The following is a 50,238-nucleotide window of genomic DNA, read 5'->3' as shown; positions in this document are numbered from 1 at the left end:
AGATGTGTATAAGAGACAGGGCCCGGCGGATCCGCAGACCGAGGACGAACCCGCGGTGCCCCCGCCTCCGCCGGGAGCGCCCGATGGGGTGGTGGGCGTGGCCCCGCACGCGACCATCATCTCAATTCGCCAGTCCTCCAGGGCTTTTGAGCCAGTCAACCCCGGGCCGGGGGACCCCAACTCCGACGAGAAGGTCAAAGCCGGCACGCTCAACACGGTAGCGCGCGCGGTGGTCCACGCGGCCAACATGGGTGCGAAGGTCATCAACATTTCGGTCACCGCCTGCCTGCCGGCGGCGGCCCCCGCCGACCAGCGGGCGTTGGGCGCCGCACTGTGGTACGCCGCCACCGTCAAGGACGCGGTGGTGGTGGCCGCGGCCGGAAACGACGGGGAGGCCGGCTGCAACAACAACCCGATGTACGACCCGCTGGAACCCTCGGATCCGCGGGACTGGCATCAGGTCAAGGTTGTCTCGTCGCCGTCGTGGTTTTCCGACTACGTCCTGTCGGTCGGTGCGGTCGATGCCACCGGCGCCCCGCTCGACAAAAGCATGTCGGGCCCCTGGGTGAGTGTGGCCGCGCCTGGCACCCACATCATGGGTCTCTCACCCCAGGGTGGTGGGCCGGTGAACGCGTACCCGCCGTCGAGGCCCGGCGAGAAGAACATGCCCTTCTGGGGCACCAGCTTCTCGGCCGCCTACGTCAGCGGCGTCGCGGCGCTGGTCCGGGCGAAATTCCCCGACCTGAGCGCCCATCAGGTGATCAACAGGATCGTGCAGTCGGCGCACAATCCACCCGCGGGAGTGGACAACAAGGTCGGGTACGGGTTGGTCGATCCCGTTGCGGCACTGACGTTCAACATCCCGCCGGGTGACCGGATGCCGCCGGGCGCGCAGAGCCGGATCATCAGGCCGGCGCCGCCGCCCCCACCGGCGGACCACCGGGCACGCAATATCGCCATCGGGTTCGTCGGCGCGGTGGCCGCCGGTGTGCTCGTGGCCGCGATCGCCGCGCGGCTCAGGAGGGCGCGGTGAGCTCCACGCTGACCGGGTTCAGCCGGGGTAGCAATCGGCGGGTACTCGGGGTGTGGGTGGTGGTCTTGCTCGCGGCGGCGAGTTGGGCGGTGGCCGGCTACATCGGTGCGGCGATCGCCGTGGCGGTCGGGGTCGCGGCGGTGTTCATCCACTGGTGGGGTCAGCCGGCGTGGTCATGGCTGGTGCTGTGGCGGCGCGGGCGGCGCCCGATCCGCTGGAACGCCCCAATCACCGTGGCCAACAACCGATCCGGCGGCGGGGTCCGCGTGCAAGACGGTGTTGCGGTGGTGGCGGTTCAGCTGCTCGGCCGGGCGCACCAAGCGACCTTGGTGACGGGTTCGGTGACCGTCGAGACCGACAACGTCATCGATGTCGTCGAATTGGTGCCGATGATGCACCAGGCGCTGGGTCTGCAGCTCGACTCGATCAGCGTCGTCTCACTCGGGTCCCGGCACGGCAATATCGGGGACTACCCGCGGGTGTATGACTCGGAGATCGGCACCCCGCCGTATGCGGGCCGGCGGGAAACCTGGTTGATCATGCGGCTGTCCATCATCGACAACACACAAGCGCTCCGCTGGCGCACCACCGTTGGCGCCGCGGCCATTTCGGCGGCGCAGCGCATCGCGGGCCTGCTGCGTTGCCAGGGGCTGCGGGCGAAGGTGGCCACCGCAACCGATCTGGCCGAGCTCGACCGGCGGCTGGGCTGCGACGCCACCGAGGGGGAGACGCAGAGATGGAAGGCCATCCGCGGTGAGGCGGGCTGGATGACGACATACGCGTATCCGGCCGACGCGATCGCCTCGCGCGTGCTGTCGCAGGCGTGGACGCTGCGCGCCGACGAGGTCATCCAGAACGTAACCGTGTATCCGGATGCGACCTGCACCGCGACGATCACCGTGCGCACGCCGACGCCGGCTCCCACCCCGCCGAGTGTGATCTTGCGCCGGCTTAACGGGGAACAGGCCGCGGCCGCCGCGGCCAACATGTGTGGCCCGCGGCCCTACCTGCGGGCACTGCGGCCCAGCCCGCTGCCCGATCAACTGCTCACCGAGATCGGCCCGTCGGGCGTGCTGGTCGGAAAGCTGAGCAACGGAGACCGGCTGCTGATCCCCGTCACCGATGCCGGAGAGCTGTCAAGGGTTTTCGTGGCCGCCGACGATCCCGTCACCAAGCGGATCGTGATCCGCACCGCCGGCGCGGGCGAGCGGGTGTGCGTGCATACCCGCGACTTGACGCGCTGGGCCAGCGTGCGGATGCCGGAGATCGGCGTCGTCAGCACGGCGCGGCCCGCACCGCGCACCACCGTCAGCGTCGTGGAGCACGTCGCGCCGATCTCGCCCACCCCGCGACCCGCGACCGTGATCACGATCGCCCCGTCGGGCACGAGGCTGCCCGAGGGACAGCGGCACAACTTCGAGGTGATCATCGAGCAGGTTGGCCCGGCGATGGTGCGGGTCAGCGCGGCGGGGAAGGATTGGCTGGTCGAGATGGACATGTTCCGCGCCGAGAACCGCTACGTGAGTCTCGACCCGGTCACCATGTCGGTCATGTAGGACGTCGAGGATTCGAAGGCACACGCGATGGGTGATTTGCAAACTGCCCGTAGGCATTTCGACCGGGCCATGGCAGTCATGAGCAGGCAGGGCCGGGCGGCGGCGCTGCCGGAGTTCGTCGCGGCCACCGACGCCGACTCGTCGATGGCCGACGCGTGGCTGGGCCGCATCGCCTGCGGCGACAACGACCTCGCCTCGCTTAAGAGGCTCTACGCCACCAGCGAATGGCTGCACCGCGAAACGACCCGCATCGGACAGACGCTCGCCGCGGAGATCCAGCTGGGGCCCTACATCGGAATCACGGTGACCGACGCATCGCAAGTGGGGCTGGCGTTGTCGTCGGCGCTGACCATCGCCGGCGGATACGCCGAGGCCGACAGGCTGCTCTCCAATCGCGACCTGCTCGATTCGTGGGCCAACTATCAGTGGCACCAGCTGGCCCGGGCGTTCTTGATGTACACGACGCAGCGCTGGCCGGATGTGTTGCTGGCTGCCGCCGAGGAACTTCCCCCGCAGGCGATCATCATGTCGGCCGTGACGGCGTCGATTTGCGCGCTGGCGGCCCACGCCGCGGCGCATCTCGGGCAGGGCCGGGTCGCGCTTGACTGGCTCGACCGCGTCGACGTGATCGGGCAGACCAACGCGTCGGGCCGCTTCGACGCCGACGTGCTGACCGCATCGATCGGGCCGGCCGACATCCCGCTGCTGGTCGCCGATTTGGCGTATGTGCGGGGGATGGTGCACCGCCAGCTGCGTGAAGAGGACAAGGCCCAGGTCTGGCTGTCGAAGGCCACCATCAACGGCGTCCTGACCGAGGCCGCGAAGGCGGCTTTGGCCGACCCGAGCCTGCACCTGGTCGTGACCGACGAGGAAACGATCGCAAGCCGCACCGATCGGTGGGACGTATCGACGGCCAAGAGCCGTGACGAGCTGGACGACGACGCCACCTCGGAGCGGCGCGCCGAGTTGCTCGCCGAGGGCCGGGCACTGCTGGCCAAGCAGGTCGGACTGGCCGCGGTCAAGCAGGCCGTGTCGGCGCTCGAAGATCAGCTCGAAGTGCGGATGATGCGCCTCGAGCATGGCCTGCCGGTGGAGGGACAGACCAACCACATGCTGCTGGTTGGCCCGCCCGGCACCGGCAAGACGACCACCGCGGAAGCGCTCGGCAAGATCTACGCCGGCATGGGCATCGTCCGCAACCCCGAAATCCGGGAGGTCCGCCGGTCGGATTTCTGCGGCCACTACATCGGGGAGTCGGGACCCAAGACCAACGCGCTGATCGAAAAGTCGCTTGGCCAAATCATTTTCATGGACGAGTTCTATACCCTGATCGAGCGGCACCAGGACGGCACACCCGACATGATCGGCATGGAGGCCGTCAACCAGCTCCTGGTGGCGCTGGAAACACACCGCTTCGACTTCTGTTTCATCGGCGCCGGTTACGAGGATCAGGTGGACGAATTCCTCACCGTGAACCCGGGGTTGGCCGGCCGGTTCAACCGCAAGCTGCGGTTCGAATCGTATTCGCCGTCCGAGATCGTCGAGATCGGGCACCGCTACGCGGCGCCGCGCGCCAGCAAGCTCGACGACGCCGCGCGGGAGGCATTCCTGGATGCGGCAACGACCATCCGCAACTACACGACGCCGGGCGGGCGGCATGGCATCGACGCCATGCAGAACGGCCGGTTCGCCCGCAACGTCATCGAACGTGCCGAGGGATTTCGGGACACCCGCGTGGTCGCGCAAAAGCGTGCGGGCCAACCGGTTACGGTCGAGGACCTGCAGATCATCACCGCCCCCGACATCGAGGCCGCGGTGCGCAGCGTGTGCTCGGACAACCGTGACATGGCGGCCATCGTCTGGTAGGCCTCGGCCAGGAATCCGCGATTGCCCTCACGTCGGCTCGAAGCGGAAGACGGCGAGCCGCCCCGCCAACGCTTCGAATCCGTCCGCCGTCCCATCACGCACCATCCCCGATCGTTTCGCGAACGACACACCGACGGGCACCTTGGCGGGGAACGCCCGCAGCACCGGCCGCGATTCCCCGGCGGAGAGTTCGACGATCCGGACCCGCCGTGACCGTCGTCCCCGGCTGAGCGTGCCGGTGCCCGCCGCCCGAGCGTTGGCCGCCCAGTCGGCGCCGGGATAGCCCGCCACGACATAGAGGCCACCCTGAAACTTGAATGGTGTCATCGGGGTGCTGCGAGGCCGGCCCGACTTGCGGCCGGGAACCGTCAGCACCATCGCGGGACCGGTGGGGATCCCGAGGCGTTGGACCGCCATCATCACCCTGTTCATCGGCTTGAGGAAGCGCGGCGGACGCGGTTCGGACATGGGCGGCTCCTTCGCTAACTCGCACGGGCGAAAACGTCGCGATGCCCGGCGACCCATTGGCCGAAGGGGAGCGCCGGCCGGCCGAGGATCTTCTCCACGTCGTGGGTCACCAGCGCGGGTGCATCGATTGTCGCGGCCAGCATGGCGATGTAGGCATCCGCGAAGTCGGCGGTGAAGCCCAACGTGAGGAATCGTTGGCGTACCGCGGCATTCGGTATTTCGCGGTACTGCAGCGGCCGATCCAGCACGGCGCCGATGGCCTCGACCAGCTCCGAGTTGGTGAAAGCCTGCGGACCGGTCAGCGGGATCCGCTGCCCGACAAGCTCATCGGTGAGCAACGCCCGCGCCGCCACCTCCGCAATGTCGGTCTCGACGATCGGTGCCGTCGAAGCCGCGGCATACGGCCCGAAAACCACATCGCCCGCGCGGATCTGCGGCGACCACATGCCGGCGAAGTTGGTCGCGAATACCGTCGGCCGCAGGCTCACCCATGTCAGGCCGGAGTCGACGGCGAGCTGTTCGACCTCCTTGTTGCGGTCCCCGCGGAAGCGGGACGGCTGCCGGGAGAAGTCGTCGTCGGCGTTGATCGCCGAGAGCGCAACCAGCTTGGTCACCCCGGCGCGCACGCACTCGGTCACCACCCTCTCCAGGTCCTCACCCAGCGCCCGGGAATTGAGGAACACCGCCGACGCGCCGGGCAGCGCCGCGGTCGCCGACCCGACCGGTTCGACGCCGGGCGCAAACCCGGCCGTCTCCGGCGCGCGGGTCACCGCGCGCACCGGCGCTCCCGCGGCGGCTAGGGCGGCGACGAGAGGGCGTCCGACGTTGCCGGTCGCCCCGGTTACCACAATGGTCATGGGAAGGCCCCTTTCTCGGAATTTTTCTGCGGTGTTCCAAGGACGGGGCGAAAGGTGGGAAAGTTACACCGGGAAACCTGTAACTTTTTGCTGCAGCGAATCGTCGAAGAGGCATGAACCAGTCACAGTCAGCGGGCGACCAGGTCGCCGAGGCCTGGCGTCGTCACCGCCCGTATCTGGTCAACCTCGCCTACCAAATGCTCGGCGACGTCGGTGACGCGGAAGACGTTGCGCAGGAGGTGTTTCTGCGGCTCTCGCGGGCCGACGTCAGCGGGATCGAGGATCTCCGAGGCTGGCTGACGGTGGTGGCGAGCCGGCTCTGCCTCGACCAGGTCCGCTCGGCACGCGCCCGCTACGAACGACCGGGCGAGGTCCAGGAACGGCCGGCGCCGCACCGCTCCGACCCGGCCGACCGGGTCACCCTCGACGACGAGATCCGCGCCGCGTTGCTGGAAGTGCTGCGAAGGCTCAGTCCCGGGGAACGGGTCGCCTTCGTGCTGCACGACGTGTTCGGCGTTCCGTTCGAATCGATCTCCGAAACCGTGGGCCGCCCGGTGGGTACCTGCCGTCAACTGGCGCGCAGAGCGCGGGCGAAATTCGTTGCAGCACAACCCAAAATCAACGAGGTGGCGACGGCCGAACACCAGCTGGTCACCGAGAAGTTCATCACCGCATGCGCCAACGGCGACGTTGCCGCGTTGGCCGCCGTGCTGGACCCGACGGTGTGGGGCGTGGGCACGATCCTCGCCGACCCGCCCCCGCCGCAGCAGATCAACCACGGGCCGGACGCGGTGGCCACCAACCTGCTGCGCTACCTCTGGCCGGACGTGACGTTGGTCAGCGGCCCCGTCGGGCAACCGGTGCTGTTGGCATTCACCGATCGCCGGCTCTTCGCCGTCATCGTGCTGACGATCCGCGGGTCCCGCGTGGCCAAGATCGAGGCGATCGCCGACCCGGCCGCGCGGATGGGAAAGGCAGCCGAACGGGGCTAGCCGGGCCGGTCGTCGTGCCGCGCCGCGAAATAGCCCGCGATCGTCGCCGTGACCTCGAGGAATTTCCGCCGCGTCGCCGACGCCATCTCGCGGCTCACATCGATGACACCGCCCGGCCGCAGGTGGGGGTCGAAGGGCACCTCGATCACCGGCCGGCCGTGATCGATGAACTCGCGGGCCAGCAACGCCCGGGTGCGCTTGTCGGCGTGGCCATCTGAATCGTTGAGCACGACGATGCTGTTCTGCAGCAGCGTGTCGAAGCCCTGATCGGCCAGCCACTCCATGGTCCTGGCGGCGGCGTTCGCCCCGTCCGCCCACGGCGAGGAGACCACGATCAGCGCGTCCAAATCGCGCAGCACCTCCTGGGTGACCGGCGCGTCCATCGTGGAACCGCAGTCGATGACCGAGATCGCGAAGTGATGGTCGAGGCGTAACGCGGCCTCCCGGTAGATCGCGGGGTCGAGCACCCGGCGCGGCCCGGACGCCGGTTCGCCACCGAGCACGTGCAGGCCGGCGGAGTTGCGCCCTACCCGGGCGACCACATCGCTGAACGACTGCAGGTTCTTGTCGGCGGTGAGTTCCCAGAACGATCCGGACGACCCCGGGTCGATCCGGCTGCTGAGTCTGCCGAAGGCGGTGTCGGCGTCGATCGCCACGACGTGGTCCTGCCTTCGGAGTTCGGCGAACAGTGAGCCGACACTCGCGGCCACCGACGTTTTTCCGACGCCGCCCTTGCCCAGGACGCCGACTTTGTAGTTGCCGAGCAGGCGGGCCCGGATCGCCGCCTCGTATTGGGCGTCCTGCTGTTGCGCGGGTGACGGACCCAGCTTGACGAGGCCGAAAGTGATGAGCCGCAGCATGCGTCGCCAACCGCGGTCGGGTGTTGCGCCGATGGGGGTGGTGGACCGCGCCGGCGTGGCGGTGGTCGGCGGCACCGCAGCGGCGGGTGCGGGGGCCTCCTGTGGAGCCGACATCGCGGGTGGCCGCGGGAAAGCAGGCGGGGCGGCCGCGGGCTGCTGGGGCGGCGCGGGCGGACGCTGCGGAGGCGCCGGTGCGCGTACCGGAGGCGCCGACGGTGGCCGCGGTGCGAGGCGCTGGCCGACCGGCGGCGGAGGCGGCACACTCCTGGGCGGGGGGCCGGGCGTGCCGGGCGGCGGCTGCAGACGGTCCCGCAGGAATTCGTCGCGCTCGTTCATGGGCTCCTCGGGTGCCAGGCAATCGGTTGGCGCTGGTGGGGTGCGTCCTGGGCTAGTGATAAGCGCCACGGCTCACCGTCGGCGCCGGATGCGGACCAGTACCCGTCCAGTATCTCCTGCGTGCCGCCCATCGCTACCGTGCAAACTTAGCAGCGCTCGCTTTGGCCTGCCCGCGGTGGCTTTTGCCGCCCGCTGAGCACGATCATGCGAGCCGATTCGGGGGTGGTGGGCCCGCCCTCAGGCGGCGTCAGCAAACATGTACCGGCGGCGGATTCGGCGCATCGGACTGCCGGGCGCGGCGCGGCTGTGACGAAGACTGCAGCGCCAAAACAGCACGTCCGCCGGGGTGTCGCCCGCCGGCCGCCGGGAAATTTACGGTGCTGCCAGCTGGCGGTTAGACTTGACGAAGTTGGCATGTCAGGCGGGTATTGTCATATCGTTTTACGACTTGTCGAGACCGGTTTCCAGGCCACCGTTCAGCGCTGCACGGACGCATCCCTAACAGGATCATCTCCACCTGGGGGACAGCCTATCGAGACAAGACCGAGGGGTCTTAAGCCCGCAACCTCCGGGTGCGACTCCATCGGAGCAGCTGTTAACGGCAGCTCAACGTTCAGGTGAAGGGTCAGGTGCATATGACGCCCAAGCGCGTCGGGTTATACAACCCCGCGTTCGAGCACGACTCGTGCGGGGTAGCCATGGTCGTCGATATGCACGGCCGTCGTAGCCGCGACATTGTCGACAAGGCCATCACCGCGCTGCTCAACCTCGAACACCGCGGTGCTCAGGGCGCCGAGCCGCGCAGCGGTGACGGTGCCGGCATCCTGATCCAGGTCCCGGATGCCTTCCTGCGCGAGGTCGTGGATTTCGAGCTGCCCGCAGCGGGCAGTTATGCCACCGGTATCGCCTTCCTGCCGCAGTCGTCCAAGGACGCCGCGGCCGCCTGCGACGCGGTGGAGAAGATCGCCGAAGCCGAGGGCCTGACGGTGCTGGGCTGGCGGAACGTGCCCATCGACGACTCGTCACTGGGCGCGCTGTCCCGCGACGCGATGCCCACGTTCCGGCAGGTGTTCATGGCCGGCGCATCGGACATGACGCTGGAGCGCCGCTGCTATCTGGTCCGCAAGCGCGCCGAGCACGAACTCGGCACCAAGGGGCCCGGGCAGGACGGACCCGGTCGCGAAACCGTCTACTTCCCAAGCCTTTCCGGTCAGACGATGGTCTACAAGGGCATGCTGACCACGCCGCAGCTCAAGGCGTTTTACCTTGACCTGCAAGACGATCGGATGACCAGCGCGCTGGGCATCGTGCATTCGCGGTTCTCCACCAACACCTTCCCGTCGTGGCCGCTGGCCCATCCGTTCCGTCGGGTGGCCCACAACGGCGAGATCAACACAGTCACCGGCAACGAGAACTGGATGCGTGCCCGCGAGGCGTTGATCAAGACCGAGATCTTCGGCACGGAAGCCGACGTCGAGAAGCTGTTCCCGATCTGTACCCCGGGCGCCTCGGACACCGCGCGTTTCGACGAGGCGCTCGAACTGCTGCACCTGGGTGGCCGCAGCCTGGCCCACGCGGTGCTGATGATGATTCCCGAGGCGTGGGAACGCAACGAGTCGATGGACCCGGCGCGGCGGGCGTTCTACGAGTTCCACGCCTCGTTGATGGAGCCCTGGGACGGCCCCGCGTCGATCACGTTCACCGACGGCACCATCGTGGGCGCCGTGCTGGACCGAAACGGCTTGCGCCCCTCCCGAATCTGGGTCACCGAAGACGGCTTGGTGGTGATGGCTTCCGAGGCCGGCGTCCTGGACCTGGACCCGGCGAAGGTGGTTCGCCGGATGCGCCTGCAGCCCGGCCGGATGTTCCTGGTGGACACCACCCAGGGGCGCATCGTCTCCGACGAGGAGATCAAGGCCGAACTCGCCGCCGAGCACCCGTACCAGGAATGGCTGGACCGGAACCTGGTTCCCCTGGACAAGCTGCCGCAGGGCGACTACGTGCGGATGCCCCATGAACGACTCGTCAAGCGGCAGTTGACATTCGGCTACACCTATGAAGAGCTCAACCTGTTGGTGTCGCCCATGGTGCGCACGGGTGCCGAGCCGATCGGCTCGATGGGCACCGACACCCCGGTCGCGGTGCTCTCGCAGCGGCCCCGGATGCTCTACGACTACTTCCAGCAGCTGTTCGCGCAGGTGACCAACCCGCCGCTGGACGCCATCCGCGAAGAGGTGGTGACCAGCCTGCAGGGCACCACCGGCGGCGAGCGCGACCTGCTCACACCGACCGAGCACTCCTGTCACCAGATCGCGTTGCAGCAGCCGATTCTGCGCAACCACGAGCTGGCCAAGTTGGTCAACCTCAATCCCGACGACGAGGTCAACGGGCGCCCGCATGGCATGCGGTCCAAGGTGATTCGTTGCCTGTACCCGGTTGCCGAGGGCGGCGCCGGGTTGGCGGCGGCGCTCGATGACGTACGCGCACAGGCATCGGCCGCGATCGAGGACGGTGCGCGGGTCATCATCCTGTCGGACCGCGAGTCCGACGAGCAGATGGCGCCCATCCCGTCGCTGCTCGCCGTTTCCGGAGTCCACCACCACCTGGTGCGCGACCGGACGCGCACCCACGTGGGTTTGGTCGTCGAGACCGGTGACGCCCGCGAGGTGCACCACATGGCGATGCTGATCGGGTGCGGGGCGGCGGCGATCAACCCCTACCTGGCGTTCGAGTCGATCGAGGACATGCTCGACCGCGGCGCGATCGACGGCTTCTCGGATCGGCAAGACCGAGAGAAGGCGCTGAACAACTACGTCAAGGCCGCCGGCAAGGGCGTGCTCAAAGTGATGTCCAAGATGGGCATTTCGACGCTGGCCTCCTACACCGGCGCGCAGCTGTTCCAGGCGGTCGGCATCTCCGAGGACGTGCTCGACGAGTACTTCACGGGGCTGAGCTGCCCGATCGGCGGGATCACCCTGGAGGACATCGCCGCCGACGTCGCCACTCGGCACCGGCTGGCCTACCTGGACCGCCGCGACGAGCGCGCGCACCGCGAACTCGAGGTGGGCGGCGAGTACCAGTGGCGCCGGGAAGGTGAGTACCACCTGTTCAACCCGGAGACCGTGTTCAAGCTGCAGCACTCGACTCGCACCGGCCAGTACAAGATCTTCAAGGACTACACCCGCCTGATCGACGACCAGAGCGAGCGGATGGCCTCACTGCGCGGCCTGCTCAAGTTCCGCGGCGGTGTGCGTCCCCCGGTTCCGCTGGAAGAGGTCGAACCCGCCAGCGAGATCGTCAAGCGCTTCTCGACCGGGGCGATGAGCTACGGCTCGATCTCGGCCGAGGCGCACGAGACGCTCGCCATCGCGATGAACCGTCTCGGCGGGCGCTCCAACAGCGGGGAAGGCGGCGAGGACGTCAAGCGCTTCGACCGCGACCCCAATGGCGATTGGCGCCGCAGCGCCATCAAACAGGTCGCCTCCGCGCGATTCGGCGTCACGTCGCACTACCTGACGAACTGCACCGACATCCAGATCAAGATGGCGCAGGGTGCGAAACCCGGTGAGGGCGGCCAGCTTCCGGGACACAAGGTGTACCCGTGGGTCGCCGAGGTGCGGCATTCCACACCCGGCGTCGGCCTGATCTCCCCGCCGCCGCACCACGACATCTACTCCATCGAGGATCTCGCACAGCTGATCCACGACCTGAAGAACGCCAACCCGTCCGCGCGGGTGCACGTCAAGCTCGTCTCCGAGAACGGGGTGGGCACGGTTGCGGCGGGCGTCTCCAAGGCGCACGCCGACGTCGTGTTGATATCCGGCCACGACGGCGGCACCGGCGCGACCCCGCTGACGTCGATGAAACACGCGGGCGCGCCCTGGGAGCTGGGCCTGGCCGAGACACAACAGACCCTGCTGCTCAACGGGTTGCGTGACCGGATCGTGGTCCAGGTGGACGGTCAGCTCAAGACGGGCCGCGATGTGATGATCGCCGCGCTGCTCGGCGCCGAGGAATTCGGCTTCGCCACCGCGCCGCTGGTGGTGGCCGGCTGCATCATGATGCGGGTGTGCCACCTGGACACCTGCCCGGTCGGCGTCGCCACCCAGAACCCGGTGCTGCGGGAGCGGTTCACCGGTAAGCCCGAGTTCGTCGAGAACTTCTTCATGTTCATCGCCGAAGAGGTCCGGGAGTACATGGCGCAGTTGGGTTTCCGCACCTTCAACGAGGCCGTCGGTCAGGTGGGGGCGCTGGACACCACGCTGGCCCGAGCGCACTGGAAGGCGCACAAGCTCGACCTCGCTCCGGTGCTGCACGAGCCCGAGTCGGCGTTCATGAACCAGGACCTGTACTGCAGTTCCCGGCAGGACCACGGCCTGGACAAGGCGCTCGATCAGCAGCTGATCGTGATGAGCCGGGAGGCACTCGATTCCGGCAAGCCGGTGCGCTTCTCCACCACCATCAGCAACGTCAACCGCACGGTGGGCACCATGCTCGGCCACGAGGTGACGAAAGCGTATGGCGGCCAAGGGCTCCCGGACGGAACCATCGACATCACCTTCGACGGGTCCGCGGGTAACAGCTTCGGCGCCTTCGTGCCCAAGGGGATAACGTTGCGGGTCTACGGCGACGCCAACGACTACGTCGGCAAGGGGCTGTCCGGTGGCCGGATCGTGGTGCGTCCGTCGGACAACGCCCCGCAGGACTACGTGGCCGAGGACAACATTATCGGCGGCAACGTGATCCTGTTCGGCGCGACCAGCGGGGAGGCCTTCCTGCGCGGGGTGGTCGGCGAGCGGTTCGCGGTCCGCAACTCCGGCGCCCATGCCGTCGTCGAGGGCGTGGGTGACCATGGATGCGAATACATGACGGGTGGTCGGGTTGTGATTCTTGGCCGGACCGGCCGCAACTTCGCGGCGGGAATGTCAGGCGGTGTGGCTTACGTGTACGACCCGGACGAGGAACTTCCGGACAACCTCAACATCGAGATGGTCGACGTGGAGACCCTGGACGAAGTCGATGCCGACTTTTTGCACGGCATCATCCAGGCCCACGTGGACGCCACCGATTCCGCGGTGGGCCAGCGGATCCTGGCGGACTGGCGCGGTCAACAACGCCATTTCGTCAAGGTGATGCCGCGCGACTACAAGAAGGTGCTGCAAGCGATCGCCGAAGCCGAGCGCGACGGCGTCGATGTGGACAAGGCGATCATGGCGGCCGCACATGGCTGATCCGAGCGGCTTCCTGAAGTACACGCACCGGGAACTGCCGAAGCGCCGGCCTGTCCCGCTGCGGTTGAAGGACTGGCACGAGGTTTACGAGGACTTCGACGAAGGCACTCTGCGTGAGCAGGCGACCCGTTGCATGGATTGCGGCATCCCGTTCTGCCACAACGGGTGCCCGTTGGGCAACCTGATCCCGGAATGGAACGACCTGGTGCGCAGGGGCAGCTGGCGCGACGCGATCGAGCGGCTGCATGCCACCAACAACTTCCCCGACTTCACCGGGCGACTGTGTCCGGCGCCGTGCGAACCGGCGTGTGTGCTTGGCATCAACCAGGATCCGGTGACCATCAAGCAGATCGAGCTGGAGATCATCGACCGCGCCTTCGAGGAAGGCTTCGTGGTGCCGCTGCCCCCGGACAAGCTGACCGGGAAAAAGGTCGCGGTGGTGGGTTCGGGCCCGGCCGGTTTGGCGGCGGCTCAGCAACTGACCCGCGCCGGCCACACGGTCACCGTTTTCGAGCGGGCGGATCGGATCGGCGGGCTGCTGCGCTACGGCATTCCGGAATTCAAGATGGAGAAGCGTGTCCTCGACCGGCGCCTGGACCAAATGCGGGCCGAGGGAACCGAATTCCGCGCCGGTGTCAACGTCGGGGTCGACATCACCGCCGAACAGCTGCGCGCCGACTTCGACGCGGTGGTCCTGGCCGGCGGGGCCACCGCCGGGCGGGACCTGCCCGTTCCCGGTCGGGACCTGGACGGGATCCACCAGGCGATGGAGTACCTGCCGTGGGGTAACCGGGTACAGGAGGGCGACGACGTCCTAGGGCCCGACGGGGAACCCCCGATCACCGCCAAAGGCAAGAAGGTCGTCATCATCGGCGGCGGTGACACCGGGGCGGACTGCCTGGGTACCGCGCACCGGCAGGGCGCGACCGTCGTGCACCAGTTCGAGATCATGCCGCGGCCACCGGACACGCGCGCCGAGTCGACCCCGTGGCCGACCTACCCGCTGATGTACCGGGTGTCGTCGGCGCACGAAGAGGGTGGCGAGCGGGTGTTCTCGGTGAACACCGAAAAGTTCATCGGCGAAGACGGCCGGGTGACGGCGCTCAAAGCGCACGAGGTCACCATGCAGGACGGCAAGTTCGTCAAGGTGGACGGCTCCGACTTCGAGCTCGAGGTCGACCTGGTGCTGCTGGCCATGGGATTCGTCGGCCCGGAAAAGGAGGGCCTGCTCACCGATCTCGAAGTCAAGCTCACCGACCGCGGCAACGTCGCGCGCGGTGCCGACTTCGACACGTCGGTCCCCGGTGTGTTCGTCGCCGGGGACATGGGTCGCGGCCAGTCGCTGATCGTCTGGGCGATTGCTGAGGGCAGGGCAGCGGCCGCGGGCGTCGATCGGTACCTGATGGGTGCGACCGCGCTGCCGGCGCCGGTCAAGCCGACCGCGGTCCCGCTTCAGTAGTCACAGAAGTCACACCAGAAACAGAAGTACCAACTGTCGGCGAGTCGCCCCCCGTTTGCCAGGCGGTGGTGTCTAATTGCCTGTTGTGGGCTCGGTCACACGGGCATCGGATCGGGGCCCCGGCTGAACGGAACGATCGCAGGAGTGATCACTGTGCACATCAATCCCGTACCTCGATCACGGATGGGGCGAATCGCCTGGTCCTGGTTTCGTCACCCGGTCAAGAGCCGCGAGTTCCCCGCTAAACACGAGCGCCTGGTAACCGCCGACGATTTGCTGATCTTCGGGGTATAACCGCCCGACTGAACGCCTTCGGGTGCCGCGGAGGGGTTTGCTCGGCGCGACATACGGGGGACCGGGCGGATCAATCGAGCAACCCCGAATCGCGGATGGCCTCGGCGAGCGGTTCCAAGACGGCGGGGTCGTGCGGCGGGTTGATGTACACGATGCCCAGGTCGAGTCCTTCGGCCGCCAGCCCGGCGGCCTCTTCGACGACCTTCTGGTAGTTGCGCTCCTCGTCCAGCCGCAGATGGGCGGACAGCGTGATTTCCTTCGGGTCGCGCCCGATCTTCTCGCATTCCGCGGCCAGCACGTCGCGCTTGCGGGCGAACACCTCGGGCGGACCGCCGACGAAGTTCCAGTGCTGCGCGTAGCGCGCGGTGATCGGCAGCGTTCGTTTCTCCCCGCTGCCACCGATGCAGATCGGTGGATGGGGACGCTGCACGCCCTTGGGTTCGTTGCGCGCGCCCTTGAGCTGGTAGTACTTCCCGTCGAAATCGGTGGTCTCCTGGCTGAGCAGGCTGGTCAGCACCTCACACGCCTCCTCGAACCGATCGAAGCGTTCCCGGATGCTGCCCAGCTCGATGCCGTACGCGCCCGACTCCTCCTCGTTCCAGCCGGCGCCGATCCCCAACTCGAGTCGTCCATTCGAGATGATGTCGAGCGCCGCGGCCATGTTGGCCAGCACGGCGGGGTGCCGGTAGTGGATCCCCGTGACCAGGGTGCCCAGCCGCAGCCGCTTGGTCGCCTGCGCCAGCGCGGTCAGCGTCGTCCAACCCTCGAGGCAGGGCCCGCCGGCGTCGGAGAAGATCGGGTAGAAGTGGTCGAAGGTCCACCCGGACTCGAAAACGTCGATATCGTCGGCGGCCTGCCAGACGGCCAGCATGGCTGCCCAGGTGGTGTTTTGGGGGGAGGTCTTGAAGGCGAATCGCATGAAATCGACGTTAGCCGATCTTTATGAAGGGCAACTAAACTCAACCGCGCGATGACCTACTCCCTCGGACTCGACACCAAGGTCACCCTGCTGGCGGCCGGGCTGATCTTCCTGCTCGCGCTGGTCCTCGGGGTGTGGAAATACCGGCAGATCATGGCCGCGGCCGACCATCGCGCCCATCCCTACGTCGACATCGCGCACCGGGCCGCGTTGCTCTACTCTTTCGCGACGCTGCTGCTGGCCGTCTTCGTCGAGCTCAGCGGCTGGCCGACGTGGGTCAACCTGACCGCGGCCGGCGTGGTCGTCATCTTTTTCGTCGGCGCCATCCTCAGCTACATCGCACACGGGGCGCGACGCGACACCGTCAACCAATTTGAGGATCCCGCGCCCGGAACCGGACTCTTCATGGCCTTGCTGATCGCCGGCGAGATCGGGGGCTTCAGCGTGCTGCTCGCCGGTTTCCTCGTCGGGCAGTTCTGGTAATCCAGCCGGGCACACTGGAGTCATGGACCCGGTAACCGCCTTGCGGCAGATCGCTTACTACAAGGACCGGAGCCGTCAGGATCCCAGGCGCGTGATGGCGTACCGCAACGCCGCCGACATCATCGAGGGCCTCGACGACGCGGCTCGCGAGCGACACGGCCAGGCCAACAGCTGGCAATCGCTGCCGGGCATCGGTCCCAAAACCGCAAAGGTCATCGACCAGGCCTGGTCCGGTCGCGAACCCGAACTTCTCGTCGAATTGCGTTCCGCCGCCCAGGATCTCGGTGGAGGGGACATCCGTGCTGCGTTACGCGGGGACTTGCACCTGCACTCGAACTGGTCGGACGGGTCGGCACCGATCGACGAGATGATGGCGACCGCGTCCGCGCTGGGGCACGAATATTGCGCGCTGACCGACCACTCGCCGCGGCTGACGATCGCCAACGGGCTTTCGCCGGAACGGTTGCGCGCGCAACTCGGCGTCATCGACAAGCTGCGTGACCAGTTCGCGCCGATGCGCATTCTGACCGGGATCGAGGTCGACATCCTCGAGGACGGCAGCCTCGACCAGGAGCCCGAGCTGCTCGAGCGCCTCGACGTCGTCGTGGCCAGCGTGCATTCGAAGCTGTCGATGCATGCCGCCGCGATGACGCGGCGCATGGTGCGCGCCGTCTCCAATCCACACGTCGACGTGCTGGGCCACTGCACCGGCCGGTTGGTCTCCGGCAACCGCGGCATCCGGCCCCAATCCAAGTTCGACGCCGAAGCGGTTTTCGCCGCCTGCCGCGATCACGGCACCGCGGTGGAGATCAACTCGCGGCCCGAACGCCGGGACCCGCCGACCCGGCTGCTCCAGCTGGCGCTGGAGATCGGCTGCGTCTTCAGCATCGACACCGACGCGCACGCGCCAGGCCAGCTGGACTTCCTCGGCTATGGCGCGCAGCGCGCCGTGGACGTGGGCGTGCCCGTCGACCGGATCGTCAACACCTGGCCGGCCGACAAGCTGCTGGAGTGGACGGGCTCGAATTGAGACGGCTCAGACCTGCACCGTCTCCGCGTGCTCGGGTACGGGTTCGTCGCGGCGGCCGGGGGTTTGCCACACGTTGGCGCATGCGACGGCCGCGCAGGTCGCCGCAGGGATGAGCAACGCGTAGCCGCCCAATTCGGCGCCGAACACGATCCCGGCCACGCCGCCTCCCAGAAACAGCACGAGCGTCGTCGCCAGAATCGCGGTGTTCCACTTTTTGATCCCGTGTTGCCGACTGCGGCCGAGCATCAGCCCGAGGTCGGTGACGGTCCCGGTGAAGTGGGTGGTACGGATCGCCATCCCGCGGAAGCTCGAGGTCATCCCGTTTTGCAGGCCAAGGGCTGCGGCGGCGAACAGCGCCTGTACCGCGGTTTGCTCGATCCCCAGGGCATTGATCTGCGCCTTGACCACGGTTTCCTCGACCCCGGCCGCGGCAAGGACGAGCAACACTGCCTCGAGGAACAGCACCACGGCGTGGCGCGGGCCCGCGAGGGCATCGGTGGGCGCGAGGATCGCCCCGGCAATGGTCGCGCCCGCCAGGAAGCCCAAAAAGATCGCGCCGAGCACGTGGCCTTCATAAAGCCACGGGTTGGCTGTGTTCATGCCCAGCTGGGTGGTGATCGCGGTCAGGTTGCCGACGGGCAACGCCAGGATCAGGAGCGCCACCGCGTTGACGAAGCCCGCGGATAACGCGAGTACCGCGCTGTAACCGAGCAGGAGGCCCTCGCGGGGCGGGCCGCTGTCGCGGGCTTGATGCGGCGGCGGCATCGTGTTCAGTTGCTCACTTTCGAGGTCGGGTTTTCGCCACCTTAGCAAGCAGACCGTCGGGCAAGCCGTCGCCTCAGGCTATTTCAAACCAACCTCAAATCATCGAAAACATTTGGGGCAGAGAACAATTAGCCGACACCGGCGAAATCGGTCAGTCGGGAAGGTGCGGCATCTCTATACCCAGTTCACGGCCGACCAACACCCCGCGGGTGAGGGCGGATTTACCGAAGCGCTGACGAACCTGGTCGACCGCGGCGTCCACCGCAAGCGATTCCCCGTCAAGCGGCAACGCCAATTGCTGGGCGCCGCTGCGGTCGATCCCCGACACCGCGAAGCCGACCAGCGTCAGCCCGCGCTGCGAGATCAGGGGTGCGGCCGACGCAACCAGCTGCCGCGCGGCGCCCAGGATCGGCTGTGTCGAGGACGTCGCCCAGGGCAGCGTTCGCGACCGCGTCGCCCGCCCGAAGTCGTCGAAACGCAGCCGCAGCACCACCGTGCGGCCGGTGCGCCCGGCGGCGCGCATCCGGCCGGTGATCCGGTCGATCAGGTTGACCACCACCGCGTCGATCTCGGCGGCCGACATGGTGTTGCCGGCGCGGCCCAGCGCCCGTTGCGCGCCCACCGACCGGCGACGCACACCGGTGGTCACCCTGCGGCGGTCGATGTTGCGGGACAGCGCGAACAGCTGGCGGCCCATGGCGCCGCCCAGCAGCGAGGCCAGCGTCGACTCGCTCAGCTCGGCGACGTCTGCGACGGTCACGAGTCCGTGGGCGTGGAGTTTGTCGGCCGTCTTGGCACCCACGCCCCACAGCCGCCGCACCGGCAGCGGGTGGAGGAAGGTCAGCTCCTGGTCGGGCTGCACCAGCAGCAGCCCGTCCGGCTTGGCCTCCTGGCTGGCGACCTTGGCGAGAAACTTCGTGCGCGCGATGCCCACGGTGATGGGCAGGCCGACCCGGTCGCGCACGTCGGCTCGCAGCTGTCCGGCGATCTGAACCGGTGTCCCGGAAACCCGGCGCAGCCCGCCGACATCCAGAAACGCCTCGTCCACCGAGAGCGGCTCCACGATCGGCGTGCAGTCGCGAAACACTTCGAACACGGCGTCACTGGCGCGGCTGTAGGCGCTCATCCGGGGCGGTACCACCACCGCGTGCGGGCACAGCCGGCGCGCTTGCGCCCCGCCCATCGCGGTCCGCACGCCGTAGGCCCTGGCCTCGTAGCTGGCCGCGAGCACGACCCCGCCGCCAACGATCACCGGGCGGCCGCGCAACGTCGGGTCGTCGCGCTGTTCGACGGACGCGTAGAACGAATCCAGGTCCGCGTGCAGGATGGACGCATCGCACCGCACGAACATATGTTCGCACGCGCCGGTGACGGCTAGCTGGATTCGCCGTAGATGCTGGTGACCCAGATGTGGGTGAGGGTGTCGACGACCCGGTCCTCATCCACCGCCGGCGTCTCCGCGGACAGGGCGGCCATCATCGTCCGCTCGTTCATCTGGTTCAGCGAGGTCGCCAGGTCCACCGCCGGGATCGTCTCCGGCGCGGCCCCGCGTGTGCGTTCGGCGGTGATCATCGCGGCCGTCTGGTCGATCCACTTCTGCATGAAGCCCAACCACACGACGCGCAGCTCGGAGCTGGTCGCCAGCGCTTCGGTGGCGGCGCGCGCCAGCCGGCGGTGCGTGCTGAAGGCCGTGAAGAAGGCCTTGATGCCGTTGCGCCACACCCGGCGCGGATCCGCGGGCAGCCGCTGCACCGCGCCGTCGAACTCGGAGTCGGCGCGCGCGATCACCGGTTCCAGCAGCGACAGCAGCACCGCGTCCTTGGACTTGAAATAGAAGTAGAACGTCGGGCGCGACAGTCCCGCGCCCTTGGCCAGGTCGTCGACCGAGATGTCGGCGAACGAGCGCTGTTCGAGCAGCCGCTCGGCGGTCGCGAGGATCGCCTGCTCACGGTCGTCACCCGAGGGACGCATGGCGCGGCGGCCACGCAGGGCACGGGTCTGGCCGACGCTAGTCACGGGCGTTACTTTACACCGTGTCGAAAGTTTCAACACCCTGTTGACTGAGTCGACAGGCCGTTGATAACGTGGCGCCATGACTGAGCACCTTGACGTGATCATCGTGGGCGCCGGCATCTCGGGCATCAGCGCGGCGTGGCACCTGCAGGAGCGCTGCCCGACCAAGAGCTACGCGATCCTCGAACGCCGCGAGGACCTGGGCGGCACCTGGGACCTGTTCAAATACCCGGGCATCCGGTCGGATTCGGACATGTTCACCCTCGGCTTCCGGTTCAAGCCGTGGCGATCGGCGAAATCGATCGCCGACGGCCCCGACATCAAGGCCTACATCAAGGAGGCCGCGGTCGAGAACAAGATCGACCGCCACATCCGCTACCGTCAGCGCGTTCTGGCAGCCGATTGGTCGGACGCCGACAACCGCTGGACCGTGACCGTCGAGTCCGATGGCCAGCAGCGAGAGCTCACCTGCTCCTTCCTCTTCGCATGCACCGGCTACTACAACTACGACGAGGGATATTCGCCCACCTTCCCCGGCGCCGACGACTTCGAGGGCCGCATCGTCCATCCGCAGCACTGGCCGGAGGACCTCGACTACACGGGCAAGAAGGTCGTCGTCATCGGCTCCGGCGCCACCGCGATCACGCTGATCCCGGCCCTGGTGAACTCGGGCTCGGGCCACGTCACGATGCTGCAGCGCTCGCCCACCTACATCGGCTCGCTGCCCGGGGTCGACCCGTTCGCCGAACGCGCCAACCAACTGCTGCCGGACCGCCTGGCGCACATCGCCAACCGCTGGAAAGCCATCGCGTTCAGCACCTTCCAGTACCAGCTGTCCCGGAAGCGTCCGGCCTACATGCGCAAGACGTTGATGACGATGGCCAAGCGCCGTCTCCCGCAGGGCTACGACGTCGAGAAGCACTTCGGACCCCGGTACAACGTCTGGGACCAGCGGCTGTGCCTGGCACCCGACGGCGATTTCTTCCGGACCATCCGGCACGGCAAGGCGGACGTCGTCACCGATACCATCGACCGGTTCACCAAGACCGGAATCAGGCTCACCTCGGGTGAGGAGCTCAACGCCGACATCATCGTCACCGCAACGGGTTTGAACATGCAGTTGCTCGGTGGGGTGCGGCCCACCCGGAACGGTCAGCCGATCGAGCTGACATCGTTGATGACCTACAAGGGCCTGATGTTCTCCGGGGTGCCGAACTTCGCGATCACCTTCGGCTACACCAACGCGTCGTGGACGCTGAAGGCCGATCTGGTCTCCGAATTCGTCTGCCGATTGCTGAACTACATGGACGACAACGGTTTTGACTTCGTGGAGCCGCAGCATCCCGGCCCTGACGTCGACGAGCTGCCTTTCATGGACTTCAGTCCCGGCTACTTCCAGCGGGCGATGGACATGCTGCCCAAGTCGGGGTCCCGCGCGCCGTGGCGGCTCAAGCAGAACTACCTCTTCGACATGCGCACGATCCGGCGCGGCAAGGTTGCCGATGAGGGCCTGCGCTTCGCGAAAAAGCGTGCGCCGGTAGCGGTTTAGGGCTTCACGACGACGATGCCGTCGTCGTCGCAGTAGGCGATCTCGCCCGGGACGAACGTCACCCCGCCCAGCGTGAGTTCGACGTCGCGCTCGCCGGCGCCGGTCTTGGTGCTCTTACGGGGGTTGGTGCCCAGCGCCTTGATGCCGATGTCGAGGCCGCGCAGCGCGGCGGCGTCGCGCACCGCGCCGTTGACGACGAGCCCGGCCCAGCCGTTGGAGCGGGCCAGCTCGGCGATGACGTCGCCGACCAGTGCCGCGTGCAGGGAGCCGCCGCCGTCGATGACCAGTATCCCGCCCGCACTCGGCTGCGAGAGCACCGATTTCAGCAACGCGTTGTCTTCGAAGCAGCGCACCGTGCTGATGGGTCCGGCGAATTGGGGGCGGCCACCGAACTGGCGGAATTGGACGTCGCAGCTGCGCACGTCGGGTCCGATGTCGTCGACCAGGTCTGCGGTCGGCTGGAATGACACGGTCACGTCTGACACGGTAGCGGCTACGGCGGCGGTCAGCGGCGGCGCAGCTGCCGGATCAACAGGATCGCCAGGAGGCTGACGGCCAGGGCGACGATCAACGGGAGCGGCGACTGGGTCAGTGCCGCTGCCGCCGGAGCGTTGGGAGAAACCGGGTTATTGGCGGCATCCACAGTGGATTTCGCTTGCGCCGCTACGTCTTTGGCGGCGGCCGCGAGGTCGCCGTTGGTTTCGATTCGTTGCCGCACCTCGAGGGGCGGCTCGACGGTCTTTGCCGGGGGCTCGGCGGCCTTTGCGGGCGCCTTCTTCGCCGGTGCCTTCTTCGCGGGCGCCTTTTTGGCGGGCGCCTTTTTCGCGGGTGCTTTCTTGGCGGGCGCTTTCGCGACCTTCTTCGCGGCCTTGGCCGGAGGCTTCTTTTCCGGCGGCGGGGTCGACGCGCCGTCGGGTTCGCTGCCGGGTTGATCCTGCGGGTCTGCCATGCGGCCGCTCCTTGAGCAATCTTTCAGTAGTTTTCTAGCCCACGCGGGTTCTTCGAACCCATCATGCCAGCACGAGTGCGGGCGCCTCGGCCGCCGGTCACGGTCTGCGCCGCACCGCCCACAGGGCGCCCCCGGCGACAAGCACCGCCGCCGCCACGACGAACGGCCAGACCGGGATATCGCCGCCGGCAGGGGCGCCACCCGCCGGGGGCCCGGGCGTGCCGGTGCCCGGCACCGTCAGCCGAAACGACCATGATCCGGAGACCACATGGCCGTCCGCGGAGGTGACCCGGTAGTTCACCGTGTAGGCGCCGGCCGGTCCCAGCGGCCGCAGGTCGATGCCGACCGCCGCGCCACGCACCGTCGGGTCTCCGGTGGACCACACGTTGCCGTCGGGCCCGACGACGGTCATGGCCGCGAACGTGGTCTGCAGCTGTTCGTTGAAGGTGGCGCTCACCCGCTCGGGACCCGTCGCGAGGACCGCGTTGTCCGCCGGGTCGGTGGCTACCCGGGCTGCGTGCGCCGACGCGACCGGCGCCGTCAACGGTGCGATCACCAAGAGGGCACCGACGCACGCGGCGATCGCCAACCGCCTCATGCCCGTCGGCGGATCAGCGCAAGGCAGATTCCGAGTGCGGCCACGACCAGGGCGGCGCCGCCCAACACCCGGGCGGTGTTGTCCGCGGATCTCGGCCGTGGGGGCGCGGCCGCCTGGTCGGCCGGTGCCGCCGAAGGCGGATGATGGCCGTGCGACGCTACCGGTCCCGCGGAAAGTGTCAGCGTGGGCACCGGGTATTCCGGCTCACCGCCACCGGGCTGCGGCGGCTGGTCCCACTTCACGACCGTGCCGTCGGAATAGGTCTGTGTGGCCGGGAAGCCGGCGGTCTCCGCGTCGGGCAACTTCACCGAAATCCGGAACAGGGCGAATTGATCTACGCCGATGCCGGCGCCCGGCGCCGCCGTCCACGTCACCGAGTGCACCGCACCCGATGCCGCGTCGCGATCGAGCTTGGCCGTCCATCCCGGCATGCTCTCGGTGCGCGCCGAGGCCACGTTGGGCAGGGCGACGCTCAGCGCGGTGGTTGCCGCGCCCGTGTTCGATTCGTTGGGCACCTGGAAGGTGACGATCGCCATGGCGCCGCGCACCGCATTGTCGCTGCTGGCGTTTACGTGCGCCCACGCCGCCGGGAGCTGCGCCGCCGAGCCGAGATAGAGGCCGAGAGCAGCCACCACCGCGATCGGGAGGCGCGCCGCCCGCCGCGCGCGGGTCGAGATGCGGGGCAGTCCCATTCGTTGGTCAGCTCAACCCGAGCCGGGCCATCAGGTCCGCCTCGATGCCGTCGAGCTGCGACGAGATCGCGGCGTGGGCCGCCCGGCGCCGTGCGGCCGGCATGTTCTCGGCGGCGGTGACGGCCGCAGACAGATCGGTGAGCCGCTCGGTGATGGCCGACACGAACTGCTTGGTCTCGGCGTCCTTGGGCTTCTTTTCCTGCACGGTCCGCAGGGACTTCTCCGCTCCGGCGATCCGGGCGGACAGCTGTGCGCCGTGGCCGGAGAACTGCCCGATCTGGGCCAGCGGAATCCCGAGTTGGTCCGCGCGGCGCTGGTCGATCAGCGCGCGGGCCGAGACGGCGGCCCGGTAGATGACCGGAGTGAGGATCGGCGCGAGCAGCCGGGACACCGTGAGTGCCCGGCGGATCCGCGTCGGCGAGAAGATCTTGCCCTCGCGCGCCGCTTTGAGTTGGGTCTCGGCCACCTTCAGGGCGTTCCGGTCGCTGTCCCGTTGGGCCTTGATCTGCGCCCTGAGCGCCTTGGCCTCCGCCCGGTGGGCGGCCTTGTACCGGCGAGTCTCGTTTCGGGCGGCGAGCTTGGCCTCCAGCTTCGCGCGGGCCTTGATCGCACGGGCTTCGGCGCGACGCGTCGCGCGACTCTTTCGCTTGCGGAACAGGGCCATTCCCGGCCGCCTCCCCGGTCTCTCGTGGCTATCGCTTTCGCGCGTGCGCGATCCGTGAGCCAACCCTAATCGGAATGGGCGTGCGCAAGGCCTCCAGGTCGGCCCCGGGCCAACCGGTTACCAACCCGGGCGTCCGCTAGACGTCCAGGTGCTCCGCGCGGCGCAGCTCGTTGACCCGCTGCATGACCTCGTGTTGGGCCTCGGGGGACAACTCCGAGGCGCGCACGGCAATGCGGCGCGCGCCGTCGTCGCGCATTGTCGCCAGGATCGACAACTCCTGATCGAGCTTCTCGTAGTACTCGTCGTCGGTGAAGTAGGCCGGCTTGATGCGGAAGAAGTTGGCCAATGCCGCCATTGTCGCCGACGACGGGTTGGTGCGGTTCCCCGAACGCAACTGCGACAGGTAGGGAGCCGACATCGTGATGCCCTCCGCCTTGAGCGCCGCGATCACTTCCGCGGAGGTGTGCGGCCCCCGTCCCGGGGGATACACCGTGTCGAACAGGCGGTTCAGGCGAGCAGCGAACGTCGTGCTCATTGGATATGACCTCCACTTGGCTGTAGAAGTGAACTATTACCTAGGTGTATTTGCTGATCATGGTAGCGAGGCTTGGTTCCCCTAACTAGGTGCAAACCCCCGCGGTTTGGGTCCAGGCGTAGCTGGGGCTTGCCGATGCCACACTTGACGAGCGTCTAACTGATTCGCTGGGGTGTCCACTAAATCAGCGAAACTCACAGGTTATCCGCAGAATTCGGCTCCGGCACCTAGGTGGCGGGCCGACCTCGCCGGACCCGGCAAGGGGTAGGGTGGGAACGTGCTGGGCGGTCGCACCGCAACCGGGCAGCAATTTATGTTCGCTTAACGCCTTATTTGCTGCCGGATGCGCTCCGAGGCCGGAAAGCAGCCGCTCGTGGACCTATCCGAAATGCGAAACGCGGTCCGTTGGCCGTCGCGGCAACCCCGTCCTTGGCCAGGCCTGCCGCGTCACCGTTGCGGGGCGAGGCGCCGGTGTGGAATCCGGGAACGGACCGGAGTGCGGTGTCGGCGGCCTCGAATCAATGGCCGGCTGGAGTAGAACAGCGATCGAGTTCGCTAGTCCGATTTCCGGTTCGAGCAATTGCTCATGCCGCAAGCAGCATCGCCAGAATTGCGGTATCAGGATGACTGATGGGGTCGACGCCGACGCGGCTCACCATGGAGGTGATGGTCCCGTCGGCCTCCGCTTCCACCCAGGCGGCCCGATGCTCGAGTCCCAGGTATGGCAACCCGGGGAGCAGGACGCATCCCGACGCCGCCCCGCTGCACTCCGGCAACGACGGGGTGGTCTCCGAGGGCGGATGCAACATCAGGAGCGCGGGGGGCTGATGGTCGGCGAAATAGCCTGGCTGAATCGCCGAGTCGCCGAAGACCGTGCCCTCGGCGAGCACCAGGCCGACGGTGCCGGGCTCGGGTTCCTCGGGCAACTCCTCGCGGGCGCCGAAAACCGTTGTGGTGGACAGCAATCCGGGTAATGACGCGACCCTGACCGCGACCATGAGCAACTGGGCCCACTCTTTGGTCGAATCGGGCCAACGCCCGGAGATCACGAACCCTTTCAGGGCGCCACGAGCATGGAAAGGGGAAACCCCTATCGGGCGGTCAGACCCAGTCTCCATTTTCGACCTCCGCGCGACGCCTCCGTCCGATTAACCACACTGGTAGCTCGAGTAATTCAGCATGCCTGCGGGTCCGGCGCCGTGCAACCCGACACGGCCAGTGGCGCACATGTTTTCGGATTGCCCTGTTCGCGGCCGGACAAACGACAGGGGCGCCGCGCAAACCGCGCGACGCCCATGTCGATCGAGATGGACTCAGCCGAAGATCAGCCCGCCGGTTTTCGACGTCGCGGCTTCGTAACGCTTCTGCACGTCGGCCCAGTTGACGACGTTCCAGAACGCCTTGACGTAGTCCGCCTTGACGTTCTTGTACTGCAGGTAGAAGGCGTGCTCCCACATGTCGACCTGCAGCAGGGGAATGATGCCGAGGGGGACGTTGGCCTGCTGGTCGTAGAGCTGGAAGGTGAGCAGCCTGCTGCCGAGCGTGTCGTATCCCAGCACCGCCCAGCCCGAACCCTGGAGGCCGTTGGCGGCCGCGCTGAACTGGGCGCGGAATTTGTCGAACGATCCGAACGCGTCGTCGATCGCGGCGGCCAGCTCCCCGGTCGGCTTGTCGCCGCCGTCCGGCGACAGGTTCTTCCACCAGATCGAGTGGTTGACGTGGCCGCCGAGGTGGAACGCCAGGTTCTTTTCGTTCAGGAAGATCGCGGCGTGGTCGTCATTGGCGCGTGCCTCTTCGAGTTTGGCAACGGCGTCGTTCACGCCTTTGACGTACGTGGCGTGGTGCTTAGTGTGATGGATCTCGTTGATCTGACCCGAGATGTGCGGTTCCAACGCTGCGTAGTCCCAGTCCAGATCGGGCAGGGTGTATTCAGCCACGGCGTTCCTTTCTTCGGTTGTCTTCTTACGCTCATTCGCGGGCCTACCACGCGGCGGCCAGCCGTAGACAACCCTGCTCCATGACTGCGCGGACCGCAAGAAAGACCGCTATGAGCTCCGAAGGCGGATACCCGCTCAGCGCAGGTTCAAGACAGAACGATGAGGACGAGCACCGCCAGCAGCGCCAGTGCGATCAGCCCGGCGCGCAATGCGGCGACGCTGTAACTGTGATTCCACGCGGGCGAGCCGGAGTACGACTTCGAGGGGGCCGGTGATCCCGGACCGAACGAATGCGTGGCCATTTATCGCCTTTCACCCGCTCCTCACCTCGCGGTAGTGAGGTGAGTCACAAACAATTTTTCGCGAAGGCGATCATAGCGCTTCCGGGCCGGCTTGGAAAATGATGCTCTGAGCTGCGTGTTGAGGGCGACCGCGGGAAAGCCGGTCCGACGGGGCGATCTGCAGCCGCTCGCGCGGATGCTTAGCAAGGCAATCCATTTCGCTCAACGGCGGTTTTGGGCTGTCGATGGTATGGCTTCGTAACCGCGGTGTTATCCACAGTGGCGCCACGACTAACCGGTAAAGCTGTAGTAACGCTTCCCTTACCCACTGAAGCCATGTGGATAAACCTGTGGAAACTGTGGATAGGCCGTGATAGCTGAGCAGATAGCCGACCGGCCGCACTCCAGCCATCGCGGAGCGTCCCGCGGCGCGCATCGCCGCGCGGTTACGCTAGTCCGGTGATCCAGGTGTGCTCCCAATGCGGCACTCGGTGGAACGTGCGCGAGCGGCAACGCGCGTGGTGTCCCCGTTGTCAGGGGGCACTGATGGCGCCCCTGCCGGAAACGCCGGCCCCCGGTCCGCGGTGGAGCGCACCCAGCGCCGCGGCGGCGAGCCGACCGTCCGGGGCTCGGGGCTGGCAGCGCACCCCGCCACGGTTACCGCCGGGCTTTCGCTGGATAGCGGTGCGTCCCGGCGCCGCGCCGCCCACCCGGCACGCAAGGCGCCCACTCGGCCCCACCCCGCGTTATGCCGTGATGCCGCGTTGGGGCCTGGCCGACCGCGTCGGGCAAGCCACCGCGGCGGCCGAGAAACCCGCGCACGCCGGGCCATCGGCAGCGATGATCCGCACCACGCTGTTCGTGAGCGTGCTCGTCCTCGCCATCGCCGCGCTGATCTATGTCGTGCGGTACATGCTGCTGGTCTTCAACCGGAATACCCTGCTGAACTCGTGGGTCGCCGCCGGGGCGGACTGGCTCGGCATCCTGGCCAGCGTGGCCGCGATTGCGGCGGTGCTCACCTCCGGGGCAATGCTGATCCGCTGGCTCATTGCGCGGCGGGCCGCCGTGTTCGCCCACCACGGCCTGCCGGAGCCGCGGTCCACCCGGGCGTTGTGGGCCGGGTGTGTGGTGCCGTTGGCCAACCTGCTGTGGGCGCCGGTCTACGTCATCGAGCTGGCGATCCTGGAGGAGCACTACGCCCGGATACGCCGATCCATCGTCGAGTGGTGGATCGCCTGGGTCGCCAGCTACCTGGTCTCCGTCTTTGCCATGGTCACCAGCTTCGCCAGGGACTCCCAAGGCATCGCCAACAACACCATCGCGATGGTCTTCGCCTACCTGATCGCGGGGCTCACGGTGGCCGCGGCCGCCCGGGTCTTCGAGGGATTCGAGCGCAAACCGGTCGAACGCCCCGCGCACCGCTGGGTCGTCGTTCCGGACGCGCCGGCAGCACGTCCGGTTGAGCTCGAGGGTCAGGAAGCGGCAGCATTAGGCGTATGACGTGGGCCGAGGAGGTGCTCGCCGGGCACCCCTTTGTGGTGGCCCACCGCGGCGCGTCGGCCGCGCGGCCCGAACACACGCTGGCGGCCTATGACCTCGCCCTCAAAGAGGGCGCCGACGGTGTGGAATGCGACGTGCGCCTGACCCGCGACGGCCACCTGGTGTGCGTACACGACCGCCGGCTGGACCGAACCTCGACCGGGGCCGGCCTGGTCAGCACCATGACCCTCGCCGAGCTTCGTGAGCTCGAGTACGGCGCGTGGCACGACAGCTGGCGCGAAGACGGCGCACACGGTGATACCAGTTTGTTGACGCTGGATGCCCTGGTTTCCCTCGTTCTGGACTGGCATCGTCCGGTGAAGCTCTTCATCGAGACCAAGCACCCGGTGCGGTACGGCTCGCTGGTGGAGACCAAGCTGCTCGCGCTGTTGCACCGGTTCGGCATCGCCGCGCCCGCCTCCGCCGACCGGTCTCGCGCGGTGGTGATGTCGTTCTCGGCGGCCGCGGTCTGGCGCATCCGGCGAGCCGCGCCGCTGCTGCCGACCGTGCTGCTCGGCAGGACCGCGCGCTACCTGACCAGCGGCGCGGCCACCGCCGTCGGTGCCACCGCCGTCGGCCCGTCGCTGGCGACGTTGAAGGAATATCCCCAGCTCGCGGACCGCGCGATCGCCCAGGGCCGGGCGGTGTACTGCTGGAACGTCGACGAGTACGAGGACCTCGACTTCTGCCGCGACGTCGGGGTGGCCTGGCTTGCCACCCACCACCCGGGTCGCACGAAGGCGTATCTGGAGAACGGCCGCGCGGGCGGTTAGTCCGGCGGAGTGGTAGGCACCGGGGCGTCCGCCGCCAGCGCCTCGAACAGCCGGCTGGCCTCATCGTGGTTCCACACCACTACCGACCCGGCGTCACCGCTGGTGAACTCACCGATCGGGACGGTCATGGTGGTGGGCGAGCCGTGCAGCCCCCAGCCGAGGCGGGCCAGGTCCCACACGTGGTCGTCGCGGTCGACGGTCAGGGCGTCGGCGAGCGCGTGCGGCACGGAGTACCAGCGCCAGGGGTTGAGCCACACCGCGGGGCTGGCGGCGGCGTGCAGCAGCGCCGCGACGAACTGCCGCTGGTTGACCATCCGGTCCAGATCCGCCCGGGGGGTGTCGCGCGTCCTGACGTACCCGAGGGCGTTGCGGCCGTTGAGTTTTTGGCAACCGGCCGGCAGGTCGATGCCGGCCAGGGGGTCGCTGAGCGGCGCCGTCGGGCACACCGTCACCCCGCCCAACGCGTCGACCAAGCCGGCGAATCCGCCGAATCCGATCTCGGCGTAGTGGTCGAGGCGCAACCCGGTGGCCTGCTCCAGCGTCTGCGCCAGCAGGGGTGCCCCGCCCATCGCGAAGGCGGCGTTGATCTTGTCCTTACCGTGGCCAGGGATCGGGACGTAGGAGTCGCGCGGTATCGACACCATCGTCACCCGCCCGCCGGACCACAGCTCGGGCAGGTGTACCAGCAGGATGGTGTCGGTGCGGCTGCTGCCGATGTCGCCGCCGGTGGCCAGGTCCTCCTGCTGTTCGGGGCTGAGCCCCTGGCGGCTATCCGACCCGACGAGCAACCAGTTCGTCCCGCGGCCATGCCCGGGGCGTCCCGGGTAGTCGGTCAGAATCTCGTCGCGGTGCAGCCTGCTATCGAACCAGACGGCCCCGCAGACGACGCCGATGCCGACCAGCAGCACGCCGATCACCAGGGCCGACGCGACCGCTCGCGTCCACCGGCGCCAGCCACGGCTGCGGCGCGTGCGCGGAGCGGTGGGCCGTGGCGGAGGTCCGGGCGGTTGACGGGGGCTCGGCGGGTCGACGGTGCGAGGCGGCGGGGGTGGGGGCGGCGGCGTTGCCCGCCGCAGCGGCGTGGTCTGTTCGGCCGGTGTCGGCGGGCGGGTCGCGCGGCGAATCACCTGTGACGGCTCGGTGCGCGGTTCGGGCCGGTGCGGTGGTCGATCGCCATTCACCCGGTTAACGTACGCGGCCGGGGCCGCCCGACACGACGGGTTGGGCTACGGGCGGGCGCGCAGGCCGTTGATGAACGGGCACCCCATCAGCACGCGGATGGCCTGGCTCAGCCCGGTCATGTCGTCCACCGGCTTGTGGAACGGCAGCCGGACGTCGTGGTCGCGGTCCTTGCCTTCGACGCGGAACCGCACGCCGTAGCGGTCTAGCCCGAGCGGGCGCACCTGCCCGCGGCGCAACGGCGCGGGCAACCGGGACACCAGCCGCGCAACGACGTCGCTGTGGGCGGTGTCCAGATGCCACAGCAGGTTCGACTCGATCTCGCAGAACGGGTCGGGCCGGGCCGCCAGGAGATCCGCCACGCTGACGGGCTCGGCGCCGGTGGCGTCGGTGACGACGACGGACGCTACCTCCAGCCGGACCAGGGTGTAGCGAGGTTCCTGCCCGTCGGACGGCGCGCATCGCGGGGTGTCGACCTGAAGCAACGCGGGGTGCGGCCACTCGGCGGCGATCAGGTCGACCGTCTCGGCGACCTCGGACGGGTGGAATTCGTGCAGCCGCCCGCGCACCCACACCAGAGAGCGCACCGGCTCCCGCAGCGGTAGGGGTGCGTAGTCGGTCAACTCCAGGAGCGCCTGCGACCCGGCGACGGCGCCGTCCGGTCGGCCTTCGCGCTCACCGGGGATCGCCAGCGCGAAGGACCCGTCGGGCAGCAGGTGATGCACGGGCGTCACGGCGGGGTCCTGGCGCGCGGGCGCGGACTCCAATGCCAGGAGCGCGCCACCGGCTCGGACACACGCGCTGCGGATACGTTCGGCCGTCGTCGGGGCGGGGCAGGTCAGGGGTAACACCGTTCTCCTTAGATTAGGTAAGCCTAAGTTAACTTAGATGGCTGGGTGCCGCAAGAGCGGTTTGCCGCCGGTCGCCGCTAGGGTTGGGGCGTGGTCCGCATCGCTTATCTCGGTCCGGAAGGGACGTTCACCGAGGCGGCGCTGTTGCAGATCACGGCCGCCGGTCTGGTTCCCGGCCAGGGGCCCGACGAGGTCGGGCGACTGCCCGTCGACAGCACCGCCGCGGCGCTGGACGCGGTGCGCGACGGCGGCGCCGAATACGCCTGCGTCCCGATCGAGAACTCGATCGACGGGTCGGTGACGCCCACGCTGGACAGCTTGGCCATCGGGTCGCCCCTGCAAGTCTTCGCCGAGACAACCCTGGATGTCGCGTTCACGATCGTCGTCAAACCCGGCTGCCCGGCCGACGCCGTGCGCACCCTGGCGGCCTTTCCAGTGGCGGCGGCGCAGGTGCGGCGGTGGGTCGCCGCCAACCTGCCCGAGGCCGAGCCCCGGCCGGCGTATTCCAACGCCGACGCGGCGCGGCAGGTGGCCGAGGGACAGGCCGACGCCGCGGTGACCTCGCCCCTGGCCGCCACCCGCTGGGGACTGGCCGCGCTGGCCGACGGGGTGGTCGACGAGCCCAACGCCTGCACGCGCTTTCTCCTGGTGGGCCTGCCGGGCCCGCCGCCGCCCCGCAGCGGGGCGGACCGGACGGCGGTGGTGCTACGGATCGACAACGCGCCGGGTGCGTTGTTGGGCGCGCTCACCGAATTCGGGATCCGCGGCATCGACCTGACGCGGATCGAGTCCCGGCCGACCCGGACCGCGCTGGGCACCTACGTCTTCTTCGCCGACTGCGTGGGCCACATCGACGACGACGCCGTCGCCGAGGCACTTAAAGCACTGCACCGACGTTGTGCCGATGTGCGATACCTGGGATCTTGGCCGACGGGCTCGCCCGCCGGGGTGCTGCCGCCGCCGGCCGACGAGGCGGCCCGCTGGCTGGCGCGGCTACGCGAAGGAAAATTGGGAACTGCGGCCGGGGGAATCGAGCTGTGACCGGCCGGCTGGTGCTTTTGCGACACGGCCAGTCGTACGGCAACGTCGAACGCAGGCTGGACACCCGGCCGCCGGGGGCGGAGCTGACGCCGCTGGGCCGCGACCAGGCCCGCGCCTTCGCGCGCGGTACGGGACGGCCCGGGCTGCTGGCGCACTCGGTGGCGATCCGGGCATCGCAGACGGCCGGTGTCATCGGCGGCGAGCTCGAGATGGCCGCCGTCGAAGTGAGCGGAATTCACGAGGTCCAGGTCGGTGGCCTGGAAAACCGCAACGACGACGACGCGGTAGCGGAATTCAACGCGATCTACCAGCGATGGCATCACGGGAATCTCGACGTTCCGCTGCCCGGCGGAGAAACCGGCCACGACGTGTTGGACCGCTACGTGCCGGTGCTCACCGACCTGCGCCTGCGCTACCTCGACGACCACGACTGGACGGGCGACATCGTCGTCGTCAGCCATGGTGCGGCGATTCGACTGGCCGCCGCCGTGCTGGCGGGTGTGGACGCCGGCTTCGCGCTGGACAACCACCTGGACAACGCCGAATCGGTGGTGTTGGCCCCGATCACCGACGGGCGGTGGAGCTGCTTGCGATGGGGGGCCCTGACGCCGCCGTTCTACCCCGAGTCCGACGCCAGTCCCGTCGCGGACGCGGTGCACTCGAGCACCGACCCGATGGGCTGACGCTCGGTCAAACGGCCAGCGCGACCGCTTCGAAGCACTCGCAGCCGACGGCGTCGCAGTCGATCACGAAGGCGTGCGGCAACAGCTCGGGGCTGAAGCAATCCGGCTCCGTGCACTCCGAGCGGCGCAGGGAATGGCGAATGATGGTGCCGTGACAGTGATCTAAGCCTGCCCGGCAGTCGCGGCAGTCAGCACTCATAACCCGTTCATAGCACCGGCCGCGGACAAATCCGGGATGCCGCGCCCATGAATCCGGCGCGGCTGACAGGCCGTCAGGCCCAACCCAGTTCTTCCAGCCGGTCGTCGTCGATGCCGAAGTGGTGGGCGACCTCGTGGATCACCGTGATCGCCACCTCCTCGACGACGTCATCCTCGGAATCGCAGACGTCCAGCAGCGCCTCGCGGTAGATGGTGATGGCGTCGGGGAGCGAGCCGGCGTAGTCGGAGTCCCGCTCTGTGAGGGCGACCCCTTCGTATAGCCCGAGCAGTTCGCCGTCCTCGGGATGGCGGTCGCCGACCAGCACGACGACGTTGTCCATCGCGGCCGCCAGCTGGGGCGGGATCAGGTCGAGCGCGTCGGACACCAGTTCGTCGAACCGCTGGGGATCCATCCGCGCGGGCACGCGGCTAGCCCCCGGGCGGCGGCGCGGGCGGCGCCTCCGGCGCCGGGTTGGCCGGCGGTGGCGCCCCACCGTCCGCGGGTGGCGGAGCCTGCGGTGGCGCTCCGGCGTCCGCCGGGGGTGGGGCCTGCGGCGCCTGGGGAGCCGGGTTGTCCGAGGCGGGCGCCTGAGGCGCTACCGCTGGCTGCTGACCCGGGAGGTGCTGATTGTTCGGCGGGATCTCCGGGGGCGCGCCGGCCTGGCTCTGCGGGGCCTGAGCCGGCACCTGGAGCGGTATCGGCGGCATGGTGAGCCGCTCTTCGGGAATGTCGGGCGGCGGCACCGGCGGCTGCCCGTTGATGAGCAGCTGGCCCTTTGCGCTGTTGACCAGGGTGGCCCAGCCGCCGTTGCCCAAGGTAGCGCCGATGCTGCAGGCGACCTCGCGGCTGCCGGCCGTCCAGCTGGCCAGCGGCACGGTGGGGTAGATCAGCGTCAGGGTGGTGGTGCGCAACTTGACCGGCGCCAGGTAGGCGTCCGTCATCTTGGTGCACAGATCCTTGATGTACCCGTCCTGGTCGGGCTCCGCCGGCAGCGCGCCGGGGAACTTCTCGGCCAGGTTGACCGTGCCGGTCACCTCCATCGCGTGCGGCGCCGCGCACTCGACCGGTGCATCGACCGGCTGGTTGGTGGTCGAGTCGATGCCCAGGCAGGTGCCGGCCGGCCAGACCTTGGACTGGTCAACCTCGGCGACCTTGCCCTTGAAGGCCTGTTGCTGGTTGTTGGGGCCGGGCAGCTGGAGCCCGCACAACATGCGGCGCTCGCCGGCCTGGCGCCAGGCCCGGTCACCGGGCCACAGCAGGCTGACGGTGAACTTGCTGTTGGGATCGAACTTGGGGCCCAGGTAGTTGCGCACGGCGGACTCGCACTGCTCCTGGGTGATCTGCTGAATGCGGGCGGGCGAGGGGGGAGCGGCGTTGGGGCCGTACTCGGCGCCCGGGAACGTCCGCATGTCGATCGATTCGGCGACTTCGAACTTGTGGTCGTCGGCGCAGTTGACGATCTTCGCCGACTCCGGAGTGGCGTCCGGCCAGATCAGGCAGTCACCGCTGGAGGCCTTGTTGAAGGCGGCGTCGCTCTTGCTTCCGGTGGTTGGTACCGGGTTGCCGTCGAGATAGCCGGACAGCCGCCCCGCGCCGGTGCCCCCCACCGGCAGCGCGGTGACCAGCCCGGCGATCAACAGGCCGCCCAGCGCGGTCAGCAACAGGGCGCGCCGAGTCGCCTGCGCCTGCAGACTGCGTGGCCACCGGAAGCCGGGTTGCGGCTGTTCCGGCTCGGCGGAATGGGCATCGGACTCCGGGGCTTCCGGAAGGTCCGTCTCGGGCGCTGGCGACATCGGCTCCATTCTGACAGCAGCACCTGTGGAGTGTGACAAACGTTATAGATGTGAGTCCTGGGACGACGGCAAGTGGGTGCTCTGCCCGCCGGCCGGAGCGGAAAAAGTATTGTCAGGGCCGTGATCGACCTGAAGCTGCTCCGGGAAGACCCCGACGCCGTGCGCCGCTCGCAACTCAACCGGGGCGAGGATCCGGCGCTGGTCGACGCCTTGCTGGCGGCCGATGCCGCCCGCCGGGCGGCGATCTCGTCGGCCGATGCGCTGCGCGCCGAACAGAAGTCGGCCAGCAAGAGCGTCGGCGCAGCGTCCCCCGAGGAGCGCCCCGCCAAGCTGGCGCGCGCCAAGGAGTTGGCCGAGCAGGTGAAGGCCGCCGAGACCGAGCAGGCCGAGGCCGAGGCGGCGTTCACCGCCGCACACATGGCGATCTCCAACGTCGTCATCGACGGGGTGCCCGCCGGCGGGGAGGACGAATACCGCGTCCTGGAGGTGGTGGGCGAGCCCGCTCCGTTGCAAGACCCGAAGGACCACCTGGAGCTCGGCGAGTCGCTGGGGCTGATCGACATGCAACGCGGCGCCAAGGTGTCCGGGTCGCGCTTCTACTTCCTGACCGGTCGGGGCGCCCTGTTGCAGCTCGGGCTGCTGCAGCTTGCGCTGCGGCTGGCCGTCGACAACGGCTTCATCCCGATGATCCCGCCGGTGCTCGTACGCCCCGAGGTGATGGCCGGCACCGGGTTCCTGGGCGCCCACGCCGACGAGATCTACCGCGTCGAGGCCGACGACCTCTACCTCGTCGGCACCTCCGAGGTGCCGCTGGCCGGCTACCACGCCGACGAGATCCTGGACCTGTCCGGCGGGCCGCTGCGCTACGCGGGCTGGTCGTCGTGCTTCCGGCGGGAGGCCGGCAGCTACGGCAAGGACACCCGCGGCATCATCCGGGTGCATCAGTTCGACAAGGTCGAAGGGTTCGTTTACTGCACGCCCGCCGAAGCCGAGGCCGAACATGAACGGCTGCTGGGCTGGCAGCGCGAGATGCTGGCCCAGATCGGGGTGCCGTATCGGATCATCGACATAGCGGCAGGGGATCTCGGGTCGTCGGCTGCCCGCAAATTCGACTGTGAGGCATGGGTTCCCACGCAGGGCACCTACCGCGAGCTGACATCGACGTCGAACTGCACCACCTTTCAGGCGCGCCGGCTGGCGACGCGCTACCGCGACGCCAACGGCAAGCCACAGACCGCGGCCACCCTCAACGGCACGCTGGGCACCACCCGGTGGCTGGTGGCGATCCTGGAGAACCACCAACAGCCCGACGGCAGCGTGCGGGTGCCCGACGCGCTCGTGCCGTTCGTCGGCACGGAGCTGCTCGAGCCGATCAGCTAGCTAGCGCGCCTTCGTCAGCCGGCCCGGGGTGTGACCGAAGGCTCGCCGGTAGGTGTCGATGAAGGCACTTGTTGTGGCCCAACCACATTCGGCTGCCACCGACGTGACGTCGTGCCGCTCGGCGAGCAGCACCAGGGCGCGCTGCAGGCGGAGCTGGGTGCGCCATTGCGGAAAGGTCATCGCCAGCTCGTCGCTGAACAGTCGGCTCAGGGTGCGTTGGCTGACGCCGATCCGCTGGCCGATCTGCGGCAGCGTCAACGACGCGGCCAGGTTGTCGGCGATCAACGCGCACGCTTCGCGCAGCCTGCCGTCGACGGGCGTGGGAATCCACAGCGGCTCGCCGGCGCTGGTCGCCCGCAACTGATCGTGCAGTACGGCCAGCATCCGGTGGTGCTCGTCGCTGTCGGTCCGATCGGTCTGCGAACACGCGATGATGAGTTCCCGCATCAACGGGTTGACCGCCAGCACGGCGGGCGCCGCCGGCCCGCGGCGATAGCGACGGGGATCCAGTGCGACGCCGTGAAACTGCGTGGGGCCGTGGAACTTATGTTCGTGCCAGCAGCCCGCCGGGATCCAGATCGCCCGGTTCGCCGGCGTGATCCAGGTGCCGGCCGGGGTGGTGACCGAGACCGCGCCTGAGGACGGGTAGACCACCTGGTGCAAGGGATGCCGATGCCGATCGATCCGGGCCCCCGGCGGCAGCGCCAGCGATGATGTCGCCGGACCGTGGTGGCTGATTTCCGCCATAACACGGCAGAATATCGGAAGTGCGCCTTCCCCCGGTGCGCCTAACGTCGCGGTTATGGGAATGAATCTTCTGCACCGGCGCCGGTGTAGCTCGGCGGCCTGGGAGAAAGCGGTGGCGGGGCAGCTGTTGCCCTGGGCGTTGGACGGCGTCGAATTGGGTTCGCGGACTTTGGAAATCGGCCCGGGCTACGGGGCGACGACGCGCGCCCTGCTGGACAGGGCCGATTCGCTCACCGCCGTCGAGGTCGACGCCGCGATGGCCGACCGCCTTGAGCGCCGCTACGGCGACCGGGCCCGCATCATCCACGGCGACGGAGCCGACACCGGGCTGCCCGCCGATCACTTCACCTCGGTGGTGTGCTTCACCATGCTGCACCACGTGCCCAGCGCCGAATTGCAGGACCGGCTCTTCGCCGAGGCGTTCCGGGTGCTGCGGCCGGGCGGGGTGTTCGCCGGCAGCGACGGTGTCCCGTCGCTGTCCTTCCGGCTGCTGCACATCGCCGACACCTACAACCCGATCGCGCCCGATGATCTGGGTGCGCGGTTGCGCAACGCGGGATTCGCCGATGTCCAGATCCACCCCTTAGGTGGGCGGCAACGGTGGCGCGCCGTCAAACCGACCTGAAGGTGGGGCTGCCCGCCTCGAGCGGGACCCGGGCGGCACGCGCGGTGAAGCTGATCGCGTGATACCAGCCGCACAGCATCGTGAGGTCGAGGATCTGGCTTTCGTCGAATTCGGCGCGCAGCGCCGTCCAGAGGGCATCGTCGATGTCTCGACGGTCGTAGAGCGAATCCACGGCGCGGACGAGTAGGCGATCACGCTCGGCCGTCCAGCACGGATCGTCGGCGCCGCCGTGGGTCAAGGAGTGGACCTGCGCGCGATCGAGACAGGCCTTGTCCGCGAAAAACGCGACGTGCACGCCCCATTCGTACTCGCAGCCGCAGCGAGCGCAGGTGCGGTCGATCACGATCTCGCGGTCGCGAAGGGAAAGCGACAACGCGCGGCTCAGCTCGTAACCGCCCCAGAGCGTCATGGCCTCGGCCATCGGCATGTTGCGCACCACGACGCGAAACAGGGCGATGGGCGGCACGTCCGGCGGCATCATCTTCTGCAGTAGGGCCGCCACCGCGGCCTCGTACGGCGGGTCGAGGGCGTCGATGCGAGGCGTTACTATTTCCGTAACCATGGACAAGAAAGCTACGTTACGGAATCCGAAACGTCAATCGGTGGCTCGACCGGGGCGCCCCGTGCGGGGGTCGACGACCGGGCGGCCGCTCATGGCGGCCCTCGATCTCCTCGGGCGGCGCTGGTCGCTGCGGATCCTGTGGGAGCTTCGCGACGGTCCGCTGGGGGCGAGGTCGTTGCGGGAGCGCTGCGACGGGATGTCTCCCAGCGTCTTGTATGACCGTCTCGGCGAACTGTCGGGCGCGGGCCTGGTCGTCCAGCGCGACGACCAGTCTTACGAGCTCAGCGAGGCCGGCCGGTCGCTGGGCGAGGCGCTCGATCCCCTCGACCAGTGGGCCCGGCGCTGGGCGGACGGAAACTAGGCGTCCACCGTCTCGCGAACTCGTTCATGCCGACGCTGCCGCTCCATGGTGGCGAAGTAGAACGCGAACGCGAACGCGAAGCTGGTGAACAGGCTGGACACGAAGTACAGCCACGGGTGCCGCAACCCACGGCGGTAGCCGTCCACGATCGTAAACAGCGGCAACAGAATCACATTCGCGATCGTGTAGTCCTGACTGGCGGAGTCTGCGGCCGGATTGGTGAACATCAGCTTGATGTATTCGGCCCAGCTCCCGTGCTCGCCCCACAGCGGGTTGGTGGAGCCGTGTGAGTACTGCTGGACGAAGGTGACATTGAAATACCAGCCCAGGGCGACCGAAACGATGCCGACGACGTAATACACACATTCCAGCGGGGAGAACAACGGCCCACCGGCCGGCCGGGCGAAGACCTTCGAGTTTGAGGCGACGATCCAGCCGATGACACTGAGCCCGAGAACTGCATGCACAAGAAGCGAGACCATGGCGGCAGTCTCACCCCAGAGCCGAAGTTTTGTCAATACTGACAAAAGATGGCTGAGGTACCGTACTTGCATGGTCAGGCCGGCGCAGACGGTGCGCAGCGAGCGCACCCGGGAGGCGTTGATCCAGGCCGCCCTGGTGCGATTCCTGGCGCAGGGTGTCGAGGAGACCTCGGCCGAGCAGATCGCGGCGGACGCCGGGGTCTCGCTGCGGACCTTCTATCGCCATTTCAAGTCCAAGCACGATCTGTTGTTTGCCGACTACACCGGACTGAACTGGTTTTGTGCCGCACTGGATGCCCGGCCCGCCGATGAGCCGATCATCGACTCGGTGCAATCGGCCATCTTCTCGTTCCCGTATGACGTTGAGGCCGTGACCAAAATAGCCGCGCTGCGGGGTGGGGAACTCGATCCCGGCCGCATCGTTCGGCATATGCAGGAAGTCGAGGCCGACTTCGCCGGCGTCATTCAGGCGCAGCTGTACCGGCGTAGCTGCACGGCGAACGGGACACTGGATGGGCGGTTGCGCGCGGCGGTGATCGCGCGTTGCATCGCGGCGGGAGTTTTCGGCGCGATGGAGTTCTGGATGCTGGGCGAAGACCGGTCGCTGGGCGAGCTGGCGCGGATGTGCCACGCGGCGCTGGAATCGCTGAGGGCCGGCATTGCCGACGCCTGGGTCACCGAGGCGCGATAAAAGTTTCGTCATAATTGACAAAACTTTGCGACCGTGCCAGCCTCCATTGCTGGAGGGCAGGACATGACTGAATATGACGCGATAGTTATCGGTGCCGGGCACAACGGTCTGGCCGCGGCGGTGCTGCTGCAGAAGGCCGGACTGCGGACGGTGTGCCTGGATTCCAAGCTGTACGCCGGCGGAATGGCTTCCACGGTGGAGCTTTTCGACGGTTACCGGTTCGAGATCGCGGGCTCGGTGCAATTTCCCACCTCGAAGGTGGTGGTCGACGAGCTCGGCCTGGACACCCTGCCGACGATCGACCTGGATGTGATGTCGGTTGCGGTGCGCGGCGTCGGTGACGATCCGTTGATCCAGTACAGCGACCCCATCAAGTTGTTCACCCACCTCAACGAGGTGCACGGGGCGGACGCCGTCAACGGGATGGCGGGACTGATGGCCTGGAGCCAGGCACCCACCCGGGCGCTGGGCCGCTTCGAAGCCGGAACGGAGCCCAAGACCTACGACGAGATGTATGCCTGCGCGACAAACGAATTCGAACGGTCAGCGATCGACGACATGCTGTTCGGTTCGGTCACCGACGTGCTGGACCGCTACCTTCCGGACCGCGAGAAGCACGGTGCGCTGCGCGGCTCGATGACCGTGCTGGCCGTCAACACCCTCTATCGCGGGCCCGCCACCCCGGGCAGCGCGGCCGCGCTGGCGTTCGGGTTGGGTGTCCCCGACGGCGACACCATGCAGATGAAGAAGCTGCGCGGCGGCATCGGGGCGCTCACCGCCCACCTGAGCGAACTGCTTCAGAGCCACGGCGGCGAGGTCCGGCTGCGGACGAAGGTGACCGAGATCCTCGTCGAGGACGGGCGGGTGAGTGGGGTGCGCACCGAGGGCGGCGAGACGTTGACGGCCCCGATCGTCGTCTCCGGCATCGCGCCCGACACCACCCTCAACGACTTGATCGACCCGGCCCTGCTGCCGGGCGATATCCGGGAGCGATATGCCCGCACCGATCACCGCGGCAGTTACCTGCAGATGCACTTCGCGCTCGACGAGGCGCCGGAATTCGCCGCGCCCTACGAGGCGCTCAACGACCCGGCCATGCAGGCGTCGATAGGCCTGTTCTGCACGCCGGAGGAAGTGCAGCAGCAGTGGGAGGATTGCCGGCGCGGCATCGTCCCGGCCGACCCGACGGTGGTGTTGCAGATACCCACGCAGAACGACCCGGACCTGGCACCCGCGGGCAAACACGCCGCGTCGGCGTTCGCGTTGTGGTTCCCGATCGAGGGTGGCGCCGACTATGGCGCGGCGAAGGTCGAGATGGGTCAGCGGGTGATCGACAAGATCACCCGGTTGGCGCCCAACTTCGAACGCAGCATCATCCGGCACACCACCTTCACGCCCAAGCACATGGGCGTGATGTTCGGCGCCCCCGGCGGCGACTACTGCCACGGCCTGCTCAACCCGAACCAGATCGGGCCGAACCGGCCCGGCCCGAAAGGGTTTCGGGGTCAGCCGATCCCGGTCGAGGGGCTGTACCTGGGCAGCGCGGGCTGCCACGGCGGACCCGGCATCACGTTCATCCCCGGGTACAACGCGGCCCGGCAGGCGCTCGCCGAGCGCGCCACCTAGCGATTCGAGCGGCCGGCACGTCGAACCGAGCGGCCCGCCGCGGCGCGGCTGGGTTACCTACCTCGCACCGAGGTTGATCAGCCCGAGGACGAGCATGAAGCAACCCCCGGCCGCCACCAATACGGCGATGTCGCGGTGGCCGCGGGATCGCAGCCAGTGTTGCAGCGCGGCCATGAAGGCGCGCGTGCGCTGCGGCGCCGCCAGGTACCCGATCAGTGGGATCTCGGCCACGGTGAACGCCACCAGGTTGAAGGCGACCAACGCCTGCACTTGCGCGACCGGTGCGGCGTGCGAGGCGAGGATGGCGGCCATCGAGCCCATGTAGTTCGCGGACGGCAACGAAGCCCCCATCCCGCTAACCGCTGCGACACTTAGTGAGTCGCCCCGTAAGAAGGCGCGTGCTCGTTCGGCCACCTGCTGCCGGCCGTTCGGCGCGGTCCCTTCAAGCAGGGCAACGCCGCCACCGCCGCGGATTGTCGCGTCCACCGGCGCGGTGCGGGCAATCCTGCGCCGCACGACATTGGTTGCCAGCGCGACGGCTACGAGCAAAGCGACGAGCCCGGATGCGATCTGGACCTCCGCCACGCTGAAGTGGCCGACCACCGGCGCGGCCCTGAGGACGAAGAGCACGATCAGACCCGCGCCGACCCCCATCGCGAAGCCACCGCACAGAAACGTGAGCAGTTGCAAGAGCGGGCGCCGCCGGCTGAGCAGCAGTATCACCAGCCCGACGCGTATCGGTTCGAAGATCACCGCGCCGGCCAGTACCAGCACGGTGATCCACATGCTGGGCAACCGTACCGGACCGCGCCGCGCTCCGGACTGAAACTCGCCCAGCCAAGCCGGCGGTCTGAGCAGGCCCGGAGTTGGGCTCCTGCCGTTCAGGCGGCCGTAATTCACGCGCAATGCCCCCACGGAGTTTCGCAGCGCGGTCGCTACGTGAAGTGGTTATGTTGAGGATTCCCGTAGCACCACTTGCGGCTGGAGAAATCCTGGGCGGCAGCTGGATCTGTCGGTTCGACGCGGGCTATTAGTGTTGTCCACCAAGGGATTTCGTGAAATAGCGTCAACACGCCCGGTCGCGGGGCAGCTGCGGGCGCACTGGCGGGCTCGGCTTGGCGACAGCGCGGACGGCAGGCGCAGCCGGACTTTTGCGCGCTCGCGCGCGACGCTAACCGCGCTGACCTAGCAGCTCATCCAGGAGCGCGCTGAACTCTTCCGGTCGCGCCGGCGTGAAGGCGGGGCTGGGCCGGATGCCGGGCACGTCCAGCGTGACCAAGGTCGACTTGAACGGCCGGCTCACGTCCAGCGGCAGCCAGCGACGCAAGTCCGAGCTGCCCCAGATCCGGAACCGATGCGTGAGCAGGCCCAGTCCTTCGGCCTTGTATCCTCGAATCGACTCCAGTGCAATCACTTTCGACGTTCCGGAAGGAAAGTGGTAGCGGCGCAGCGTAATCGCCGCGCGGTCCAGCTGAACCAACCCGTCGTCGTAAGACCGGCCCGGGCTTTCGTTCATGCTCGCGAACTTCGCAGTTGGTGACCCCGCGCGGTCAGGCACCGCCCGTCGTCCAATCGCCACTGCCAGCCATGCAGGTTGCAGGTCAACGTATCGCCCTCCACCACGCCGAATTTCGACAGGTCGGCCTTCAGGTGGGGGCAGCGGCGCTGAATTTCCCAGCCGTCCAGCGTGACCGATGACGTATCGTCGTGCGTCTCGGCGAACCAGCCGTCGGCGTAGGCGATCCGTTCGTCGGTGAGGCACTTGAAGAAGGTGTACAGGTATTCGTTGTAGCCGCCGACGCGCCACGCCCTGAATCGGGTGGACAGAAAGATGGTGTTTACCCAGTCCGGTTCCCGATCCCGCAGTACGGTGCGGACCAACTCCGGCGCGATGGCGAAACCGTAGCGCACCTTCTCATCGGGAATCCGTTCACGCACGGCGCGTTTCGGGAAGTCGAGCACGACGGTCTCCGGGCCGATCACCAGTTCGACGGGATAGCCGATGCCGTCGCAGATCTCGTCGCTCTGGGACATGATCGGTTCGAACAACGCACGCAGCGGCTCCAACAGTGGTTCCCCGGTGGCGGGCGCCCAGCTTGCGCGCTCGGCGGCCACGACCGGCGCCATCCGCTCGGCGTAGTCGGCGATGTAGGCCCGCTTCCCGGTGGTGAAGATCGCCTCGACCTGATCGTCGGGGAGCGGATGACGCAGCGCATTCAGGGTGGTGCCGGTGAAGTCCGCCGTCGAGCCGGGGATCATCAGCAGGCCGCCGTCGCTGCCGTGGGTGCGCATCTGGTCGAGGAACACCATCTGGTCCGGAAAGATGTTGGCCGCATCGCCGTGGTCGTCGTTGAGATGACGCAAATCCGGGTCCAGAAAACACGGCGGCCCGGCCGACGGGATGACCCACGTCGCGCCCACCTGGGCGATGTACTGGCGGGCGCGGTCCATCTGCCGCTGCCGCTTCTGGACACCGAACGACTCCTTGGCGCGGGCCGGCATGTCGTACACCATCGGGTACCAGATCGCGCCGGAGTACTGCAACATATGCACGTCGATGTGTCCGAAAGCCGAGCTCAGTACGTCGAGATCGACCGGCCGGGCGTCGTTCATGTTGAACGCCGTCGTCTCGCCATCGGAAACCACCAGCGCCGAGTCGCCGAGCGGGCCGTCGGCCGGCGCCCGCAGGGCGATGATCATGACCTCGAGGTCGCCCTTCGGGCCGCTGACCCGGTGCTTGACCGAGTTGCTGGTCTCGAAGAACCGGTAGAAACCCAATTCCTGCAACGCGTTTCGCAGGTCCGGCACCGGGAAGTCGGGCAGCAGCACCACCGCGTCTTTGTTGACGTGCTCGGCCAGATTCTTGGCGTCGAAGTGATCCTTGTGCAGGTGCGACACGTAGAGGTAGTCGCAGTTCCCCAGCCGGTCCCAGTCCAGGCCGCTGTTGTCGGGGAACGGAAACCAGGACGCGAAGTATGCGGGATTGACCCAGGGGTCGCAAAGAATGCTGCCCGCGGTCGTCTCAATCAGAAATCCGGCGTGACCTACGCTTGTGACCTGCACAAACACCTTCCTGGGGCCGCTCAAAGGACCTGCGCGGCCCGCGGCCGGGTAACGGCTTTTTCAGCCTCCGAGCTTAGCGTGGGGCGGCATCTTCTTTTTCGGCACTTCGGCTGACTCACAGCCGGGAGCACTAGGCTGATCAGCTGTGGAACCGGTATACGGGACTGTCATTCAACTTGCCCGCTTGATATGGCGCATACAGGGTCTCAAGATCACGGTCATGGGCGCCGAAAACCTGCCCAAAAGCGGGGGTGCGGTCATCGCCATCAATCACACCGGCTACCTCGACTTCACGTTCGCGGGTCTGCCCGCCTACCAGCAGGGTCTGGGCCGCAAGGTCCGCTTCATGGCCAAGCAGGAGGTGTTCGACCACAAGATCACCGGGCCGATCATGCGCAGCCTGCGGCACATCTCCGTGAACCGGCAGAACGGGGGCGCCTCCTACGAGGAAGCGGTCAGAAACCTCAAGGACGGCGAGCTGGTCGGCGTCTACCCGGAAGCCACGATCAGCCGCAGCTTCGAGATCAAGGAATTCAAGTCGGGTGCGGCGCGGATGGCCGTCGAAGCCGGGGTGCCCATCGTTCCGGTGATCGTCTGGGGCGCGCAGCGCGTCTGGACCAAGGGGCACCCCAAGAAGCTGTTCCGCCCCAAGGTGCCCATCATGGTCGTCGTCGGCGAACCGATCGAACCGACACTGGGCGTCGAGGAATTGAAGGGGCTGCTGCACTCACGGATGCAACACCTGCTGGAGCGGGCCCAGGAAATGTATGGGCCGCACCCGGCGGGTGAGTTCTGGGTGCCGCGCCGGTTGGGCGGCAGTGCCCCGTCGCTGGCCGAAGCCGCCCGGATGGACGCCGAGGAGGCGGCCGCTCGCGCCGCGCGCCGGGCCGGATCCGCGGGAGCGCCGGAGTAGCGATCGATGGCGGAGCCGGTCTTTCGCACGCTCGAGATCCTGGCGCGGCTGGCGGTTCAGGCCACCGACACCCGGATCTCCTACGGCGGCGAGGAGAACATCCCCGACTCCGGTGGCGCCGTGATCGCGATCAACCACACCAGCTATGTCGACTTTCTGCCCGCCGCGCTGGCAGTTTACCGGCGGCGCCGCCGGCTCAGGTTCATGATCAAGGCCGAGATGCAGCAGGTGAAGATCGTCAACTTCCTGATCAAGCACACCAGAACGATTCCGGTGGACCGCGGTGCGGGGGCCGGCGCGTACGCGGTGGCCGTGCAGCGGCTCCGCGAGGGCGAGCTGGTCGGGGTGTACCCGGAGGCCACGATCAGCCGCAGCTTCGAGCTCAAGGAGTTCAAGACGGGTGCCGCCCGCATGGCGATCGACGCGGACGTCCCGATCGTTCCGGTGATCGTCTGGGGTGCGCACCGGATCTGGACCAAAGACCACCCGCATACACTGGGCCGGGCCAAAGTGCCGATTCACGTGCAGGTGGGTGCGCCGGTGCGGGCGGCCCGGGACATCGCGCGGACCGACGCCGCCCTGCGCGAATCGATGACCAACCTGCTACACCATGTACAGCAGCATTATCCGCACGAACCCGGGGCGTACTGGACACCGCGCCGGCTGGGCGGAGGTGCACCGACCATGGCGGAGGCTGCCCGGATGGAGGCAGACGAGGCCGCGGCGCGGGCTGCCGGCCGCAGTGGATGGCCGTCGCGGTAGGCGAAGGAGGCGACATGCCCGAGGGGTTTTACCGGCTGTGCGAGTGGATCGTCCCGCCGATGGTCGCGATGCAGGGGACGACGTTCACCTATCGCGGCCTGGACAACATTCCCGACCGGGGCGGTGCCCTGCTGGCCCAGAACCACACCAGCTACCTTGACTGGCTGCCGACGCTGCTTGCCGTGCGTGAACGGCGCCGGCGCGCCTACTTCATGATCAAGGCGGAAATGGCCGACGTTAAGGCGGTCAACTACGTCATCAACCATGCCAGGCTGATCCCGGTGGACCGCACTAACGGGCACGACGCGCTCGAGCTGGCCACCCGGCGCCTGCGGCAGGGCGAGCTCATCGGGATGCACCCCGAAGCCACGATCAGCCGTAGTTTCGAGCTTCGGGAATTCAAGAGAGGTGCGGCCCGGATGGCGTTGGACTCCCAGGTCCCGGTCGTTCCGGTCATCGTCTGGGGTGCCCATCGGATCTGGCCCAAGGATCATCCGAAAAAGGTGTGGCGCAACAAGGTTCCGATCACCGTCGCGGCCGGGCCCCCGCTGCCGCCGCACGGCACACCCGAGCAGCTCAACGCGGCGCTGCGCGAGGCGATGAACGTGCTGTTGTACCGGGTGCAGGAGGAGTACCCACACCCCGAGGGCGAGTTCTGGGTGCCGCGGCGGCTCGGCGGCGCCGCACCCACCCAGGATGATTCCCGGGCGATCCGCCTGTCGGAGTTGCAGGCGCGGGTGCAGAAATACGGCACCGACGGCGTGACCCGACCGGGGCAGGACCAGAGCGGAGTGCATTGATCAGACCGGCGACCTGCGAACGCGGAACCGTCAGATGACTTTGCCGGCGCTCATCGCCTGCGACGTCGACGGCACCCTGTTCGACGACAACGAAACCATCACTCCGCGCACCCGCGACGCCGTGCGTGCCGCCGTCGCCGCCGGCGTGACGTTCGTCGTGGCGACCGGCCGGCCGCCACGCTGGATCCGCCCCGTCGTCGACGCGCTCGGCTTCGCGCCGATCGCGGTGTGCGCCAACGGTGCCGTCATCTACGACCCCGCGGCCGACCGGGTGCTGTCGGCGCGCACGCTGCCCGTGGACACCCTGGCCGAGCTGGCGGAGCTCGCGACGCGCGTCATCCCGGGCGTCGGCCTGGCCGTCGAGCGAATCGGCGAACGCGCCCACGACACGGCGACCCCGCAGTTCATCAGCTCGCCCGGCTATGAGCATGCCTGGCTGAACCCGGACAACACCGAGGTCTCGATCGAGGACCTGCTGAGCGCGCCGGCGATCAAGCTGCTCATCCGCCGAAACGGCGCCCGCAGCGCCGATATGGCCGCCGAACTGGCCAAGCATGTGGGCATCGAGGGCGATATCACCTACTCCACCAACAACGGCCTGGTGGAAATCGTGCCGCTGGGCACCAGCAAGGCCACCGGTGTGGACGAGATCGCCAGGCCCCTGCAGATCGCCAGCGAAGAGGTGGTGGCGTTCGGCGACATGCCCAACGACCTACCGATGCTGCGGTGGGCCGGTCATGGCGTGGCGATGGGCAACGCCCATCCCGACGTGCTGGGCGCGGCCGACGAGGTCACCACCGGCAACAATGACGACGGGGTGGGACGCGTGCTGGAACGCTGGTGGCTCTGAGCAGGCTTTTCGGCTAAGTGGCGGATGGGTGCGCCGGCAGCGAGAAGTGTTCGGGCGCCACGGTCGGCCCGCTCGGGGATTCCATCGACAGCGGCGTCGTGATTCCTTCCGCGACCTCGGTGACGTTGCTGGTCAGCCGATCGTAGTTCAGCGTTCCGTGCTGAAAGTTCTGCGTAATCCGTAGCGGCTCTTGGATTTCGGCGCTCGTGGGCAAGCCGAGCGGACCGCGTTCGTAGCTCAGCGACGCCCAGGCGTCGTAGATCGCGCCGGTGATCGGCTGGGCGCCGGTTTCGGGCGACCAATACATTGCGCCCCTGGCGAACGTGACATACCGGGCGTCACCCTCCGCGCTGTCCTCCGGGGAGGTCGGCGCGCCCAGCACGCTGTTCATGCCGCCCATCGCCTGCCAGTGGTCGTAAATCGCGCCGCCCTGCAGGGCCTTGATCAATTCCTCCGGCGGATCGTTGAAATGCGAAGCGATATCGCGTATTTCGTCCATGAGCGCGTAGGCGGCGTTGCCCGGGCAGTCGGTGTTGCCGACGTCGCGGTGGGTGAAGATCGTGGGCAGCGTCGCGACGGAACCGGCCGGGTAGGTGGTGTAGTGGCTACCCGCCGACTCCAACGCCACCGTGCCCTTGGGGTCGACGCCGTCTAAGCCCAGCCGCCAGCCCAGCAGCCGGCCGAGGGTGCGCAGCTGGATCGGTGTCGGCGGTACATCGTCGAAGTTGCCGATCATCGCCACACCCCAGGTGTTGCGGTTGAACCCGCCGGTGTGAAAGGCCTCGACCGCTTTGGTGAGCCCCCCGGCGCTGCCCTCGAACACCTGGCCGTACTTGTCCACCAGGGCGTTGTAGGCGATGTCGCACCACCCCAGGGTCTTGCTGTGATAGGTGTAGATGGCCTTGACGATCCCGGCCGATTCCAGCGGGGAGTAGTCGTTGCTGCCCGCGGTGTGGTGCACCACCCCGGCGCGAATCCCGTTGTCGTACTGCGGACTACCGCAACGCAGCGACTCGTCGGCGCCCCACTGCGCCCGGCTGATGATGGCCGGGGCCTGGCCGGGCATCAAGACCCCCGACGGCGGCGTCCACTGCGTCTCCGCCGGCGCCTGCGGCGGGGAGATGAGGACGGCCGAGATGTTCTGCCCGAACGGTTGTTCCCGGGACGCCGGCTTGTAGCCGAGGCCGGTCTCGTTGGGCGGCGCGGGCGGCGGTTGGGTCACCGGCGCATCGATGGGACGGGTGACCGCGATCTGGACGGTCGTGGTGGTGCCGACGAACACCGGGTCGGTCCCGCGCGGCCCCTCGAGCGACCCGGCCGGCGTCGCGCCGTCGGGCGCCGCGGTTTCGTACTCGGTCTGGTACCAGGGCCCCCACGAACCGTCGGGACGCTTCGCTCGCACCCGGGTCGACGTGCCGGCCAGATCGCCGGTGAGCGCCACGAGGGAAAACGGGGTGCTCTGCCCGATCTCGCGAACCGTGACGCCGCCGCCCAGCCCGACCAAGGGCTGTTCGGCCAGTTGGGTGCCGTGGGCCGGCGGCGGGCCGGCCGTGCCGCGGTCGCGCGTCGTGTCCGCCAACCAGGACACGATGACGACGGTCGCCGCGATGGCGGTGAGCAACGTCGTCGGCCCGCGAGTGGGAGACACCAGACGATGTTACTTGTGTTTCTAATGTTAATGATGAGACGACACGAACCGGGGCGGCACGAAAATCGACGGCACCGCAGAAGAATCTGCGGTGCCGTCTGGTTGAAGGGTTCCCGTGAGGTCTAGACGGGGGGCAGTACCGGCGCCGCAGCCGCAGCGGCCGGCAACGCACCGGCAGCGCCCGCGGCGGCCGGCAGGGCACCGGCGGCACCCGGGAGTGCACCCGCGGCACCGGGCAGAGCGCCCGCGGCGGCCGGCAGGGCACCGGCGGCACCCGGGAGTGCACCCGCGGCGCCCGGCAGG

49 protein-coding genes and 2 pseudogenes are annotated in these 50,238 nt (G+C 68.2%); 22 read left to right on the top strand and 29 right to left on the bottom strand.

Annotation, left to right across the window (positions count from 1 at the left end):
* The 3 genes from mycP to eccA form a co-directional block, all read left to right on the top strand.
* Positions 1-1,033: type VII secretion-associated serine protease mycosin (gene mycP, locus A5781_RS24680; RefSeq protein WP_067213464.1), on the top strand; the 1,033-nt coding region annotated here is incomplete at its 5' end.
* The gene (gene eccE / locus A5781_RS24675) at positions 1,030-2,589 is read left to right on the top strand and encodes a type VII secretion protein EccE (RefSeq protein ID WP_067213443.1); all 1,560 of its coding nucleotides are present in this window, start codon (positions 1,030-1,032) and stop codon (positions 2,587-2,589) included. The genes mycP and eccE, both read left to right, overlap by 4 nt.
* Positions 2,590-2,616: 27 nt before the next feature.
* Positions 2,617-4,455 (top strand): type VII secretion AAA-ATPase EccA, encoded by a 1,839-nt coding sequence (eccA, locus tag A5781_RS24670; protein WP_067213440.1) that lies wholly within the window; start codon positions 2,617-2,619, stop codon positions 4,453-4,455.
* 27 nt (positions 4,456-4,482) lie between these two features.
* On the opposite strand, the gene A5781_RS24665 is transcribed toward eccA, so the two are convergent.
* Both A5781_RS24665 and A5781_RS24660 read right to left on the bottom strand, forming a co-directional pair.
* Positions 4,483-4,923: a nitroreductase family deazaflavin-dependent oxidoreductase gene (locus A5781_RS24665; RefSeq protein ID WP_067213437.1), complete on the bottom strand. Its 441-nt coding sequence runs from the start codon at positions 4,921-4,923 to the stop codon at positions 4,483-4,485.
* Between the two features lie 14 nt (positions 4,924-4,937).
* Positions 4,938-5,780 (bottom strand): NAD(P)H-binding protein, encoded by an 843-nt coding sequence (locus tag A5781_RS24660; protein ID WP_067213424.1) that lies wholly within the window; start codon positions 5,778-5,780, stop codon positions 4,938-4,940.
* A gap of 113 nt (positions 5,781-5,893) precedes the next feature.
* Between A5781_RS24660 and sigI the strand changes: the two genes are divergently transcribed.
* A complete protein-coding gene (sigI, locus tag A5781_RS24655) occupies positions 5,894-6,772 on the top strand; it encodes an RNA polymerase sigma factor SigI (RefSeq protein ID WP_067213420.1) in 879 nt (292 codons plus the stop codon).
* Here sigI and A5781_RS24650 read toward each other — a convergent pair.
* On the bottom strand, positions 6,769-7,968 hold the full coding sequence (locus tag A5781_RS24650; protein WP_197504041.1) for a MinD/ParA family protein: 1,200 nt from the start codon (positions 7,966-7,968) through the stop codon (positions 6,769-6,771). The two genes, sigI and A5781_RS24650, sit on opposite strands and share 4 nt — an antisense overlap.
* 635 nt (positions 7,969-8,603) lie before the next feature.
* On the opposite strand from A5781_RS24650, the gene gltB reads away from it, so the two are divergent.
* Both gltB and A5781_RS24640 read left to right on the top strand, forming a co-directional pair.
* Positions 8,604-13,199, top strand: a complete 4,596-nt coding sequence (gltB, locus tag A5781_RS24645; protein WP_067213459.1) for a glutamate synthase large subunit — start codon at positions 8,604-8,606, stop codon at positions 13,197-13,199.
* Positions 13,192-14,658, top strand: coding sequence for a glutamate synthase subunit beta (locus tag A5781_RS24640; RefSeq protein ID WP_067213416.1), 1,467 nt, complete (start codon positions 13,192-13,194; stop codon positions 14,656-14,658). The genes gltB and A5781_RS24640 overlap by 8 nt, the downstream gene beginning before the upstream one ends.
* A gap of 364 nt (positions 14,659-15,022) precedes the next feature.
* Here the strand turns inward: A5781_RS24640 and A5781_RS24635 are convergent, their stop codons facing one another.
* Entirely contained in the window at positions 15,023-15,871 is an 849-nt protein-coding gene (locus A5781_RS24635; RefSeq protein WP_067213413.1) for an LLM class F420-dependent oxidoreductase, read from the bottom strand.
* Positions 15,872-15,922: 51 nt separating this feature from the next.
* Between A5781_RS24635 and A5781_RS24630 the strand changes: the two genes are divergently transcribed.
* Both A5781_RS24630 and A5781_RS24625 read left to right on the top strand, forming a co-directional pair.
* Positions 15,923-16,354 (top strand): hypothetical protein, encoded by a 432-nt coding sequence (locus A5781_RS24630; RefSeq protein WP_067213409.1) that lies wholly within the window; start codon positions 15,923-15,925, stop codon positions 16,352-16,354.
* Between the two features lie 22 nt (positions 16,355-16,376).
* Complete coding sequence (locus tag A5781_RS24625) at positions 16,377-17,384, top strand: PHP domain-containing protein (protein ID WP_067213406.1); 1,008 nt, start codon at positions 16,377-16,379, stop codon at positions 17,382-17,384.
* 6 nt (positions 17,385-17,390) lie between these two features.
* Here A5781_RS24625 and A5781_RS24620 read toward each other — a convergent pair whose 3' ends face one another.
* From A5781_RS24620 to A5781_RS24610, 3 genes are all read right to left on the bottom strand, one after another.
* On the bottom strand, positions 17,391-18,149 hold the full coding sequence (locus A5781_RS24620) for a YoaK family protein (RefSeq protein WP_197504040.1): 759 nt from the start codon (positions 18,147-18,149) through the stop codon (positions 17,391-17,393).
* Between the two features lie 151 nt (positions 18,150-18,300).
* The gene (gene dinB / locus A5781_RS24615) at positions 18,301-19,500 is read right to left on the bottom strand and encodes a DNA polymerase IV (RefSeq protein WP_067213400.1); all 1,200 of its coding nucleotides are present in this window, start codon (positions 19,498-19,500) and stop codon (positions 18,301-18,303) included.
* A 23-nt stretch (positions 19,501-19,523) separates the two neighbouring features.
* Complete coding sequence (locus A5781_RS24610; RefSeq protein ID WP_067213397.1) at positions 19,524-20,165, bottom strand: TetR/AcrR family transcriptional regulator; 642 nt, start codon at positions 20,163-20,165, stop codon at positions 19,524-19,526.
* Between the two features lie 76 nt (positions 20,166-20,241).
* On the opposite strand from A5781_RS24610, the gene A5781_RS24605 reads away from it, so the two are divergent.
* Positions 20,242-21,711, top strand: a complete 1,470-nt coding sequence (locus A5781_RS24605; protein ID WP_067213393.1) for an NAD(P)/FAD-dependent oxidoreductase — start codon at positions 20,242-20,244, stop codon at positions 21,709-21,711.
* Here A5781_RS24605 and rraA read toward each other — a convergent pair.
* From rraA to A5781_RS26000, 9 genes and pseudogenes are all read right to left on the bottom strand, one after another.
* Positions 21,708-22,187, bottom strand: a complete 480-nt coding sequence (rraA, locus tag A5781_RS24600) for a ribonuclease E activity regulator RraA (RefSeq protein WP_067213390.1) — start codon at positions 22,185-22,187, stop codon at positions 21,708-21,710. The two genes, A5781_RS24605 and rraA, sit on opposite strands and share 4 nt — an antisense overlap.
* Before the next feature lie 266 nt (positions 22,188-22,453).
* Positions 22,454-22,585 (bottom strand): annotated as a pseudogene (locus A5781_RS26630) (hypothetical protein); the annotation flags it as partial.
* A 172-nt stretch (positions 22,586-22,757) separates the two neighbouring features.
* Positions 22,758-23,258 (bottom strand): copper resistance CopC family protein, encoded by a 501-nt coding sequence (locus tag A5781_RS24590; RefSeq protein WP_067213384.1) that lies wholly within the window; start codon positions 23,256-23,258, stop codon positions 22,758-22,760.
* The gene (locus tag A5781_RS24585; RefSeq protein WP_067213380.1) at positions 23,255-23,950 is read right to left on the bottom strand and encodes a YcnI family protein; all 696 of its coding nucleotides are present in this window, start codon (positions 23,948-23,950) and stop codon (positions 23,255-23,257) included. The genes A5781_RS24590 and A5781_RS24585 overlap by 4 nt, the downstream gene beginning before the upstream one ends.
* 7 nt (positions 23,951-23,957) lie before the next feature.
* Positions 23,958-24,614, bottom strand: a complete 657-nt coding sequence (locus A5781_RS24580) for a DUF6474 family protein (protein ID WP_067213377.1) — start codon at positions 24,612-24,614, stop codon at positions 23,958-23,960.
* Positions 24,615-24,750: 136 nt separating this feature from the next.
* Positions 24,751-25,149 (bottom strand): helix-turn-helix transcriptional regulator, encoded by a 399-nt coding sequence (locus tag A5781_RS24575; RefSeq protein WP_067213373.1) that lies wholly within the window; start codon positions 25,147-25,149, stop codon positions 24,751-24,753.
* A 584-nt stretch (positions 25,150-25,733) separates the two neighbouring features.
* Positions 25,734-26,267 (bottom strand): peptidase, encoded by a 534-nt coding sequence (locus A5781_RS24570; RefSeq protein WP_065445986.1) that lies wholly within the window; start codon positions 26,265-26,267, stop codon positions 25,734-25,736.
* A 195-nt stretch (positions 26,268-26,462) separates the two neighbouring features.
* Positions 26,463-27,086, bottom strand: a complete 624-nt coding sequence (locus A5781_RS24565; protein WP_067213370.1) for a superoxide dismutase — start codon at positions 27,084-27,086, stop codon at positions 26,463-26,465.
* A gap of 146 nt (positions 27,087-27,232) precedes the next feature.
* Entirely contained in the window at positions 27,233-27,388 is a 156-nt protein-coding gene (locus A5781_RS26000) for a hypothetical protein (protein WP_197504038.1), read from the bottom strand.
* Between the two features lie 438 nt (positions 27,389-27,826).
* On the opposite strand from A5781_RS26000, the gene A5781_RS24560 reads away from it, so the two are divergent.
* Positions 27,827-28,867 carry a DUF4328 domain-containing protein gene (locus A5781_RS24560; protein WP_082939513.1) on the top strand — a complete coding sequence of 347 codons (1,041 nt, stop codon included), beginning with the start codon at positions 27,827-27,829 and terminating at the stop codon, positions 28,865-28,867.
* Positions 28,864-29,679, top strand: coding sequence for a glycerophosphodiester phosphodiesterase (locus A5781_RS24555; protein ID WP_067213366.1), 816 nt, complete (start codon positions 28,864-28,866; stop codon positions 29,677-29,679). The genes A5781_RS24560 and A5781_RS24555 overlap by 4 nt, the downstream gene beginning before the upstream one ends.
* Here the strand turns inward: A5781_RS24555 and A5781_RS24550 are convergent.
* Together A5781_RS24550 and A5781_RS24545 are read right to left on the bottom strand one after the other, a co-directional pair.
* Positions 29,676-30,860 carry an LCP family protein gene (locus A5781_RS24550; protein ID WP_067213363.1) on the bottom strand — a complete coding sequence of 395 codons (1,185 nt, stop codon included), beginning with the start codon at positions 30,858-30,860 and terminating at the stop codon, positions 29,676-29,678. The genes A5781_RS24555 and A5781_RS24550 overlap by 4 nt on opposite strands.
* A 45-nt stretch (positions 30,861-30,905) precedes the next feature.
* Complete coding sequence (locus tag A5781_RS24545) at positions 30,906-31,709, bottom strand: DUF2470 domain-containing protein (protein ID WP_067213359.1); 804 nt, start codon at positions 31,707-31,709, stop codon at positions 30,906-30,908.
* 90 nt (positions 31,710-31,799) lie between these two features.
* Between A5781_RS24545 and pheA the strand changes: the two genes are divergently transcribed.
* Together pheA and A5781_RS24535 are read left to right on the top strand one after the other, a co-directional pair.
* Complete coding sequence (gene pheA / locus A5781_RS24540; protein WP_067213356.1) at positions 31,800-32,750, top strand: prephenate dehydratase; 951 nt, start codon at positions 31,800-31,802, stop codon at positions 32,748-32,750.
* On the top strand, positions 32,747-33,433 hold the full coding sequence (locus A5781_RS24535; RefSeq protein ID WP_067213353.1) for a histidine phosphatase family protein: 687 nt from the start codon (positions 32,747-32,749) through the stop codon (positions 33,431-33,433). Before pheA ends, A5781_RS24535 begins: the two co-directional genes overlap by 4 nt.
* 7 nt (positions 33,434-33,440) lie before the next feature.
* Here the strand turns inward: A5781_RS24535 and A5781_RS24530 are convergent, their stop codons facing one another.
* From A5781_RS24530 to A5781_RS24520, 3 genes and pseudogenes are all read right to left on the bottom strand, one after another.
* Positions 33,441-33,632 carry a hypothetical protein gene (locus A5781_RS24530; protein WP_066953499.1) on the bottom strand — a complete coding sequence of 64 codons (192 nt, stop codon included), beginning with the start codon at positions 33,630-33,632 and terminating at the stop codon, positions 33,441-33,443.
* Positions 33,629-34,056: pseudogene (locus A5781_RS24525) on the bottom strand (metallopeptidase family protein). Before A5781_RS24525 ends, A5781_RS24530 begins: the two are co-directional and overlap by 4 nt.
* Positions 34,057-34,060: 4 nt before the next feature.
* Positions 34,061-35,434, bottom strand: coding sequence for a septum formation family protein (locus tag A5781_RS24520; protein WP_067213347.1), 1,374 nt, complete (start codon positions 35,432-35,434; stop codon positions 34,061-34,063).
* A 111-nt stretch (positions 35,435-35,545) separates the two neighbouring features.
* Between A5781_RS24520 and serS the strand changes: the two genes are divergently transcribed.
* Complete coding sequence (gene serS, locus A5781_RS24515) at positions 35,546-36,805, top strand: serine--tRNA ligase (RefSeq protein ID WP_067213343.1); 1,260 nt, start codon at positions 35,546-35,548, stop codon at positions 36,803-36,805.
* On the opposite strand, the gene A5781_RS24510 is transcribed toward serS, so the two are convergent.
* Positions 36,806-37,552 carry a helix-turn-helix transcriptional regulator gene (locus A5781_RS24510; protein WP_067213340.1) on the bottom strand — a complete coding sequence of 249 codons (747 nt, stop codon included), beginning with the start codon at positions 37,550-37,552 and terminating at the stop codon, positions 36,806-36,808.
* A gap of 55 nt (positions 37,553-37,607) precedes the next feature.
* Here A5781_RS24510 and A5781_RS24505 point away from each other — a divergent pair, with 55 nt between their 5' ends.
* On the top strand, positions 37,608-38,177 hold the full coding sequence (locus A5781_RS24505) for a class I SAM-dependent methyltransferase (protein ID WP_067213336.1): 570 nt from the start codon (positions 37,608-37,610) through the stop codon (positions 38,175-38,177).
* On the opposite strand, the gene A5781_RS24500 is transcribed toward A5781_RS24505, so the two are convergent.
* Complete coding sequence (locus tag A5781_RS24500) at positions 38,164-38,739, bottom strand: carboxymuconolactone decarboxylase family protein (RefSeq protein WP_067213333.1); 576 nt, start codon at positions 38,737-38,739, stop codon at positions 38,164-38,166. The two genes, A5781_RS24505 and A5781_RS24500, sit on opposite strands and share 14 nt — an antisense overlap.
* 91 nt (positions 38,740-38,830) lie before the next feature.
* Between A5781_RS24500 and A5781_RS24495 the strand changes: the two genes are divergently transcribed.
* On the top strand, positions 38,831-39,100 hold the full coding sequence (locus A5781_RS24495; protein WP_231990870.1) for a helix-turn-helix domain-containing protein: 270 nt from the start codon (positions 38,831-38,833) through the stop codon (positions 39,098-39,100).
* On the opposite strand, the gene A5781_RS24490 is transcribed toward A5781_RS24495, so the two are convergent.
* On the bottom strand, positions 39,097-39,582 hold the full coding sequence (locus A5781_RS24490; RefSeq protein WP_067213328.1) for a DUF2834 domain-containing protein: 486 nt from the start codon (positions 39,580-39,582) through the stop codon (positions 39,097-39,099). The two genes, A5781_RS24495 and A5781_RS24490, sit on opposite strands and share 4 nt — an antisense overlap.
* Before the next feature lie 70 nt (positions 39,583-39,652).
* Here A5781_RS24490 and A5781_RS24485 point away from each other — a divergent pair, with 70 nt between their 5' ends.
* Together A5781_RS24485 and A5781_RS24480 are read left to right on the top strand one after the other, a co-directional pair.
* On the top strand, positions 39,653-40,273 hold the full coding sequence (locus tag A5781_RS24485; RefSeq protein WP_067213325.1) for a TetR/AcrR family transcriptional regulator: 621 nt from the start codon (positions 39,653-39,655) through the stop codon (positions 40,271-40,273).
* 63 nt (positions 40,274-40,336) lie between these two features.
* On the top strand, positions 40,337-41,899 hold the full coding sequence (locus A5781_RS24480; protein ID WP_067213321.1) for an NAD(P)/FAD-dependent oxidoreductase: 1,563 nt from the start codon (positions 40,337-40,339) through the stop codon (positions 41,897-41,899).
* Between the two features lie 57 nt (positions 41,900-41,956).
* On the opposite strand, the gene A5781_RS24475 is transcribed toward A5781_RS24480, so the two are convergent.
* The 3 genes from A5781_RS24475 to A5781_RS24465 form a co-directional block, all read right to left on the bottom strand.
* A complete protein-coding gene (locus A5781_RS24475) occupies positions 41,957-42,685 on the bottom strand; it encodes a GAP family protein (protein WP_067213318.1) in 729 nt (242 codons plus the stop codon).
* A 385-nt stretch (positions 42,686-43,070) separates the two neighbouring features.
* Positions 43,071-43,415: a hypothetical protein gene (locus tag A5781_RS24470; RefSeq protein ID WP_067213315.1), complete on the bottom strand. Its 345-nt coding sequence runs from the start codon at positions 43,413-43,415 to the stop codon at positions 43,071-43,073.
* On the bottom strand, positions 43,412-44,962 hold the full coding sequence (locus A5781_RS24465) for an MBL fold metallo-hydrolase (protein WP_067213450.1): 1,551 nt from the start codon (positions 44,960-44,962) through the stop codon (positions 43,412-43,414). The genes A5781_RS24470 and A5781_RS24465 overlap by 4 nt, the downstream gene beginning before the upstream one ends.
* A gap of 145 nt (positions 44,963-45,107) precedes the next feature.
* Here A5781_RS24465 and A5781_RS24460 point away from each other — a divergent pair, with 145 nt between their 5' ends.
* The 4 genes from A5781_RS24460 to A5781_RS24445 are packed head-to-tail and all read left to right on the top strand — an operon-like array spanning position 45,108 to position 48,287.
* Complete coding sequence (locus A5781_RS24460) at positions 45,108-45,875, top strand: 1-acyl-sn-glycerol-3-phosphate acyltransferase (protein ID WP_067213312.1); 768 nt, start codon at positions 45,108-45,110, stop codon at positions 45,873-45,875.
* Positions 45,876-45,881: 6 nt separating this feature from the next.
* Positions 45,882-46,637: a 1-acyl-sn-glycerol-3-phosphate acyltransferase gene (locus A5781_RS24455; protein WP_067213308.1), complete on the top strand. Its 756-nt coding sequence runs from the start codon at positions 45,882-45,884 to the stop codon at positions 46,635-46,637.
* Positions 46,638-46,651: 14 nt separating this feature from the next.
* On the top strand, positions 46,652-47,437 hold the full coding sequence (locus A5781_RS24450; RefSeq protein ID WP_067213446.1) for a 1-acyl-sn-glycerol-3-phosphate acyltransferase: 786 nt from the start codon (positions 46,652-46,654) through the stop codon (positions 47,435-47,437).
* Between the two features lie 34 nt (positions 47,438-47,471).
* A complete protein-coding gene (locus tag A5781_RS24445; protein WP_067213305.1) occupies positions 47,472-48,287 on the top strand; it encodes a Cof-type HAD-IIB family hydrolase in 816 nt (271 codons plus the stop codon).
* A gap of 13 nt (positions 48,288-48,300) precedes the next feature.
* On the opposite strand, the gene A5781_RS24440 is transcribed toward A5781_RS24445, so the two are convergent.
* Positions 48,301-49,938, bottom strand: coding sequence for an N-acetylmuramoyl-L-alanine amidase (locus A5781_RS24440; protein ID WP_369817792.1), 1,638 nt, complete (start codon positions 49,936-49,938; stop codon positions 48,301-48,303).
* 119 nt (positions 49,939-50,057) lie between these two features.
* Positions 50,058-50,238, bottom strand: a 181-nt coding sequence (locus A5781_RS26405) for a hypothetical protein (RefSeq protein WP_231990868.1), incomplete at its 5' end; no start/stop codon positions are given.

The sequence above is a fragment of the Mycobacterium sp. 852002-30065_SCH5024008 genome, from assembly GCF_001665645.1.
GTDB classification, from domain to species: domain Bacteria; phylum Actinomycetota; class Actinomycetes; order Mycobacteriales; family Mycobacteriaceae; genus Mycobacterium; species Mycobacterium paraffinicum.
This window is presented reverse-complemented; position numbering and strand designations above follow the sequence as displayed.

Coding starts and splice junctions, on each gene's coding strand:
- eccA (WP_067213440.1), top strand. CDS start 2,617: ATGGGTGATTTGCAAACTGCCCGTAGGCATTTCGACCGGGCCATGGCA.
- A5781_RS24665 (WP_067213437.1), bottom strand. CDS start 4,923: ATGTCCGAACCGCGTCCGCCGCGCTTCCTCAAGCCGATGAACAGGGTG.
- A5781_RS24660 (WP_067213424.1), bottom strand. CDS start 5,780: ATGACCATTGTGGTAACCGGGGCGACCGGCAACGTCGGACGCCCTCTC.
- sigI (WP_067213420.1), top strand. CDS start 5,894: ATGAACCAGTCACAGTCAGCGGGCGACCAGGTCGCCGAGGCCTGGCGT.
- A5781_RS24650 (WP_197504041.1), bottom strand. CDS start 7,968: ATGAACGAGCGCGACGAATTCCTGCGGGACCGTCTGCAGCCGCCGCCC.
- gltB (WP_067213459.1), top strand. CDS start 8,604: ATGACGCCCAAGCGCGTCGGGTTATACAACCCCGCGTTCGAGCACGAC.
- A5781_RS24640 (WP_067213416.1), top strand. CDS start 13,192: ATGGCTGATCCGAGCGGCTTCCTGAAGTACACGCACCGGGAACTGCCG.
- A5781_RS24635 (WP_067213413.1), bottom strand. CDS start 15,871: ATGCGATTCGCCTTCAAGACCTCCCCCCAAAACACCACCTGGGCAGCC.
- A5781_RS24630 (WP_067213409.1), top strand. CDS start 15,923: ATGACCTACTCCCTCGGACTCGACACCAAGGTCACCCTGCTGGCGGCC.
- A5781_RS24625 (WP_067213406.1), top strand. CDS start 16,377: ATGGACCCGGTAACCGCCTTGCGGCAGATCGCTTACTACAAGGACCGG.
- A5781_RS24620 (WP_197504040.1), bottom strand. CDS start 18,149: ATGCCGCCGCCGCATCAAGCCCGCGACAGCGGCCCGCCCCGCGAGGGC.
- dinB (WP_067213400.1), bottom strand. CDS start 19,500: ATGTTCGTGCGGTGCGATGCGTCCATCCTGCACGCGGACCTGGATTCG.
- A5781_RS24605 (WP_067213393.1), top strand. CDS start 20,242: ATGACTGAGCACCTTGACGTGATCATCGTGGGCGCCGGCATCTCGGGC.
- A5781_RS24590 (WP_067213384.1), bottom strand. CDS start 23,258: ATGAGGCGGTTGGCGATCGCCGCGTGCGTCGGTGCCCTCTTGGTGATC.
- A5781_RS24585 (WP_067213380.1), bottom strand. CDS start 23,950: ATGGGACTGCCCCGCATCTCGACCCGCGCGCGGCGGGCGGCGCGCCTC.
- A5781_RS24580 (WP_067213377.1), bottom strand. CDS start 24,614: ATGGCCCTGTTCCGCAAGCGAAAGAGTCGCGCGACGCGTCGCGCCGAA.
- A5781_RS24575 (WP_067213373.1), bottom strand. CDS start 25,149: ATGAGCACGACGTTCGCTGCTCGCCTGAACCGCCTGTTCGACACGGTG.
- A5781_RS24570 (WP_065445986.1), bottom strand. CDS start 26,267: ATGGAGACTGGGTCTGACCGCCCGATAGGGGTTTCCCCTTTCCATGCT.
- A5781_RS26000 (WP_197504038.1), bottom strand. CDS start 27,388: ATGGCCACGCATTCGTTCGGTCCGGGATCACCGGCCCCCTCGAAGTCG.
- A5781_RS24555 (WP_067213366.1), top strand. CDS start 28,864: ATGACGTGGGCCGAGGAGGTGCTCGCCGGGCACCCCTTTGTGGTGGCC.
- A5781_RS24530 (WP_066953499.1), bottom strand. CDS start 33,632: ATGAGTGCTGACTGCCGCGACTGCCGGGCAGGCTTAGATCACTGTCAC.
- A5781_RS24520 (WP_067213347.1), bottom strand. CDS start 35,434: ATGGAGCCGATGTCGCCAGCGCCCGAGACGGACCTTCCGGAAGCCCCG.
- A5781_RS24510 (WP_067213340.1), bottom strand. CDS start 37,552: ATGGCGGAAATCAGCCACCACGGTCCGGCGACATCATCGCTGGCGCTG.
- A5781_RS24505 (WP_067213336.1), top strand. CDS start 37,608: ATGGGAATGAATCTTCTGCACCGGCGCCGGTGTAGCTCGGCGGCCTGG.
- A5781_RS24500 (WP_067213333.1), bottom strand. CDS start 38,739: ATGGTTACGGAAATAGTAACGCCTCGCATCGACGCCCTCGACCCGCCG.
- A5781_RS24495 (WP_231990870.1), top strand. CDS start 38,831: ATGGCGGCCCTCGATCTCCTCGGGCGGCGCTGGTCGCTGCGGATCCTG.
- A5781_RS24490 (WP_067213328.1), bottom strand. CDS start 39,582: ATGGTCTCGCTTCTTGTGCATGCAGTTCTCGGGCTCAGTGTCATCGGC.
- A5781_RS24485 (WP_067213325.1), top strand. CDS start 39,653: ATGGTCAGGCCGGCGCAGACGGTGCGCAGCGAGCGCACCCGGGAGGCG.
- A5781_RS24480 (WP_067213321.1), top strand. CDS start 40,337: ATGACTGAATATGACGCGATAGTTATCGGTGCCGGGCACAACGGTCTG.
- A5781_RS24475 (WP_067213318.1), bottom strand. CDS start 42,685: ATGTGGATCACCGTGCTGGTACTGGCCGGCGCGGTGATCTTCGAACCG.
- A5781_RS24470 (WP_067213315.1), bottom strand. CDS start 43,415: ATGAACGAAAGCCCGGGCCGGTCTTACGACGACGGGTTGGTTCAGCTG.
- A5781_RS24455 (WP_067213308.1), top strand. CDS start 45,882: ATGGCGGAGCCGGTCTTTCGCACGCTCGAGATCCTGGCGCGGCTGGCG.
- A5781_RS24450 (WP_067213446.1), top strand. CDS start 46,652: ATGCCCGAGGGGTTTTACCGGCTGTGCGAGTGGATCGTCCCGCCGATG.
- A5781_RS24445 (WP_067213305.1), top strand. CDS start 47,472: ATGACTTTGCCGGCGCTCATCGCCTGCGACGTCGACGGCACCCTGTTC.